Source organism: Bacillus sp. PAMC28571, from assembly GCF_014250435.1.
Classification (GTDB): Bacteria; Bacillota; Bacilli; order Bacillales; family Bacillaceae; genus Bacillus; species Bacillus safensis.
Map to the genome: position 1 here is coordinate 2,241,058 of NZ_CP060191.1, position 57,671 is coordinate 2,298,728.

General features: G+C 41.6%; 55 protein-coding genes, 1 tRNA gene and 2 other annotated features (2 of these 58 only partly in view). Of the genes, 5 read left to right on the plus strand and 51 right to left on the minus strand.

The genetic code is table 11. The annotated features are described in order from the left end of the window. A protein-coding gene (locus H7F25_RS11335; protein WP_073206700.1) for a valine--tRNA ligase crosses the window boundary here: on the minus strand, window positions 1-1,625 show its 5' portion. Its footprint begins 1,018 nt before the window's first position; only the first 1,625 of its 2,643 coding nucleotides appear in the window; its start codon is at window positions 1,623-1,625; the stop codon falls past the left edge of the window. Between the two features lie 59 nt (window positions 1,626-1,684). Next, window positions 1,685-1,914 (minus strand) — a binding site (T-box leader). A 168-nt stretch (window positions 1,915-2,082) separates the two neighbouring features. On the opposite strand from H7F25_RS11335, the gene H7F25_RS19350 reads away from it, so the two are divergent. Continuing rightward, complete coding sequence (locus tag H7F25_RS19350) at window positions 2,083-2,271, plus strand: hypothetical protein (RefSeq protein ID WP_003216497.1); 189 nt, start codon at window positions 2,083-2,085, stop codon at window positions 2,269-2,271. A 51-nt stretch (window positions 2,272-2,322) separates the two neighbouring features. On the opposite strand, the gene ysxE is transcribed toward H7F25_RS19350, so the two are convergent. From ysxE to hemA, 8 genes are all read right to left on the minus strand, one after another. Further along, window positions 2,323-3,354: a spore coat protein YsxE gene (gene ysxE / locus H7F25_RS11340; protein ID WP_034621137.1), complete on the minus strand. Its 1,032-nt coding sequence runs from the start codon at window positions 3,352-3,354 to the stop codon at window positions 2,323-2,325. Window positions 3,355-3,391: 37 nt separating this feature from the next. Next, complete coding sequence (locus H7F25_RS11345; protein ID WP_133744261.1) at window positions 3,392-4,714, minus strand: LysM peptidoglycan-binding domain-containing protein; 1,323 nt, start codon at window positions 4,712-4,714, stop codon at window positions 3,392-3,394. A gap of 136 nt (window positions 4,715-4,850) precedes the next feature. After that, window positions 4,851-6,143 carry a glutamate-1-semialdehyde 2,1-aminomutase gene (hemL, locus tag H7F25_RS11350; protein WP_024427834.1) on the minus strand — a complete coding sequence of 431 codons (1,293 nt, stop codon included), beginning with the start codon at window positions 6,141-6,143 and terminating at the stop codon, window positions 4,851-4,853. Window positions 6,144-6,170: 27 nt separating this feature from the next. Then, window positions 6,171-7,139 carry a porphobilinogen synthase gene (gene hemB, locus H7F25_RS11355; protein ID WP_029706177.1) on the minus strand — a complete coding sequence of 323 codons (969 nt, stop codon included), beginning with the start codon at window positions 7,137-7,139 and terminating at the stop codon, window positions 6,171-6,173. Further along, on the minus strand, window positions 7,139-7,930 hold the full coding sequence (locus tag H7F25_RS11360; RefSeq protein WP_133744262.1) for a uroporphyrinogen-III synthase: 792 nt from the start codon (window positions 7,928-7,930) through the stop codon (window positions 7,139-7,141). Before H7F25_RS11360 ends, hemB begins: the two co-directional genes overlap by 1 nt. Beyond that, window positions 7,927-8,859, minus strand: a complete 933-nt coding sequence (gene hemC, locus H7F25_RS11365) for a hydroxymethylbilane synthase (protein ID WP_098677011.1) — start codon at window positions 8,857-8,859, stop codon at window positions 7,927-7,929. Before hemC ends, H7F25_RS11360 begins: the two co-directional genes overlap by 4 nt. A 37-nt stretch (window positions 8,860-8,896) precedes the next feature. Then, complete coding sequence (locus H7F25_RS11370; RefSeq protein WP_024423174.1) at window positions 8,897-9,727, minus strand: cytochrome c biogenesis protein; 831 nt, start codon at window positions 9,725-9,727, stop codon at window positions 8,897-8,899. Window positions 9,728-9,734: 7 nt separating this feature from the next. Next, window positions 9,735-11,102 carry a glutamyl-tRNA reductase gene (hemA, locus tag H7F25_RS11375; RefSeq protein ID WP_135032660.1) on the minus strand — a complete coding sequence of 456 codons (1,368 nt, stop codon included), beginning with the start codon at window positions 11,100-11,102 and terminating at the stop codon, window positions 9,735-9,737. A 242-nt stretch (window positions 11,103-11,344) separates the two neighbouring features. Between hemA and H7F25_RS11380 the strand changes: the two genes are divergently transcribed. Further along, window positions 11,345-11,830: a hypothetical protein gene (locus H7F25_RS11380; RefSeq protein WP_034279808.1), complete on the plus strand. Its 486-nt coding sequence runs from the start codon at window positions 11,345-11,347 to the stop codon at window positions 11,828-11,830. A 210-nt stretch (window positions 11,831-12,040) separates the two neighbouring features. Here H7F25_RS11380 and yihA read toward each other — a convergent pair whose 3' ends face one another. From yihA to ilvE, 14 genes are all read right to left on the minus strand, one after another. After that, on the minus strand, window positions 12,041-12,628 hold the full coding sequence (gene yihA, locus H7F25_RS11385) for a ribosome biogenesis GTP-binding protein YihA/YsxC (protein ID WP_024423177.1): 588 nt from the start codon (window positions 12,626-12,628) through the stop codon (window positions 12,041-12,043). Next, entirely contained in the window at window positions 12,625-14,949 is a 2,325-nt protein-coding gene (gene lon / locus H7F25_RS11390; RefSeq protein WP_024423178.1) for an endopeptidase La, read from the minus strand. Before lon ends, yihA begins: the two co-directional genes overlap by 4 nt. Window positions 14,950-15,120: 171 nt before the next feature. Further along, entirely contained in the window at window positions 15,121-16,782 is a 1,662-nt protein-coding gene (lonB, locus tag H7F25_RS11395) for an ATP-dependent protease LonB (RefSeq protein ID WP_024423179.1), read from the minus strand. Between the two features lie 136 nt (window positions 16,783-16,918). After that, window positions 16,919-18,184, minus strand: a complete 1,266-nt coding sequence (gene clpX, locus H7F25_RS11400; protein ID WP_024423180.1) for an ATP-dependent protease ATP-binding subunit ClpX — start codon at window positions 18,182-18,184, stop codon at window positions 16,919-16,921. Between the two features lie 251 nt (window positions 18,185-18,435). Then, window positions 18,436-19,710 (minus strand): trigger factor, encoded by a 1,275-nt coding sequence (gene tig / locus H7F25_RS11405; protein WP_185853737.1) that lies wholly within the window; start codon window positions 19,708-19,710, stop codon window positions 18,436-18,438. A gap of 240 nt (window positions 19,711-19,950) precedes the next feature. Further along, entirely contained in the window at window positions 19,951-20,958 is a 1,008-nt protein-coding gene (gene ddcA / locus H7F25_RS11410) for a DNA damage checkpoint antagonist DdcA (RefSeq protein ID WP_024423182.1), read from the minus strand. Window positions 20,959-21,083: 125 nt separating this feature from the next. Continuing rightward, window positions 21,084-21,683 carry a 3-isopropylmalate dehydratase small subunit gene (leuD, locus tag H7F25_RS11415; RefSeq protein ID WP_024423183.1) on the minus strand — a complete coding sequence of 200 codons (600 nt, stop codon included), beginning with the start codon at window positions 21,681-21,683 and terminating at the stop codon, window positions 21,084-21,086. Window positions 21,684-21,696: 13 nt separating this feature from the next. Then, entirely contained in the window at window positions 21,697-23,112 is a 1,416-nt protein-coding gene (gene leuC / locus H7F25_RS11420; RefSeq protein ID WP_025092482.1) for a 3-isopropylmalate dehydratase large subunit, read from the minus strand. Window positions 23,113-23,152: 40 nt separating this feature from the next. Continuing rightward, window positions 23,153-24,250 (minus strand): 3-isopropylmalate dehydrogenase, encoded by a 1,098-nt coding sequence (gene leuB / locus H7F25_RS11425; RefSeq protein ID WP_172880609.1) that lies wholly within the window; start codon window positions 24,248-24,250, stop codon window positions 23,153-23,155. Between the two features lie 18 nt (window positions 24,251-24,268). Further along, window positions 24,269-25,822 carry a 2-isopropylmalate synthase gene (locus H7F25_RS11430; protein ID WP_024423186.1) on the minus strand — a complete coding sequence of 518 codons (1,554 nt, stop codon included), beginning with the start codon at window positions 25,820-25,822 and terminating at the stop codon, window positions 24,269-24,271. Next, window positions 25,809-26,837 (minus strand): ketol-acid reductoisomerase, encoded by a 1,029-nt coding sequence (gene ilvC, locus H7F25_RS11435; protein ID WP_024423187.1) that lies wholly within the window; start codon window positions 26,835-26,837, stop codon window positions 25,809-25,811. Before ilvC ends, H7F25_RS11430 begins: the two co-directional genes overlap by 14 nt. An 18-nt stretch (window positions 26,838-26,855) precedes the next feature. After that, on the minus strand, window positions 26,856-27,374 hold the full coding sequence (gene ilvN, locus H7F25_RS11440; protein WP_007501584.1) for an acetolactate synthase small subunit: 519 nt from the start codon (window positions 27,372-27,374) through the stop codon (window positions 26,856-26,858). After that, entirely contained in the window at window positions 27,371-29,095 is a 1,725-nt protein-coding gene (ilvB, locus tag H7F25_RS11445; RefSeq protein ID WP_025092480.1) for an acetolactate synthase large subunit, read from the minus strand. Before ilvB ends, ilvN begins: the two co-directional genes overlap by 4 nt. 122 nt (window positions 29,096-29,217) lie before the next feature. Continuing rightward, window positions 29,218-29,463 (minus strand) — a binding site (T-box leader). A gap of 8 nt (window positions 29,464-29,471) precedes the next feature. Further along, window positions 29,472-30,386 carry a branched-chain-amino-acid transaminase gene (gene ilvE / locus H7F25_RS11450; protein ID WP_024427825.1) on the minus strand — a complete coding sequence of 305 codons (915 nt, stop codon included), beginning with the start codon at window positions 30,384-30,386 and terminating at the stop codon, window positions 29,472-29,474. A gap of 432 nt (window positions 30,387-30,818) precedes the next feature. On the opposite strand from ilvE, the gene H7F25_RS11455 reads away from it, so the two are divergent. Continuing rightward, window positions 30,819-31,862 carry a lactonase family protein gene (locus H7F25_RS11455; protein ID WP_185853738.1) on the plus strand — a complete coding sequence of 348 codons (1,044 nt, stop codon included), beginning with the start codon at window positions 30,819-30,821 and terminating at the stop codon, window positions 31,860-31,862. A gap of 231 nt (window positions 31,863-32,093) precedes the next feature. Here H7F25_RS11455 and H7F25_RS11460 read toward each other — a convergent pair whose 3' ends face one another. The 22 genes from H7F25_RS11460 to H7F25_RS11565 all read right to left on the minus strand — a co-directional run bounded on the left by H7F25_RS11460 (window position 32,094) and on the right by H7F25_RS11565 (window position 50,144). Next, entirely contained in the window at window positions 32,094-32,513 is a 420-nt protein-coding gene (locus H7F25_RS11460) for a YkvA family protein (protein WP_024423190.1), read from the minus strand. Between the two features lie 95 nt (window positions 32,514-32,608). Next, on the minus strand, window positions 32,609-33,775 hold the full coding sequence (dltD, locus tag H7F25_RS11465) for a D-alanyl-lipoteichoic acid biosynthesis protein DltD (protein ID WP_025092477.1): 1,167 nt from the start codon (window positions 33,773-33,775) through the stop codon (window positions 32,609-32,611). Continuing rightward, window positions 33,775-34,011 carry a D-alanine--poly(phosphoribitol) ligase subunit 2 gene (dltC, locus tag H7F25_RS11470; protein WP_024423191.1) on the minus strand — a complete coding sequence of 79 codons (237 nt, stop codon included), beginning with the start codon at window positions 34,009-34,011 and terminating at the stop codon, window positions 33,775-33,777. The genes dltD and dltC overlap by 1 nt, the downstream gene beginning before the upstream one ends. Window positions 34,012-34,032: 21 nt before the next feature. Continuing rightward, a complete protein-coding gene (dltB, locus tag H7F25_RS11475) occupies window positions 34,033-35,217 on the minus strand; it encodes a D-alanyl-lipoteichoic acid biosynthesis protein DltB (protein ID WP_034621161.1) in 1,185 nt (394 codons plus the stop codon). After that, window positions 35,214-36,719, minus strand: a complete 1,506-nt coding sequence (gene dltA / locus H7F25_RS11480; protein WP_185853739.1) for a D-alanine--poly(phosphoribitol) ligase subunit DltA — start codon at window positions 36,717-36,719, stop codon at window positions 35,214-35,216. Before dltA ends, dltB begins: the two co-directional genes overlap by 4 nt. Before the next feature lie 14 nt (window positions 36,720-36,733). Next, window positions 36,734-36,883, minus strand: coding sequence for a teichoic acid D-Ala incorporation-associated protein DltX (locus H7F25_RS11485; RefSeq protein WP_024427820.1), 150 nt, complete (start codon window positions 36,881-36,883; stop codon window positions 36,734-36,736). Between the two features lie 278 nt (window positions 36,884-37,161). After that, window positions 37,162-37,497 carry a DUF4288 domain-containing protein gene (locus H7F25_RS11490; RefSeq protein WP_185853740.1) on the minus strand — a complete coding sequence of 112 codons (336 nt, stop codon included), beginning with the start codon at window positions 37,495-37,497 and terminating at the stop codon, window positions 37,162-37,164. Window positions 37,498-37,515: 18 nt separating this feature from the next. Beyond that, entirely contained in the window at window positions 37,516-37,986 is a 471-nt protein-coding gene (locus H7F25_RS11495; protein ID WP_185853741.1) for a hypothetical protein, read from the minus strand. Between the two features lie 176 nt (window positions 37,987-38,162). Beyond that, window positions 38,163-38,267, minus strand: a complete 105-nt coding sequence (locus H7F25_RS19525) for a DUF4241 domain-containing protein (protein ID WP_081124640.1) — start codon at window positions 38,265-38,267, stop codon at window positions 38,163-38,165. A gap of 64 nt (window positions 38,268-38,331) precedes the next feature. Continuing rightward, window positions 38,332-38,646 carry a DUF4241 domain-containing protein gene (locus H7F25_RS11505; RefSeq protein WP_253207487.1) on the minus strand — a complete coding sequence of 105 codons (315 nt, stop codon included), beginning with the start codon at window positions 38,644-38,646 and terminating at the stop codon, window positions 38,332-38,334. 1,025 nt (window positions 38,647-39,671) lie between these two features. After that, window positions 39,672-41,456 carry an ORC-CDC6 family AAA ATPase gene (locus H7F25_RS11510; protein WP_231293922.1) on the minus strand — a complete coding sequence of 595 codons (1,785 nt, stop codon included), beginning with the start codon at window positions 41,454-41,456 and terminating at the stop codon, window positions 39,672-39,674. After that, window positions 41,453-42,139: a hypothetical protein gene (locus H7F25_RS11515; RefSeq protein ID WP_185853742.1), complete on the minus strand. Its 687-nt coding sequence runs from the start codon at window positions 42,137-42,139 to the stop codon at window positions 41,453-41,455. Before H7F25_RS11515 ends, H7F25_RS11510 begins: the two co-directional genes overlap by 4 nt. Window positions 42,140-42,579: 440 nt before the next feature. Then, window positions 42,580-42,653: transfer RNA gene (locus H7F25_RS11520), tRNA-Arg, on the minus strand. A gap of 120 nt (window positions 42,654-42,773) precedes the next feature. After that, window positions 42,774-43,298, minus strand: a complete 525-nt coding sequence (locus H7F25_RS11525) for a YfcE family phosphodiesterase (RefSeq protein WP_185853743.1) — start codon at window positions 43,296-43,298, stop codon at window positions 42,774-42,776. 14 nt (window positions 43,299-43,312) lie between these two features. After that, complete coding sequence (locus H7F25_RS11530) at window positions 43,313-43,915, minus strand: XTP/dITP diphosphatase (RefSeq protein ID WP_162860205.1); 603 nt, start codon at window positions 43,913-43,915, stop codon at window positions 43,313-43,315. A 10-nt stretch (window positions 43,916-43,925) separates the two neighbouring features. Beyond that, entirely contained in the window at window positions 43,926-44,654 is a 729-nt protein-coding gene (gene rph, locus H7F25_RS11535; RefSeq protein WP_024427165.1) for a ribonuclease PH, read from the minus strand. Between the two features lie 151 nt (window positions 44,655-44,805). Continuing rightward, window positions 44,806-45,867 carry a GerMN domain-containing protein gene (locus H7F25_RS11540; RefSeq protein WP_024423204.1) on the minus strand — a complete coding sequence of 354 codons (1,062 nt, stop codon included), beginning with the start codon at window positions 45,865-45,867 and terminating at the stop codon, window positions 44,806-44,808. A 100-nt stretch (window positions 45,868-45,967) separates the two neighbouring features. After that, a complete protein-coding gene (gene racE / locus H7F25_RS11545) occupies window positions 45,968-46,786 on the minus strand; it encodes a glutamate racemase (RefSeq protein WP_369810464.1) in 819 nt (272 codons plus the stop codon). A gap of 7 nt (window positions 46,787-46,793) precedes the next feature. Next, complete coding sequence (locus H7F25_RS11550) at window positions 46,794-47,234, minus strand: MarR family winged helix-turn-helix transcriptional regulator (RefSeq protein ID WP_024423206.1); 441 nt, start codon at window positions 47,232-47,234, stop codon at window positions 46,794-46,796. A 149-nt stretch (window positions 47,235-47,383) separates the two neighbouring features. Further along, complete coding sequence (gerE, locus tag H7F25_RS11555) at window positions 47,384-47,608, minus strand: spore germination transcription factor GerE (protein WP_003184172.1); 225 nt, start codon at window positions 47,606-47,608, stop codon at window positions 47,384-47,386. Between the two features lie 205 nt (window positions 47,609-47,813). Then, window positions 47,814-49,130, minus strand: coding sequence for a CitMHS family transporter (locus H7F25_RS11560; protein ID WP_185853744.1), 1,317 nt, complete (start codon window positions 49,128-49,130; stop codon window positions 47,814-47,816). Window positions 49,131-49,283: 153 nt separating this feature from the next. Beyond that, window positions 49,284-50,144 (minus strand): LysR family transcriptional regulator, encoded by an 861-nt coding sequence (locus H7F25_RS11565; RefSeq protein WP_024423208.1) that lies wholly within the window; start codon window positions 50,142-50,144, stop codon window positions 49,284-49,286. Window positions 50,145-50,279: 135 nt separating this feature from the next. Between H7F25_RS11565 and H7F25_RS11570 the strand changes: the two genes are divergently transcribed. Next, window positions 50,280-51,410, plus strand: a complete 1,131-nt coding sequence (locus H7F25_RS11570; protein ID WP_171464563.1) for a 2-methylaconitate cis-trans isomerase PrpF family protein — start codon at window positions 50,280-50,282, stop codon at window positions 51,408-51,410. Between the two features lie 27 nt (window positions 51,411-51,437). On the opposite strand, the gene H7F25_RS11575 is transcribed toward H7F25_RS11570, so the two are convergent. The 5 genes from H7F25_RS11575 to H7F25_RS11595 form a co-directional block, all read right to left on the minus strand. Further along, entirely contained in the window at window positions 51,438-52,157 is a 720-nt protein-coding gene (locus tag H7F25_RS11575) for a biotin--[acetyl-CoA-carboxylase] ligase (RefSeq protein WP_024427167.1), read from the minus strand. A gap of 77 nt (window positions 52,158-52,234) precedes the next feature. Continuing rightward, entirely contained in the window at window positions 52,235-52,696 is a 462-nt protein-coding gene (locus tag H7F25_RS11580) for an acyl-CoA thioesterase (protein WP_024423210.1), read from the minus strand. 121 nt (window positions 52,697-52,817) lie between these two features. Then, a complete protein-coding gene (gene sdhB, locus H7F25_RS11585; protein WP_034279749.1) occupies window positions 52,818-53,582 on the minus strand; it encodes a succinate dehydrogenase iron-sulfur subunit in 765 nt (254 codons plus the stop codon). Window position 53,583: 1 nt separating this feature from the next. Beyond that, window positions 53,584-55,344 carry a succinate dehydrogenase flavoprotein subunit gene (sdhA, locus tag H7F25_RS11590; protein ID WP_185853745.1) on the minus strand — a complete coding sequence of 587 codons (1,761 nt, stop codon included), beginning with the start codon at window positions 55,342-55,344 and terminating at the stop codon, window positions 53,584-53,586. A 37-nt stretch (window positions 55,345-55,381) separates the two neighbouring features. After that, window positions 55,382-55,990, minus strand: a complete 609-nt coding sequence (locus H7F25_RS11595; RefSeq protein WP_024423213.1) for a succinate dehydrogenase cytochrome b558 subunit — start codon at window positions 55,988-55,990, stop codon at window positions 55,382-55,384. 283 nt (window positions 55,991-56,273) lie between these two features. Between H7F25_RS11595 and H7F25_RS11600 the strand changes: the two genes are divergently transcribed. Beyond that, window positions 56,274-56,717 carry a YslB family protein gene (locus tag H7F25_RS11600; protein WP_024423214.1) on the plus strand — a complete coding sequence of 148 codons (444 nt, stop codon included), beginning with the start codon at window positions 56,274-56,276 and terminating at the stop codon, window positions 56,715-56,717. Window positions 56,718-56,871: 154 nt separating this feature from the next. Here the strand turns inward: H7F25_RS11600 and H7F25_RS11605 are convergent, their stop codons facing one another. Continuing rightward, on the minus strand, window positions 56,872-57,671 hold the 3' portion of the coding sequence (locus H7F25_RS11605; RefSeq protein ID WP_185853746.1) for an aspartate kinase. Its footprint extends 436 nt past the window's final position; the window shows 800 of its 1,236 coding nt (coding positions 437-1,236); its start codon lies beyond the right edge, outside the window — the gene reads right to left on this strand; it ends in the stop codon at window positions 56,872-56,874.

Here is a 57,671-nt window from a genome sequence, read left to right on the forward strand (position 1 = left end):
TTGTCGATGACCTCCATTGGATCAATTCCATTGCCAAGGGACTTACTCATTTTACGTCCTTGTTCGTCGCGGATGAGCCCATGAATGAGGACATCTTTAAACGGTTTTTCTCCTGTGAATTCAAGACCTTGGAAGATCATGCGGGATACCCAGAAGAAAATGATGTCATAGCCTGTTACAAGCAGATTGGTTGGGTAGTAGCGCTTGAAGTCTTCACTGTCTGCATCTGGCCAGCCCATTGTAGAAAACGGCCACAGCGCTGAACTAAACCATGTATCAAGTACATCGTTATCCTGTTCCCAGTTCTCAATATCTTCTGGCGCTTCAAGTCCCACGTATACTTCTTTCGTTTCTTTATGATACCAAGCCGGAATGCGGTGTCCCCACCATAGCTGACGAGAAATACACCAGTCACGGATATTTTCCATCCAATGTAAATATGTCTTTTCAAATCGGTCTGGAACAAATTGAACTTGGTCGTCCCCTTTTTGCAGATGAATAGCTTCGTCTGCCAGCGGCTGCATTTTCACAAACCATTGTGTCGATAAATACGGTTCAACAACAGCTCCACTTCGCTCACTATGACCAACTGAATGCATGTGGTCTTCAATTTTGAACAATATGCCTTCCTCTTGTAAATCCTTCACAAGCTGTTTGCGGCATTCGAAACGGTCCATTCCTTTGTATTTCAAGGCATTCGCATTCATTGTGCCATCTTCATTCATGACAAGAATACGCTCTAGCCCATGGCGATTTCCAAGCTCAAAGTCATTCGGGTCATGAGCAGGTGTAATTTTCACAGCACCTGAGCCAAACTCCATATCGACATAATCATCACCGACGATTGGGATTTCACGGCCTGTGATTGGTAAAACCACTGTTTTTCCAATCAAATGCTGATAGCGTTCGTCATCAGGGTGTACGGCTACAGCTGTATCTCCCAGCATAGTTTCAGGTCTTGTTGTCGCAATTTCAATTGAACCTGTTCCATCTGAAAGCGGATATCTCAAGTGATAAAATGCACCTTGAACATCCTTATAAATCACTTCAATATCAGAAAGTGCCGTTTTCGTTGCTGGATCCCAGTTAATGATGTACTCTCCGCGATAAATAAGCCCTTTTTCATACAATTGAACAAACACTTGGCGAACGGCTTTATTCAGACCTTCATCTAAAGTAAAACGTTCACGGGAGTAATCGAGGCCAAGTCCCATTTTCGCCCACTGGCTGCGAATAAAATCTGCATATTCTTCTTTCCACTTCCACGTTTCTTCCACAAATTTCTCCCGGCCAAGATCATACCGGCTTACGCCTTCTTCGCGAAGCTTTGCCTCGACTTTTGCTTGAGTCGCAATACCGGCATGGTCCATACCTGGAAGCCAAAGAACGTCATAGCCCTGCATCCGTTTCATACGTGTCACGATGTCTTGGAGTGTAGAATCCCATGCATGCCCAAGGTGCAGTTTTCCTGTCACGTTTGGTGGAGGAATGACGACTGTATATGGATCTTTCGTTTTGTCATTTTGTGCTTCGAAGAATTTCCCTTCAAGCCAGTACGTATAGCGGTCTTTTTCAATCGCATTTGGATCGTACTTTGTTGGCATTTCTTGATTATTTGTTCCCATTTGTGTAACCTCCACATTTTTTCGGCTGATGAAACATAAAAAAAGCCTTTCCATCCTTATAAAAGGACGAAAAAGCTTTTTCGCGGTACCACCTTTTTTCACGAGACACATACACGTGTCCCATACACTCTAAAGGATAACGGGGTTCTCCCGAATTTCTCTACTTGTTCATTCAAGAAATTAAGCTCACAGGCGACCTTCCAAACAAGTACATCCTAGGAAACCTTTCAGCTCTTGGCTTCCCTCTCTTTAGGGTCTTGCTCGTACTCTTCCTGATCCACGCTTACGATATATCACGTTCATCAGCACATACTCATCTTTTATTAATATTACTAAATGCCTTTTGTTTTCGTCAATCATCTTTTCCGCTTTTCTTCTTCTTTATACAAATTGGGCAGGCACCCTTCGCCCTTTTGCCCATATGATAATAACAAAATGAAGAAGGAGGGCGTTTGATTTGAAGAAGATCAATCCTTACACACTTCCCCCCTGGCTGAGACAAATTCGGGCAGTTGCTTCCCAAGTCGTTCTCCCGATTGCTATATTTCAAGGATTTCGTACGATCATTTTCCCTACGACATTTGACGTCCTCATTCTAGGTATTCTTATTTTTCTCGCCTGTGCCTTTCATCTTGATTGGTTTTAAAAACTCATCATTATGTACCTGCCCATATAAAGCCAACGCAGTATAACCTCGTCATTCCGCCGATGACGAGGCACTTTGTTCTTCTTCAAGCCGTCTAGCCTGCTCAATTTCGTGAATTTTCATGACGGTCGGCTCAGAATTTTTCATCTGCCAATACGCTCTTAACAGCTGCTGGCAGCTTTCCATTTCATCCTGCCCGCCTGCTTCATAGGCTTTTACTGTATCAAACAGCCCTTGCGGATAAGCGAGGTAGCTTAGGAACAAATGCAGTTCTTCCTCCCGAAGAGGGTTTCCTTTTTGATACGTATAAAACAAAGAAGTGCATTCAGGACAAGACGTAGGATAGGTTTTGAAAGTCCGAAAGTAAAAGGTCAGAAGATCATAAATGGGGGAGGCTTTTTTAGACCGCTCGAAATTGGTGAAATGTCCTGTCCCTACATCATTATACAAAAAGTGATGGATCGATAGCTGCCCATGATTTAGCACAACACGCGTTGTCTCTTTGTCTTTCATTTCTTCATGCCAATCTTCTAAACGTTCAAGCGCAAATTCACTGGCAGACATCGCCTCTGAAAAATACATAGCAGCGGCCAGCTCAAATGGCGACATATACCACGTTTGTTCTGCCCGCTCTATGAATCGTTCATACATGTCTTTCTCTGTTTCCCATTTGGTCTTGATTTGTGTGTAATGTGCTTCTATCTCTTGCTCTGTGATATCCATCATGACTTCAGTCCGCTTATGAAGTCTTGCAATCTCTTGAAATAAATATTCGTGCTTATCGTCCTGCTCTTCTCTCTTTTCATTCGTCAGCCACGGCATCAGATAGTATGCATACTGGCTTTCCCGATGACTTGAGAAAAAGGAACCGCTCGTCGTCCGATAAATCGGCACAAAGGAGCGATAGCCCTTTGATTCCAGTTCAAGCATTTGTTCTGTAAATTGCATATGCCGGCTGGCTTTTACTCGCTTTAGAGCAAATACACCCTGCTTTGTATATACCTTAATGACAGCAGGACTGACAGGTTCAATATATTCAGCCTCAAGTCCGTATTCGTATAAGACAGATTGGATTTCATCCACGTTCACTCACCACATTTTCTCGGTCAGTCATCGCTTGCTATGCATTGCTTTTTTGATATTCAGGAATATAAAGAATCTGCCCTTCCTCAAGCTCCGCATCAATCGATAATGAGTTTGTGCGAAGAAGCTGCTGCACATTCAACTGATATCTCTCACAAATACGATCGACCGTATCTTCTTGCTGAACTATACATATTTTCATGCGGGAAAAATCTTCCTCCTCCTGCTTAGCGAACAGCTTTGTTAAATAAAGAGAATTCTCACTGCCAGACGTTTCTCTCACGTCTTCTTCAAGCTCCTCTTCTTCTTGAGCTGACTCATATATTTTAGGTGCTTCCCGTTCATATAACCGCCCGAGCTGATATTCATCATCGTGCGCCTCATGCTCAGGCTCCACTTGATCAGCAGGTGATTCAAAAGCCGGATACGACTGTACCGTTTCTTCCTGCTCTTCAGCAGCTTCCGGATCCTTTCTTACTTCCACTTCAAAGAACGGCTCTTCCCGCTCCTCTTCTTCTAATAGCTTTGGCGGTTCAAAAAATGGTGGTTCCTGCACCTGAGCTTCAGGGATGGATCGATAACCAAGCGCCACAGCTTCTTCTTGATTATTCGGCTGTTCCGGCTGTTCTGGCTCTTCAGGTTCTTCTAATTCTTCAGGTTCGTCGGACGCTTCCTCTACTTCCCTGTTCACCAATTCTATCTCAATTTCTTCTTCCTCTTCTTCTTGTACTTCCTGCACTTCCTGTTCCTCTTGCTCCGCGCGCGTGTCATGTTGGAATACAGGCTGATCCTCATCACGCTCACGTTCTTCGCCTTGCAGCTCTTCTTGTTCTTCTTGTTCTGGCTGCAACCGATAATCGTAGGCCATATCGCCATAATCCACTTCAGGACGATGGACAAATTCATACGGCTCCTCTACAGGCGCTTGAGGCGTTTCCTCGTCTAACAAGCCCTCAATGGCTAAATCAGCCTGAATGGTGAGCAAACGATTCTCTGTCAGCTGGTAATCAAACGCATCAATAAACACAAACACATCATTTAAATGACTAATTTTGTTCTTCGGAATGGTGATATCGACTGGAAATTGATGCAAAAGCTCCGCCGTTCCGTCTTCTCTGACCTTTACCTCATCTGCTTCCCTGTATGTTGGAAAGGAACTCAATTCACCCAATAGCTCCTCCTGATTTATGTTGTATTCTCCTGTTAGCTCGAGTGAACCTCTAATAGAAACATAATCATTCACTTCTTGAACGAGAATGTCAGGGTCAAGAGAAATTGACAGCAGCTCACTGACTTCCTGTCCGCTTTTGAAATAAATGGATTCTTCTACTGAAAACTGTAATCGATTGTTTTGAGACAAGTCGGTGTCCTCCTTTCATCTAATCCTTAAAAAATAAAATTAGATGTCAATACAGTTGTATGAGGGAGGTAGTGAAAATATGATTGGTTTTCTCTAATGCAAAAAAGCCGATATGTCTCCATATCGGCCTTTTGTTTTATCGACGTAGTTTTTGAAAAACCTTTTCCACTGTCTCAATCGTATATTCGATGTCTTCATCTGTATGAGCTGTTGACAGGAATAGTCCTTCAAATTGAGAAGGCGGGAGGAAGATGCCGTGATCGGCCATTTCCTTGTAAAATTCAGCGAATAAAGCAAGATCAGCTGTTTTCGCTTTGTCATAATTGATCACTTCTTCATTTGTAAAGAAGAATCCGATCATGGAGCCCGCACGGTTAAACGTTAATGGAATTCCGTATGCTTTCGCCGCTTTCGAAATGCCTTCTTCTAAACGGTCACCTTTTCGTTTAAATTCTTCATAAGACTCAGGTGTCAGCTGTTTTAGGGTTTCTAAGCCTGCTGTCATCGCAAGAGGGTTACCAGATAACGTTCCTGCTTGATAAATTGGACCGCTTGGCGCAATTTGTCTCATAATATCCGCTCTTCCGCCATAAGCACCGACTGGAAGACCGCCTCCAATCACTTTACCAAGGCACGTCAGATCAGGTGTGATGCCAAAATAGCCTTGCGCGCAGTGATAATCCACACGGAAGCCTGTCATGACCTCATCAAAAATAAGCAATGATCCATATTGCTCCGTGATGTCTCTTAGTCCTTGCAAGAAACCTTCTTGTGGAGGGACAACCCCCATATTTCCTGCGACCGGCTCTACAATAACACCAGCGATATCATCTCCGAATTCTTGAAAAGCAACTTGAATGCTTTCTAAATCATTGTACGGCACTGTGATGGTGTTGCTTGCCGTCCCTTCAGGAACACCAGGACTATCTGGCAGTCCAAGCGTTGCCACTCCAGAACCCGCTTTAATGAGCAAAGAATCACCGTGGCCATGATAGCAGCCTTCAAATTTCACAATTTTATTTCTGCCTGTAAAACCACGAGCTAGACGAAGTGCACTCATCGTTGCCTCTGTACCAGAGCTGACCATGCGAATAACTTCGATGGAAGGAACCCGTTCTGATACAAGTTTAGCTAATTCATTTTCAACTAACGTAGAAGCACCGAAGCTTGTCCCATTTTCCGCTACTCGCTGAATGCTTTCAACAACACGGTCATTCGTATGTCCTAAAATAAGCGGTCCCCATGATAAAACATAATCGATGTATTCATTTCCATCAATATCATAGATCTTGGCGCCTTTGCCTCGTTCCATAAAAATCGGGTCTGTGTTGACTGATTTAAATGCACGCACAGGGCTGTTGACACCACCAGGCATTAATTGCTGTGCTTCTTCAAATGCTTGCTTTGATTTTTCATAGCTACGTCCCATTTCAACGTCCTCCTGTCTATCCGTTCTTTATTCTGAGAGCCATTTTGCTGCATCTTTTGCATGATACGTAATGATGAGTTCTGCTCCTGCACGTTTCATGCTTGTCAGCATTTCAAGAACAAGCTCTTTTTCAGAAATCCAGCCATTTTGAGCGGCGGCTTTCACCATCGCATACTCTCCGCTCACATTATAAGCAACAACAGGGAGTGTAAATTCATTTTTCACATCACGCATAATGTCTAAGTAAGAAAGAGATGGTTTGACAATTAAGAAGTCAGCTCCCTCTTCTACATCAGATTGCGCTTCTCTTAGTGCTTCTAAACGGTTTGCAGGGTCCATTTGATATGTTTTACGATCTCCAAACTGCGGTGTACTATGTGCCGCATCACGAAACGGACCGTAAAAAGCACTTGCATATTTCACCGCATATGACATGACAGGTACATGAATAAAGCCTGCTTCATCAAGTGCCTCACGAATGGCAACAACAAATCCGTCCATCATATTTGAAGGTGCGATGATATCTGCACCTGCACGCGCTTGGCTGACAGCAGTTTTCGCTAATAGCTGAAGAGATTCATCATTTAAAATTTCTCCATCTTCAACGATTCCGCAATGTCCGTGATCTGTATATTGGCATAAGCAAGTGTCTGCAATGACCACGAGCTCTGGGAAATGCTTTTTGATTTCAAGCGTTGCTCTTTGAACAATGCCATGATCGTGATACGCCTCACTGCCTACATGATCTTTATGATCCGGCACACCAAATACAATGATCGATTTGATGCCAAGATCAACAAGCTCTTGGACTTCTTCTTTCACGAGGTCTACAGAAATGTGATATACACCAGGCATTGAAGAGACTTCTTTTCGGACATTTTCTCCCTCTACAAAAAAGATCGGGTAAATGAAATCAGATGGTCTTAAAAAGGTTTCTCTGACTAATTCTCTCATTCCTGCGCTTGTCCGCAATCTGCGGTGTCTGTTAAATTTCATCAATGGTTCAACTTCCTTTCAGATAAACGGCACATTAAATCAAGCATTCCGTCTATCGTATAAGTATCTGGGGTTTCAGAAGAAATCCCGTATTGAAGCAGTGCCTCTTTTGTCAGAGGACCGATCGTCACAAAACAGGTGTCAGATGCAGCAAGCTTCGCTGCGTCTTGTTCCATCACATGCATAAAAGAATGAACAGTGGATGAGCTAGTAAATGTAATAAAATCAAATGATTGCTTCGTCATTGCCGATTTAAGAGCAGCAATTCCTTCCTCATCCTTGACTGTTTCATATAAAATCCATTCTTTTACCTCTATGCCGAGCGGAATGAGGGTCTCTTTCACCACATCTCGTGACAGATGCCCTTTTGCTACAAACACACGCTCTCCTGGGCGTACATGGTCAAGTAATGCATCTGCCAGTTCCTCCGCTATAAATCGTTCTGGCACCACATCCACCTTCAAGCCGTGCTGCTCAAGATAGGCAGAGGTTTTCTCTCCTACAGCAGCCACTTTCAAATGGGTTAAGCTCTTATGTAAATGATGGTCTTTTATGTAATTCAGAAAAAAAGACGCACCATTCACACTCGTGAAAACAAGCCAGTGGCTATTTTGTAAGTCCTTTAAAAAGGCCTGCGCTTTTTCTTTTGTGAGCGTAGGCTCAAACCGAATAAGAGAGGTTAAAACCGCATGACCGTTCAGCGCTTCGATCTTTTGCTGAAACACGCCCGCTTGACGTTCATTTCGAGTGACAAGCACCGTCTGTCCGTGAAGCGATTTGCCTATGCTCATTGAGACAGATCCTTTTTCACCTTGTCGATCAAATCCTTTGCTCCCTTATCGGCCATCTGCTTCGCACACGCTGTTCCAATGGCTTCAGGGTCAGTGCCTGTGACGGTTTCTCGAATAATCGTGTGGCCATCAGCAGATGCAACAAGACCTGTTAGTTCAATTTCATGCTGCTCATTCATCGTTGCATAGCCAGCGATCGGCACCTGACAGCTTCCATCCATTTGTTTGAGGAAGGCTCTTTCTGCAAGGACGGTTTTCTTCGTATATTCATTCGTAAATTGGGCGAGAAGCTTAAGCAGTTCTTCATCATCCCCGCGGCACTCAATCGATAGCGCGCCTTGTCCAACGGCAGGAAGGCAAGTCTCAGGAGATAAAAATTCCGACACGACCTCTTTGCTCCATCCCATTCTGGACAGACCGGCAGCCGCTAGAATAATGGCGTCATACTCTTCACTTTTCAGCTTTTCCAATCTCGTATCAATGTTTCCTCGAATCCATTTAATCTCAAGATCTGGTCTTTCCTGAAGAAGCTGGGCGCTGCGCCGTAAGCTGCTTGTTCCTACAATTGCGCCCTTAGGCAGTTCGCTGAGACTTAGATGATCCTTCGAAATTAGTGCATCCCGCACATCTTCACGCTCAGGAATACAGCCAATAACTAAACCTTCTGGAAGAGCAGCCGGCATATCCTTCATGCTGTGCACCGCCATATCGATATCATGATTCAGCATCGCCTGCTCGATCTCTTTAACAAACAGTCCTTTTCCGCCAACCTTAGATAAAGTCACATCTAAAATTTGATCACCCTTTGTCACAATTTCTTTTATTTCAAAAGAATAAGAAGGGTTTAGTTCAGACAGCTTTTGAATGACCCATTTTGTTTGTGTAATTGCCAGCTTACTTCGTCTAGAACCTACTTTAATTGTACGCAATACGTCTTCCTCCCGACAATGCCTTTAAGACTCATCATTATTGAAACCAATGAAAGGTTGATAAGCTACCAAGCAGAAAATAATTGATCATCAGCACAAGAAATGAAGCGACATTCCATAGTGCCACGATTTTGCCCTGCATATTTCTCACCAATCTGATATATAAGTAAAAGCCGTATAAAAACAGCATAATAAACGAACCAAGCACCTTTGCATCTGTCCAGTACAACGTATCATACGAAATATATGCCCATATGATGCCAAGAATTAAACTAAGCAAGAGCATAGGCACACCAATAATGTTTAATACGTACGCCATATGATCCAGCTTTGATAAGTCTTCAATTCTCAGAAGCCATTTTCCCCATTTTTTCTTTTTCAGCAAACGATATTGAAAGAGATAAAGCAGTGAAAAAGCAAATGAAAGTGAAAAGGCACCGTAGGATAAAATCGCCATCGTAATATGAATCACGAGCAGTTCACTCGTCAGCTTCCCCGTTAGTTCTGCTGAATGGAGATCAGATGGTGTAAAGGTGTGAATCGCCATCATGGAAAAACCGATCACATTTGTAAAAAAGACAATAAATTCAACGCGCAATACCTTTGTGAGCACAAGAGAAAGTGTCACAAGCACCCACGTATAAAAATATAACCCCTCTGCTACATTCAACACAGGGAATCGGTCTGTTTCCATCATAATATAGAACATGTAGACTGTTTGCAGCAGCCAGACAATAGAAAGCAACCAGAAAGCCATTTTTCCAGCCTTCCGGTTGTGTTGAAGAAAATCTATGAAATAGAACAAGACACTTAGTGCATAGATTAAGATCGTTGCTTCATTGAGTCTCGCTACAATGGATTCCATCATCGCTTAATCACTCACTGGCAACTGTAGCAAAGCCTTGCGCCATATTTGGTTTGAACAGCTGAAATGATCCTTGCTCCACCTGCATCGGCTCGACCTTTTGCTCTTCATCTTCAACCTGTAAATCAAAGATTTCTTTAAAGAGTAAAAGCTTTTCCTCTGCATTCGGCTCCGCGGCAATTTCTTTTGCCTTTAAGATAGGATCTTTCAGCATTTGGTTGATGATGCTTTTCGTATGTTTATTTAACAGCTTCATTTCACGGTTTGTGAGGTTTGGAAGCTTCCGCTCAATACTCTGCATCGTATCGGCTTGAATTGTGAGTGCTTTTTCTCTAAGTGCAGAAATGACCGGAACAACACCTAACGTATTCAGCCATTGCTTAAATTCCACAATTTCTGCTTCAATCAGAAGCTCAACCTGCTCAGCCACTGCACGGCGCTCTTTTAAGTTGGCAGCCACGATGCCTTCAAGGTCATCAATGTCATACAAAAAAGCACCTTCTACTTCAGAAATAGCTGGATCTAAATCACGGGGTACAGCAATATCCACCATAAATAGAGGTCTGCCCTTCCGCTTTTTATTCGCACCTTCGACCATTTCTTTTGTAATGACAAATTGTTTCGCTCCTGTTGAGCTGATTAAAATGTCCGCTTCGGATAATGTTTTTTCTAATTGGTTTAAGCTCTTAGGCTCTCCTGAAAAACGACCGGCCAATTCCTTTGCCTTCTCAAACGTTCGGTTGATGACCGTTACTTGGCCAATTCCTTGACCTTGAAGGTTTTGAGCTGCCAGTTCGCCCATTTTGCCCGCACCAAGAATCAGGACATGCTTATCAGAAAGACGTCCAAAGATTTTTTTGGCAAGCTCAACAGCTGCATAGCTGACAGATACGGCATTAGACGCAATATCCGTTTCCGCATGAGAGCGCTTTGCAACGGTTACCGCCTGTTTAAATAAATAATTGAAAACGGTACCAATGGTCTTCTCCTCTTGAGCTACTTTAAAGCTGGAACGCACTTGACCGAGTATTTGCGTTTCACCAATGACCATGGAATCAAGTCCACAAGCCACACGGAATAAATGCTCAACCGCTCCATCGTTTTCATAAAACTTCAAATATGGAGAGACATCTTCCTTTTCTAAACCGAACCAATCGGCTAAAAATCTTTTTATATAAAACCGTCCAGTATGAAGCTGATCTACTACTGCGTAGATCTCTGTTCGATTACATGTTGAGATGACGATATTCTCTAGAATGCTTTTTTCTTCTTTAAGCTTGGACATCGCTGTTCCGAGCTCACTCGGTTCAAAGCTCAGCTGTTCCCGTATCTCAACAGGGGCTGTTTTATAATCTAAACCCACAACAAGAATATGCATAACTTCAGCTTGCACCCCCAACGCCCTGTCTAATTTATAATAATTACAATATAGAATTTATTATTTATAATGATTATAACATATATTCATTTTTAACTGGATAAAAATTGTGAACAGATTTCAAAAATGTTGTGATATAGTAGAAAAATGTTCGACACCAATTATGCCATATCATCACTTCAAGCAATTTACCAGATTTGGCGCGTGCGGACAAATGATCTGCTTAAAAGAAGGTGACATCTTTGAAGAAGAAATCCATTTTGCTGCCGCTCACTTTATTGGCTGTAGCGCTATATGCCATTCTCTCAGGAGGTCAATTTGACATTTGGAAGGATCAAGAGAAATGGTATACACTTGTACTGCTTTTTGGCCTCGCGTTCTTATATCAAGGAAAAAAGGAGCAAGAAAGCGCTCATGTGTTTATCGGTATGCTCATGACAGGCCTTTCGCTACACTTTATTCTACAGCCTAAATTGGACCACTGGCCAGACACATTTACAATGATTGTGTTCATCGTAGGACTTGCACTCTTTGTGAAATCATCTCAGAAAAAAGAATATCGAATTGAAAGTGTTGTGCTGATCGCACTCGGTTTGTTCCTTTATTTCTTTCAGCAAATTACAAAACAGCTAAGTTCCCTTTCGATCCCTACTTCCGGCTTTGAATTGTACTGGCCTTATGTACTGATTGCTGTCAGTCTCCTCTTATTATTTTTAAAAAGGAAATAACTTATACAATAAAAAAGGCATCTGCTCATGGCAGATGCCTTCAGCGTAAAGACAAACCCTCGCATTCGGTGTCAGTCCTGCGTGCTGGTGCTCACGAATAACAAATTCGCTCCGCGCCAGTACTCGTCCTTTCTAGACTTCAAGAGTTTTCTTATCACACTGAAAAGAAGACAAAGATAAAAAAGCATCTGCTCATCGCAGATGCTTTTTTTAGCCGTTTACCTTCGCAAGGATCGCATTCCAGGCTTCATCTTTTCCCTTTTTTGTTTCAGAAGAGAATAGGATGAGTTCATCTGATGGGTCAATGTCGAGCGTCTGTTTGACGACTTTCGCATGTTTTTCCCATTTGCCTTTTGGAATTTTATCCGCTTTTGTTGCGATGACGATCACTGGAACTCCGTAATATTTAAGGAATTCATACATGTTCACATCATCTACTGATGGCTTATGGCGCAGATCCACAATTTGGACGACTGCTTTTAATTCTTCACGCATTGTAATATACGTTTCGATCATTCTACCCCAGGCTTCACGCTCTGTTTTTGAAACTTTGGCAAAGCCGTAGCCCGGAACGTCCACAAAATGGAGCATATCATTAATAATGTAGAAATTAAGCGTCTGGGTCTTACCTGGTTTAGAAGACGTACGCGCTAAATTTTTACGATTAATCAATGAGTTGATGAACGAGGACTTTCCAACATTTGATCGTCCAGCAAGCGCGATTTCAGGCAGTCCGCCGCTCGGGTACTGCTCTGGTTTCACCGCACTAATGACGATATCTGATTTTGTTACTTTCATCTTCCCTCTCCTACCAATGCTTTCTCAAGCACCTCATCTAAATGTGAGACCGGAATAAAGGTTAGTCCTTCTCTCACACTTTCAGGAATATCATCAATATCCTTCTCATTGTCCTTTGGAAGAATAATGGTTTTCAATCCTGCACGATGTGCGCCTAATGCTTTTTCTTTTAGTCCGCCAATCGGAAGCACTCTTCCTCTTAACGTTATCTCTCCTGTCATACCAACCTCTTTTGACACAGGACGTCCTGTGAGTGCTGATACAAGAGCCGTCGCAATGGTGATACCAGCTGATGGCCCGTCCTTTGGAACCGCACCCTCTGGAACATGGATATGAATATCGTGCTTTTCATTAAAATTAGGATCAATGTTCAGTTCATCTGCTTTGGATCGAATATAACTGAATGCCGCCTGTGCAGATTCTCTCATGACATCACCAAGCTTACCTGTTAACAAGAGCTTGCCTTTACCAGGAGAAAGCGATACCTCAATTGATAAGGTGTCTCCGCCAACAGTCGTATACGCAAGTCCTGTGACAACCCCGACTTGGTCTGTCGTTTCAGCCTGACCATAACGGTAAAGTCTTTTTCCGAGAAATTCAGATAAGTTCTTTTCCGTCACTGTGATGCGCTTGCGGTCTTCAGCCACAATCGCTCTTGCCGCTTTTCGGCAAATGGCCGCAAGCTGACGCTCTAATCCACGAACTCCTGCTTCTCTTGTGTAATAGCGAATCATATCATAAATCGCTGCTTCACGAAGCTGCAAGTTCCCTTTCTTTAATCCGTGCTCCTTTAGCTGCTTCGGCAGAAGATGATCTTTCACAATCTCTGCTTTTTCAACCTCTGTATACCCTGCAATCGTGATAATCTCCATTCTATCACGAAGTGGACCTGGAATGGTTGCTAAATTGTTGGCAGTGGCAATAAATAACACCTGCGATAAATCAAATGTCTCTTCAATATAGTGATCGCTAAAGTTGTGATTTTGCTCTGGATCCAGCACTTCAAGCATCGCAGAAGACGGATCACCTCTAAAATCAGAGGACATCTTATCGATTTCATCTAAAAGAAACACTGGATTCATTGTGCCTGCCTTACTCATCCCGCGAATGATACGGCCTGGCATCGCCCCTACATACGTTCTTCTATGTCCGCGAATTTCAGATTCATCACGCACCCCGCCAAGAGAGATACGGATAAACTTTCGATCAAGTGATTTAGCAATCGATTTGGCAAGTGACGTTTTCCCTACCCCAGGAGGTCCTGCTAAGCAAAGAATCGGTCCTTTTAATGAATTGGTCAGCTTCTGTACAGCAAGGTATTCAAGCACACGTTCCTTGACTTTTTCCAGCCCATGATGCTCATCATCTAAAATTTCACTTGCAAGCTTTAAATCTAGACGATCTTCTGTATAGATGCCCCATGGAAGATTGATCAGCCAATCAATATAATTTCGAATGACAGAGCTCTCCGCAGAGCTTGAAGGAATTTTTTCATAACGGTTCAATTCTTTTAACGCCGTTTCACGAACAGACTCAGGCATGCTGGACTCTTCGATTTTAGACATTAATGAACTGACTTCGCCTGTTTTTCCTTCCTTGTCTCCAAGCTCCTTTTGAATGGCTTTCATTTGTTCACGCAAATAATATTCTTTTTGCGTTCGTTCCATTGAACGTTTGACGCGCTGGCCAATTTTCTTTTCAATTTCCAGCACTTCTTTTTCATTGTGGATTAAGCTGATGACACGATTCAGACGTTTTTTGACATCCACTGTTTCCAGTACTTCTTGTTTGTCCTTTAATTTGAGCGGCAGGTGAGAAGCAACGATATCTGCCATTCTCCCCGGTTCCTCAATATCCGTCACCGTTGCATATGTTTCAGCTGAGATTTTTTTTGAAATTTTTATGTACTGATCAAAATGATCTAACAAAGTGCGCATGAGTGCTTCTGCTTCTGCGTCCTTTAACTCTTCTTCTGCCAATTCTTTAATATCGACGGACGTATAGTCCTCAAGCTCCACATATGACTCAATCTGCGCTCGATTTAAGCCTTCAACGAGTACACGAATCGTTCCATTCGGCAGCTTCAGCATTTGTTTGATTTTTGTGTAGGTGCCGACTTTGAAAATTTCCTCTTCACCTGGTTCATCTATTGAAATTTCCCGCTGTGTTGCTAGAAAAATCATATGATCGTTCATCATCGCCTGTTCTAATGCTTGAACAGACTTCTCGCGTCCAACGTCCAAATGCAAGACCATTGTTGGATAAACAAGCAAGCCTCGCAATGGGAGGAGCGGAACATTCTTTTTGATTTCATCTGCCATGTTGATTGACACCTCCGTCACTAGTATGAATCATTATAATATACCTGTTTCAGTCTTGTACAATGTAAAAGACTTGAGAAATGATGATCTTACCGTAGTATACCCTTTCTTTTTATCTTGAAAAAGAAAAAAAGATCTATTTCACTAAAAAATCCCCATATGTGATGGGGATTAAACAGATTTTCTTTTCATTTCCTCTTCTAGTCCATCTTTCTTCTCGTCTGGCGGGTTGACCAAACACTGATCCAGCACCTCTTGGAAGTGCTTCACAGGCACAATGGTGACGCCTTCAATCTCTTTTAAGATCGACTGCTGGTTGTCATAAGGAATAATCACGGTTGTGGCACCAGCTTGTTTCGCCGCCTTAATCTTCGGTATCACACCGCCGATCGGTTTCACCTGACCCTGCAATCCGATTTCACCTGTCATTGCTGTCAGATGATCAATCGGGATTTGATGAATGGCAGAGAAAATCGCCGCCGCCATGGCAATCCCAGCAGACGGTCCATCAATAGGGGCACCGCCTGGAAAATTAATATGGATGTCATATTCATTTGTCCGTATCCCTAAGTTTCTCAGCACTGTTAATACATTTTCAACAGATCCTTTTGCCATACTTTTTCGTCGAATAGATTTAGACTGACTGCCAATGCTTTCTTCTTCTGCAATGCCTGTAATGTTGATACTTCCTTTTTCGAGTGCCTTACATATATTCACTTCAATCTCGAGCAAGGCACCGCTGTTTGGTCCGTAGACTGCCAGACCATTCACTACACCGACTTTTGGCTTTTCCGGTACTTTTTGTTCATATCTTGGTGTCAGCTGGCTTGAGTGAATGACCCACTCGACATCGGCGATCGTGATGTCTTTTCTGTTTTCCGTGACGGCCATTCCAGCAGCGATCTGCACCATATTGACTGCTTCACGGCCATTTTTCACATAAGAGGTTAACAGGTTCAGCCCTTCATCACATAATTCCTTTTGGATTTTCTGGACAGCCTTAGCAGCGACAATTTTCAGTTCATGCTGGTCAAGGTCCTTAAAGAAAATTTCCAAACACCTCGATCGAATCGCTGGTGGAATTTCTTCAGGTGTTCTTGTCGTGGCGCCAATCAATCGAAAATCAGCCGGAAGTCCATTTTGAAAAATGTCATGAATGTGATTCGGAATTTGAGTGTTTTCCTCACTGTAGTAGGCGCTATCTAAAAATACTTTCCGATCTTCAAGGACTTTCAGCATTTTGTTCATTTGAATCGGATGCAGTTCCCCAATTTCATCGATAAACAGAACCCCGCCATGCGCATGCGTAACGGCTCCTTGTTTTGGCTGCGGAATGCCTGCCTGTCCCATCGCTCCCGCCCCTTGGTAAATCGGGTCATGCACAGAACCAATGAGCGGGTCTGCGATGCCCCGTTCATCGAATCTTGCGGTTGTGGCATCGAGCTCCACAAATACCGCATCTTTCTTAAACGGTGAATCAGCATGACGTTTCGCTTCTTCCATGACAAGACGGGCAGCGGCTGTTTTTCCAACCCCCGGTGGTCCATAGACAATGACATGCTGAGGATTCGGTCCGCACAGCGCTGCTTTTAGAGCACGAATGCCGTCTTCCTGCCCTACAATATCTTGAAACCCCTTTGGCCGGACTCTCTCTGATAAAGGCTCACTCAGCTTGATTGACCGCATCTTTCTGAGTGCTTCCATTTCTTTTTTTGATTCTTTGTCTATCGTCACCTTTTGTGTGCGCTGATTTCGCAGTAAGTTCCAAAAGTACAGCCCGATGACGATACCAAAGAACAGCTGTATAAATAATACGATTCCTGTCCAGCTCAATCGGTGCTCCCTCCTTCATCTATCGTATGTATTGGTTTCTGTCTGCTAGTATTTCCTAGAGCTGGACGGAATAAACACGTCTTCTACGATAAATAAAAAACTCCTGAATCAAAATGATTCAGGAGCGAGACTTCTCTTATGCAGATGTTTTAGTATCTTTGTTGACGACTGTGCCATCCTTTAACACAAGACGCGGCGGCTCACCATCAGCAACCGTTGCACCAGTGATGACACATTTTTCAATATCATCACGAGATGGAAGGTCAAACATGACATCAAGCATGATGCCTTCAATGATCGAGCGAAGACCACGAGCTCCTGTTTTACGCTCAATTGCCTTTTTCGCAATTTCGCTAAGAGCATCTTCTTCAAATTCAAGCTCTACATCGTCAAGCTCAAGCATTTTTGTATATTGCTTAACAAGCGCATTTTTAGGCTTCGTCAAGATTTCTACAAGTGCTTTTTCATCTAACGGCTCTAGGCTTGCAATAACCGGCAGACGACCGATGAATTCTGGAATTAAACCGAAGCGAAGCAAGTCTTCTGGCAGTACTTTTGATAGAAGGACTTCTTTTTCAAGATCTTCGACTTTATTTTCCGCACCGAATCCAATTACTTTTTGACCTAAGCGGCGTTTGATGATTTGCTCAATCCCGTCAAAGGCTCCTCCACAAATGAAGAGGATGTTCGTCGTATCAATTTGAATGAATTCTTGATGCGGATGCTTACGTCCACCTTGAGGCGGTACACTAGCGACTGTTCCTTCAAGAATTTTCAAAAGGGCTTGCTGGACGCCTTCCCCAGATACATCGCGAGTGATAGAAGGGTTTTCTGATTTTCTTGCTACTTTATCGATCTCATCGATGTAGATAATGCCTTTTTCCGCTTTTTCTACATCATAATCCGCTGCCTGGATCAGCTTTAGTAAAATATTCTCTACGTCTTCACCAACATAACCTGCTTCAGTTAATGATGTTGCATCTGCGATCGCAAATGGCACATTTAAAATACGTGCAAGTGTTTGAGCAAGTAATGTTTTACCGCTTCCTGTTGGTCCAATCATAGAAATATTACTTTTCGAAAGCTCAACATCATCAATCTTGCTGTTGGAATTGATCCGTTTGTAGTGGTTATACACCGCTACAGCTAAGGATTTTTTCGCATTGTCTTGTCCGATGACATATTCATCAAGAATCTCCCGAATTTCATGAGGCTTCGGAACATCCTTGAATTCAACTTCTTCCTCTGTGCCGAGCTCTTCTTCAACTATTTCCGTGCAAAGCTCGATACATTCATCACATATATATACGCCAGGTCCTGCGACCAGTTTACGCACTTGATCTTGCGTTTTTCCGCAAAACGAGCATTTTAATTGACCTTTTTCCTCGTTGAATTTAAACATTCTTTCACCCCTTATTCTTCTTCACTTGCCTGTAGCTAACAGTCAGCTACCTTTCTGGGTCCAGTATGTATGCATTTTACCATACTTTCCTAAAAGACGGTAACGATGTGTTTCTAACACTGCACATTGAGATATGTATGACAGAAAGATGCGACTTACACTATCGTTTCCAAAAGAAGCGATGATAAGTCAAAAATTGTACAAAACAAGGCACGAGTCACTCGCGCCCTGTTTTATTATTATGCACCATATTAACGGTTTTCTACAAGAAAATCAATTGCTTTACGAACTTTTAGATCTTCTTTCATTGCTTCAGTAGATCCGATCGCTTGTTTGATATTTTCAATTGGCATGTTGTATGCTTCAGCCATTTTTGAAAGTTCTTCTTCCACTTCTTCGTCAGACACTTGTAAGTTTTCTGCAGCAGCAATTGCTTCAAGTGTTAGGTTAGATTTTACGCGTTTAGCAGCATCTTCTTTCATTTGCTCTTTCAGCGCATCTTCATCTTGTCCAGAGAATTGGAAGTAAAGCTCAAGGTTCATTCCTTGCATTTGTAGACGTTGTTCGAATTCTTTCATCATGCGGTCTAGCTCTGTATCAACCATCGCTTGTGGGATGTCAACTTCCGCATTTTCAGAAGCTTTCGCAACTAGCTCTTCACGAAGTTTTCCTTCTGCTTCGTTTTCTTTTGCTTCTTCAAGACGTTTCTTCGTTTTTTCAGTTAACTCAGCAAGCGTTTCTACTTCTTCATCAACATCTTTAGCGAACTCATCGTCAAGTGCTGGAAGTTCTTTTGCTTTGATTTCATGAATTTTCACTTTGAATACAGCTGGTTTACCTGCAAGGTCTTCAGCATGGTATTCTTCTGGGAATGTAACTTCTACGTCTTTTTCAGCGCCAGCTTCAAGACCAACTAATTGCTCTTCGAAACCAGGGATGAATGAACCAGAACCTACTTCAAGAGAGTAGTTCTCAGCTTTTCCGCCTTCGAATGCTTCTCCATCAACGAATCCTTCGAAATCAAGAACAACTGTATCGCCGTTTTCGATTGCGCCATCTTCTTTGACAACAAGCTCAGCTTGACGGTTTTGCATGCCTTTAAGCTCTTCTTGTACATCTTCATCAGTAACAGCTGTGTCGTCTTTTTCTACGTTAAGACCTTTGTAGTCACCAAGTTTTACTTCAGGCTTCACTGTTACTTTTGCAGTGAAGATTAAGTTTTCGCCTTTTTCGATTTTCTCAACATCGATTTCAGGGCGGTCAACTGGCTCGATACCAGCTTCGTCGATTGCTTTTGGATATTCAACCGGAAGAAGAATATCTAATGCATCTTGATAAAGAGATTCTACACCAAAACGCTGCTCGAAAAGACCACGTGGTACTTTCCCTTTACGGAATCCAGGGATCGATACTTGCTTAACCACTTTCTTAAATGCATCATCAAGTGCTTTGTTAAATGTTTCAGCGTCAACTTCTACAGTTAGTACGCCTTCGTTACCTTCTTGTTTTTCCCATTTTACTGACATGTGTGTTTCCCTCCAAAAATCTATTCAGATTGTGCGTTGCTCCATTCTAAAGCATCATAAAGACTTCGTCCAATCAAAAACCACGCACTCCGCTAAGAAGCTTGCATTATGTATACAACATTTGACTTGATTATACATATCGTCTTTCAACCGTTGGAATCTGACAACTGCACTATATATGCACAAATACAACCATTATATTATAACATAACAAGTCCGTCTTTCAACTAAATCGACAAATTACAAATAAGAAATTTCTTCAATATCTTTCAGCATTGTGCAAGCTTCTCTCAGCTCTCGTTCGTTAAATTCATACAATAGATGCAATTCTTCGAGTTCAATCTCAATCCCATGCATTTCATAGCCGACTTTATGAAGTGCCGCTGCCCAAAGACTAGGATCTGTGTATTTAGGAAGAAATGGATACAGCACAAATAAGTGCCGGCGCCATAACTCTTCCACGGCTTGGTAAAGGGTCGGATTCTCATTGCCAAGCGTGTCATCAAGCATACGAAGGACTTGCTGAAGAAGCGGCATCTGCTCTGGCTTTACAGCCTCAGAAGGAATAAGGGTTAAAGAATCACCGAATTTTGTCACATGAACCGGTTTTGCCACATCATGCTCTGCCAGAAGCTGCAGGATCATTGATTTGACCAAAGGGTTCCCATCAGGATTTTGTAAGATGGTATTTAATAGACCCATATGCGGTGTAATATTCCGGTCTTTCAATGAATGAATGAACTGGACCTGTTCTTCCGGACGCTTCAGCATATCATCTATGTTGACCTCACTTCCGGCGTCCTCATCTTCATCTAAAATCTCTTCAGGTGATTCGATCATTTTTCTGCTAAATTCGAGCAGCTTGTAAAAATGCTCCGCGCTTTCTGCCGGAAGGTGGTTTTCCTCGAGCACAGCCTCAATCGTCTGTTTGACTTCTTCATATTCTTTCAGCTGAATGAGGATCGTCATATACACTTGGAGCACAGTGAAATAGTGGCCATATCCTTCATGCAGCATTTTTTCACAAACACGCTTTGCATCCTGCAGCTCACCCAGCTCCAGAAAACAAATGGCCATTCCAAGGTGAATATCGGATTCTTCATCGTCATCGTACGATTTAGCTTCTGAAAACAAGTGAAGCGCCTCTTGATACTGTTTATCTTTTAATGCTGCCATTCCTTTTTCAATCAGTCTTTCTTTCAGACCAGGAAACAAAATGACATTATCTTTCTTCTTGTCATGCTTCATGCTTACGTTCCTTTCGGGCGCATATTTTTTATCAGTTTACCAACGAAGATTAGTAAACACAAGTAACGAGAGGTTTTCATGCAAAAAAGAAGCCGTCACACCTCGGGCGGACAGCTTCTCGTTGCTTAAGCGCGCAGCCAGCTGCTGCGCTTTTCTTCAAATGCTTGAATGTCATCTTCTAGAAGTAATGTTAATGAAATCTCATCATAACCATTTAGGAGCATTTCTCTCCAGTGAGGGTCGACTTGAAAAGGGGTGATATTCCCTTCATGATCTTCTATCTGCTGTTTTTCAAGATCAACCGTCATCTCATACCCTTTGTTCTCATATGACGCAGCGAAGGTTTTCCACACATCATAATCAAGGCGAATCGGAAGCATCCCATTTTTAAAGCAGTTTTGATGAAATATATCTGCGAATGATGGTGCGATGACAATTTTAAAGCCATAATCATCAAGCGCCCAAGGAGCATGTTCCCTAGATGATCCGCAGCCAAAGTTCTCCCCTGCGATCAAAATGGATGCTCCTTCATAGATTGGCTGATTTAGTTCGAAATCTGGATTTGGGCTGCCATCGGCTAAGTAACGCCAGTCGAAAAAGGCAAAGCGGCCATATCCTGTTCGTTCGATTCTTTTTAAAAATTGTTTCGGAATAATTTGATCTGTATCTACATTGATCCGGTTAAGCACAGCGGCTTTTCCTTTATGAGTGACTAAAGGCTCCATCTATGACAACTCCTTACACGACTGTTTTCTCTTGATTAAACTTCCTGACATCGACAAAGCGGCCATGTATCGCAGCCATTGCAGCCATTGCCGGGCTGACAAGATGCGTTCTCGCACCCTTCCCTTGACGCCCTTCAAAGTTACGGTTTGATGTGGACGCGCAGCGTTCGCCCTCCGGTACCACATCGTTATTCATACTAAGGCACATACTGCAGCCTGATTCTCTCCATTCAAATCCTGCTTCAAGGAAGATTTCATGAAGACCTTCTTTTTCTGCTTGCAATTTGACACTTTGAGAGCCAGGCACCACAATCGCTCTGACATGATCTGCTACTTTTTGTCCTTCAATCATAGAAGCAGCTTGACGTAAATCAGTCATTCTTGAGTTCGTACATGAGCCGATAAAGACATGCTCAATCGTAATATCTTCTATACGCTGATGCGGGTGGACACCCATGTATTCGTAAGCACGAATTGCTTCTTTTTGATCATCTTCTTGTGCAAAGTCCTCAGGTCCTGGGATTGATGCATCCACAGGGAGTACCATTCCTGGGTTAATTCCCCACGTAACCATTGGTGAAATCTGATTTCCATCTAACACAATGGTTTTATCGTAGGTTGCACCTGGATCTGTTCTAAGTTCTTCCCATTCTTTAATAGCTGCTTCGAAGTCTTCACCCTGCGGTGCATATTTGCGGCCGCGGCAATATTCGAAGGTGACTTCATCAGGTGCAATCAATCCTGCTCTTGCGCCTGCTTCAATTGACATATTACAAACGGTCATCCGCTCATCCATCGTCATGTTTCTGAATACTTCCCCAGTGTATTCAATGACATAACCTGAGCCGAACTTCACGCCGTGCGCACCAATGACGGCTAAAATGACATCTTTGGCGGTTACCCCTTTTTGAAGCTTTCCGTCTACTCTAATTTCTAGCGTTTTCGGACGCTGCTGCCAAAGTGTTTGTGTAGAAAGTACATGTTCAACCTCACTAGTACCGATCCCAAAGGCAAGTGCACCAAACGCACCGTGAGTTGATGTATGACTATCTCCACAAACGATTGTTTTCCCCGGAAGTGTCAATCCAAGCTCAGGTCCAACGACATGGACGATTCCTTGGTCAACACTGTGAAGGTCAGCAAGACGAACGCCAAATTCCGCACAGTTGCGCTCTAAGGCACTCACTTGCTTTTTAGCAATCTCATCTTTGATCACAAATCGATTCACAGTTGGGATGTTGTGATCCATCGTCGCAAACGTGTTTTGAGGTCTTCTCACCTTGCGCCCTTTTTGTCTTAATCCTTCAAATGCTTGAGGTGATGTCACTTCATGCACCAAGTGCAGATCAATATATAAAAGGTCTGGTTTTCCCTCGCCGCTTTTGACTACATGCTGATCCCATATTTTTTCGATGATTGTTCGAGGCATAACCCTTTTCCTCCCTCTACCTAATTCCACAAGATTCTATTTACACAATGGTTTGCACGCGCTGCTTGAGTGCGTCTACAACCGCATTAGTGATTTCTTCAGTCGTTTGATAAGTTCCCTCTTTTGCTGCTAAATCTTTTGTTCGTTTGCCAGAGGCAAGAACAGCTTCGACAGCTTCTTCTATTGCAGCCGCTTCTTCTTCTAATGCAAAGGATGTTCTAAGCAAGCTTGCTGCTGATAAAATGGTTGCCAGAGGGTTTGCAACGTTTTGCCCCGCAATATCGGGTGCTGAACCATGAATTGGCTCATATAAATGAAGGCCAGTGCTTGATAAACTAGCAGATGGCAGCATGCCGAGTGATCCAGTAATCATAGAAGCTTCGTCACTTAAAATATCACCGAACATATTCTCCGTCACAATGACATCAAATTGAGCGGGCTTGTAAATCAGCTGCATGGCAGCATTGTCGACGAGCATATGCTCAAATTCAACTTCTGGATATTGAGCAGCAACTTCTTCTACTGCATCCCGCCATAGTTTACTAGAAGCAAGGACATTCGCTTTATCCACAGACGTCACTTTTTTCCATCTTGTTAAGGCCATGTCGAACGCTTCTTTTAATACGCGGACAATTTCTTCCTTTGTATAAAGGAGCGTATCAACGGCAGCTTCTTTTCCTTCATCATCCGTATAGCGTTCGCTTGGTTCACCAAAATAGAGACCGCCTGTTAATTCACGAACGATGACGAAATCGACTCCGTTAATATGATCTTGTTTTAACGGAGATGCCTCGCTTAAGCTATCGAACACCTTTACAGGGCGGATGTTGGCAAATAAGTCCAGCTGTTTACGAATGGCGAGCAGGCCTTTTTCTGGACGGAGCTCTGGCGGGTTTTGATCCCACTTTGGTCCGCCGACTGCTCCTAATAAAATCGCATCAGCGTTTTTGCATACATCTACTGTTTCCTTTGGAAGCGGGTTGTTTTTTTCATCTATTGCGATACCGCCAATGAGCGCAGTTTCGAATTCAAATTCGTGCTTAAATTGCGCCGCCGTCTCTTGAAGGACAGCGACCGCAGATGTCACGACTTCCGGTCCGATTCCATCGCCGGGCAAAAGTGCAATTTTCTTTTTCATGAGAACCTTCCTCCTTTCCTATGAGATCGCGTGATGTTTCTCAATTTCAATCAGATTTGATTTGAAGATTAAATGTCTGTTCACTGCATTGACGTAAGCTTTTGCTGATGCTTCAAGTACATCTTGCGCTACACCGCGTCCTGCTGTTTCTTTTCCTTCTATTGAAACAGTGACATATACTTCTGCTAGTGCATCTCTGCCTTTTCCATTTGATTGAATGCGGTAGTCCAGCAAATGAATTCTTTCTTCCATACAGCGCTCAAGCGTGTTGTACACAGCCTCTACACTGCCTGCACCTGTAGCTGCTTCTTGAATGACTTCCTGTGTTTCTTGATTTTTCAGAGAAACTGTTGCTGTTGGCATTTGTTCTGTTCCATAGTGCACTTGCAGACTTTCAAATTCGTAGCCGATTTTTCGGTCTGCTACTTTTTCTTCTAATATAATAGAGATCAAGTCATCATCTGTAATTTCTTTCTTCTTCTCTGTCAAGTTCTTGAAAGTCTCAAAGAATTTATTGATTTCGTCTTCCGTTAGTTTAAAGCCTAGTGTTTTCATACGGTCTTTAAACGCGTGCCTTCCGGAGTGTTTTCCAAGGACAAGCACATCTGTTGTCACGCCGACAAGCTCTGGAGAAATAATTTCATAGGTTGTTTTTTCTTTGAGGAAACCATCTTGGTGAATACCTGATTCATGTGCAAATGCGTTGTTTCCAACGACTGCTTTATTACGCGGCACAATCATTCCTGAGTATTTGCTCACTACATCACTTGTACGCTTAATTTCATTCAATTGAATCGTTGATTCGACCTGGTAAAAGTCTTTTCGAATATGAAGAGCTACTGCAATTTCTTCTAAAGCGGCATTTCCAGCGCGCTCGCCAATTCCGTTGACAGCCGTTTCAATTTGATCTGCTCCATTTTCAATGGCAGCAAGTGAGTTTGCTACAGCCATTCCTAAATCATCGTGACAGTGAGCGGACAAGTTGACGCGGTCGATATTCGGAACGTGTTCCTTCATATATTTAAAGATGTTTCCGTACTCTTTTGGCGCTAGGTATCCAACTGTATCTGGCAAGTTAATGACACTCGCCCCAGCGTCAATGACCTTTTCTACAATTTCTGCTAAGAAAGCAAGATCTGTACGGCACGCATCTTCTGCTGACCATTGGACAACTGGAAAACGTTCTTTCGCATATTTCACCATTGCGACAGCCTGTTCTACGACTTCTTCACGTGTTTTCTTGAGTTTATGCTTCAGGTGAATGTCAGAAGTGGCAATAAAGACATGAAGCCTTGGCTCCACTCCATCTTTTAATGCTTCCCATGCAGCATCAATGTCACCTTTCACACATCGTGCAAGACCAGCAACAGAACAGTTTTTAATCGTTCTTGCAATTTCTTGTACGCCTAAGAAATCCCCTCGGGATGAAGCGGGAAATCCCGCTTCAATGATATTAACCCCAAGGCGCTCAAGCTGCTTTGCAATGATTAGCTTTTCTTGTGCATTTAAGTTCACTCCTGGTGATTGCTCTCCATCCCGAAGTGTTGTGTCAAAAAAATTAATTTTCCGCACCGACGCTCACCGCTTCCTTTTTCTTTCCTTGTTTAACGAAAGGCATCATTTCACGAAGCTTTCTACCAACGATTTCAATTTGGTGCTCATTTTCATTTGCATTGATCGCATTGAAACGTGGACGATTCACTTGGTTTTCAACAATCCATTCTTTTGCAAATGTTCCGTTTTGGATATCAGTCAAAACAGCTTTCATTGACTCTTTTACTTTTGCATCCACAACGCGTGGTCCTGATACGAAGTCACCCCATTGTGCTGTATCAGAAATTGAATATCTCATGCCTTCTAAACCTTCTTCATACATAAGGTCAACGATCAATTTCAGTTCATGCAGACACTCGAAGTATGCAAGCTCTGGCTGATAACCAGCTTCTGTTAACGTTTCGAATCCTGCTTTTACTAGTGAAGTAAGACCTCCACAAAGAACTGCCTGCTCACCGAATAGATCCGTTTCTGTTTCTTCTTTAAATGTTGTTTCAAGAACGCCCGCTCTTGCTCCGCCGATCGCTTTTGCATAAGCAAGTGCTTTGTCTTTCGCTTGGCCAGATACATCTTGATAGATAGCAAATAGGGCAGGTACACCAGCGCCTTGCTCATATGTTCTTCTCACAAGATGTCCTGGTCCTTTTGGAGCTACAAGATACACGTCTACGTCACTTGGAGGAACAATTTGATGGAAGTGAACGTTGAATCCGTGTGCGAATACAAGTGAGTTGCCAGCTTCTAATTGATCTTTGATTTCTTCATCATATACTTTCTTTTGCTGCTCATCTGGAAGTAGTACCATCACGACGTCTGCTTGTGCTGCTGCTTCTTTTACTGTGAATACTTGATGGCCGTCTTCTTGTGCTTTTGTATAAGATCCGCCTTTTCTTACGCCGACGATCACATCTACGCCGCTTTCTTTTAAGTTCAATGCATGTGCATGACCTTGTGAACCGTAACCAATGATTGCTACCTTTTGACCATTTAATACGTTTTCTTGAATATCACCGTTATAATATACTTTTACCATTTGACTCTCTCCTTTTGTTTAGACAATTGAAATTGTTTTATTTGTTTGCGGCTTTTGCTGATTATCTCTCGCAAAGGCCGTGGTGCCAGTTCTGGCGACTTCTTTAATGCCGTATGGCTTAAGTAATTCAATGAGTGCTTCAATTTTTGAAGACTCACCTGTCACCTGAATGACGACACTCTCTCTGCTCACATCTACAATAGAAGCTCTAAACGGTTCAATGACACCCGTGATCTCCATTCTAGATGCTGGTGCAGATACGACTTTTATCAAAGCCAGCTCTCGCTGAACGATTGATTGGTTTGTAATGTCTGTTACTTTCAGAACATCGATTTGTTTGTTCAGCTGTTTTGTCAGCTGTTCGATGTCTTTCTCCTGGTCTACATGGACGACGAACGTGATGCGTGATACATCTTGAATCTCAGAATGGCCGACCGTAATGCTTTCAATGTTGTAGTGTCTTTTAGTAAAGAGGCCTGTGATTCTGTTCAGTACGCCTGATCGATTTAATACAGTCAACACAATAATTCTTTTCAAGGTTTCACCCCCACCATCTCATGAAGTCCTTTCCCCGGTGCTACCATCGGGAATACTTTTTCATCTCGCGCTACATTGACATCGATGAAAACAGGCTCTCTAGAGGTTAAGGCTTCTTCAAGCTTTTCTTTCGCCTCTTCGTCTGATGAGATTCTGATTCCTTTAATGCCATAAGCTTCAGATAATTTGACGAAGTCTGGCTGCTCTGAAAATTTAGAATGTGAGTAGCGTTCTTCGTAGAAAATTTCTTGCCATTGTCTTACCATTCCAAGGCTGTGATTATTGAGTACAATCACTTTGACTGGAAGGTTCAGCTCACGGATAACGGCAAGTTCTTGCAGGGTCATTTGGAAACCTCCGTCTCCTAAAATCGCTACAACAGTTGCCTCTTGATCAGCCAGCTGAGCGCCGATGGCTGCTGGTAATCCGAAGCCCATTGTGCCAAGACCTCCAGATGTGACCCACTTATCTGCATTTTCAAATGGATAGAACTGTGCCGCCCACATTTGATGCTGTCCGACATCAGTTGCGACAATGGCTTCACCTTTTGTGAATTGATGAATGTATTCAATCAGCTTTTGAGGCTTAAAGCCTTCTGCTTCGTTTTCAACGTACCAGAGTGGATATTCTTCCTTCCACTGATCTAATTGATTTTTCCATTCGTCTGATTCCCCTTGCTTCCCGTCTTGCTTGATCAGTTCTTCAAGAACGAGCTTACTGTCTCCAACAACCGGGATATGGGTATGAATGTTCTTGCCGATTTCCGCTGGGTCGATGTCAATATGAGCGACCTTCGCATGTTTCGCAAAATGATTGAGGTTGCCTGTTACCCTGTCATCAAATCTTGCTCCGATTGAAATGAGCAGATCACATTGATGAAGAGCCATGTTCGCTGCATATGTGCCATGCATACCAGCCATCCCTAGGAAAAGAGGGTGCTTTGCCGGGAATCCGCCAAGTCCAAGCAGTGTATGAGCGACTGGGATTTGCTGCTGCTCTACATACTGTCTTAATTCTTCAGATGCTTTGCCATGAAGTACGCCGGCTCCTGCTAGAATGACTGGTTTTTTCGCTCTGCTGACAGCTTCTACTAATTTGCGAATTTGCAAATAGTTCGGCTCTACTTTTGGCTGATAACCAGGTAAATCAATTGGCTGATCATATTCAAAGGTTCCTTCAATGCCTGCGACATCTTTTGGAATATCAATTAATACTGGACCAGGTCTGCCTGTTGTTGCGATATGGAATGCCTCTTTAATGACACCCGGTAATTCCTCTGGATTCCTTACCTGGTAGCTGTGCTTTGTAATTGGCATTGTGATGCCGAGTACATCTGCTTCTTGGAATGCATCCGATCCAATGACTGACGTTGCCACCTGCCCTGTGAATACAACAAGGGGAAGTGAATCAATCATCGCATCTGCAATTCCTGTCACAAGGTTTGTCGCTCCCGGCCCTGATGTGGCAATGACAACACCCGGTTTACCAGATACTCTTGCGTATCCTTCTGCTGCGTGAATCGCTCCCTGCTCATGTCTTGGCAGGACATGAAATAAACCAGAATCGTAAATTTTATCGTAGATTGGCAAAACTGCTCCGCCCGGATAGCCGAAAATGACTTCTACTTTTTCTCTTTTGAGTGCTTCAATTAACATGAGTGCACCGTTCATCGTTTGTGGTGCTTTTGATTTTTCCGTCTCCATTTGTACATTTGTCCCCATTTGATTTCCTCCTCTTTGTCTTGCTTCAGTCAAGTCCTTTCACCCTTTTCCATTCAAGATAGAGATATGAGACCATATAAAAAAGCCTTCTCACCCCACAATGACACTACTTTTCACTAGGTCAAAGGGGCGAAAAAGCTTTGTTTTTCGCGGTACCACCCTTGTTCACGGCAATCCTGCTGCCGTCTCATGGACATCTTTCGTCCATTTTGGTAACGAGTGAGCAATGTCACTCGGTCTGCCCTACTATCATTTCAAGCAGACACTCAGAGGTGAGTTCACTTTAGAAAGTAACACCGGTTTCCAGCTAGCACCGGCTCTCTGTAGATACTGACTCTAAAGCTACTAGTCCTCTTCAACGTTTATCGATATCTATTTAACTTGCATGAATGTTTTCATCTGCAAAAACGACTTTTTCTCCCTCTTCAACTACTCGCTTACGGAATTGTTCAAGAAGTTTGTTTGTGTGGAACCCAGGTTTTCCTTCACCGATTGTACGGCCGTCAACTTTTACAACGGCGATAACTTCGGCTGCGGTTCCTGTTAGAAATACTTCTTCAGCTGTATACACATCATGTCTTGTGAATGGTTCTTCTTTTACTTCGTAGCCTAAGTCTTCTGCAATTTCCATGATGGCATTTCTTGTGATGCCTTCGAGTGCGCCGATATAACCTGGCGGTGTATAAAGCTTGCCTTTTTTATAAATAAACACGTTGTCTGCAGAACCTTCCGCCACGTACCCTTGATCGTTCAGCATCAGCGCTTCACTTACACCGGCCATATGGGCTTCGATTCGGACAAGAATGTTATTCAAATAATTTAATGATTTCACTTTTGGGCTAAGGACATCTGGACGATTTCGTCTTGTTGGAACCGTCACAATATCAATACCCGTTTCATATAGGTGCTTTGGAAAAATGGCCAGCGGCTCTACAATGATCACTGTATTGGCTCTCCCGCAGTTGTTAGGATCTAAACCAAGATCACCCGCTCCTCTTGAGACGACAAGGCGAATATAGGCATCCTTTAGGCCGTTCCTTTCAACTGTATGAATCATTTTCTCCGTGAGTTCCTCAAGTGAATATGGAATGTTCAGCATAATGGATCTGGCGGAATCATACAGGCGGTCTAAATGTTCTTTCATTCGAAAGATATTTCCGTTATACACGCGAATCCCTTCGAAAACACCGTCGCCATATAAGAAGCCATGATCGTAAACTGAAATTTTCGCATCCTCTTTTTTCACGAGTTCATCGTTTAAAAAGATCCACTGTTCCTTTTGGTCTTCCATTTTCAGTGAGCACCCTCTCTTTCAAACAAAAAGTAGTTGAATTTTCAGACACTTTATATTGAAGTGTCTCTCGCTTGCACTGCGTGTTTGTTTAGCTTTTGTTGAACCCATCTTACGCCGCTTTCCATACAGTGTCAACAGCATTTTTAAAATTATTAGACAATTTAGACTAATCAAAATTAAATGTATACGCTTACACCTTTGCTAGACAAGGAATGAAAAAACTTAAAATTTTTTGTATTTTTTCTTCAATTTATTTACTTTACATGAACGGTTTTCTTTTGAGAAAACTTTTGTGATATTTTTTCACAACATTTTTGATGAATATTGTGAGATTTCTTTGACTTTGTTTTTCTTTTGGCATGCCTTTCTAAAGCGTTTTCCTATGAATTTATGATAGAATGAGAGCATCTAATAGAAGGAGGGCAATACATGGCTAACATCAGAGGTTATATCGGTACGTATACAAAGGGAGACAGTAAAGGTGTTTATACGTTTACATTAAATACGGACAAGCAGCAGATTGAGCAAGTAGAAGTCGCTGCTGAGCTTGAAAATCCTACATATTTAACCGTGTCAGAGGATCAAAAGTTTGTTTATGCTGTTGTGAAAAAAGGATCACAGGGCGGCCTTGCTGCGTATCAAATTGATTCAACAACAGGCAGACTTCACTTCATCAACCAAGAGCTTGCCGATGGAGCTTCTCCTTGCCACGTCAGCGTGGACAGTCAAACGAAAACGGCGTATACAGCGAACTATCATAAAGGGACAGCAGAGATGTATGAAATCGATGCTAAAAATGGCTCAGTGATCCGCACGCTCTCACAGGCACAGCATGAAGGAACTGGCCCTAACGAAGATCGTCAGGAAAAACCGCACACTCACTTTATGGGTCTCACGCCAGATGAACAATTTGCAGTGGCTGTTGACCTTGGAACAGATGGAATTTATACGTATAAGAAAGAAGACGGCAAACTTGAGCTTGCTCATACATTTGAAACAAAGCCAGGCAGCGGACCTCGTCATATCACATTCCACCCAACGAAACCTGTGGCATATGTCATGACAGAGCTAAGCTCAGAGGTCATTGTGCTTCGTTACTTTGAAGATGGTCATTTTGAAGAGATCCAAACAATCGCGACCATTCCAAGCGATTTTACGGAGAACAATCAAGGAAGTGCCATTCATGTCTCTTCAGACGGACAATTTGTTTATGCAGGAAATCGCGGTCATGACAGCATTGCGATTTTTAAAGCAGACGCTGACGGCCAATTAAGCCTTGTCGAGATTGCTTCTTCTGAAGGAAACTGGCCTAGAGATTTTGTACTTGATCCAACAGAAGAATTCCTCGTCGGTTCAAACCAAGAATCTAGCAACCTTGTGTTATACAAACGCGACAAAGAAACAGGACGACTCACTGTCTTACAATCAGACATTACCGTCCCTCATCCAGTTTGCGTGAAATTTTTAGGGTAAAGAAAAAAGCCTCCAATAACAGGGGCTTCAGATTGTTGACAAAGGGCTAAAATGAAAATCATTTTAGCCCTTTGTCTTCTTTTCAGCGTGATAGAAAACCTTTGCAGCCCTAGGAAGGACGAGCACCGGAGCGGAGCGAATTGAAACATTCGTGAGCACTGGAGCGCAGACCTGACAACGAATGCGAGGATTTGTCTACACGCTAAAGCCTCCAATAACGGAGGCTTTTCTTTATACAGACGGCATACCGCCATCCTCAAGCTTTTGATCAATCAAAGACGTATCGGTTTTTTCGCCGAACCATTTTGACAGCCTGTCTTTTGCTTTCCCTTTCACATCATCATCAATGTACATTGCTACTTGAAGCAGAGCAAATGTAATGGCTCCTAAATCATCTGTATAGCCGACACCAATCAATGTATCCGGAATGAGATCAAGTGGAAGGATAAAATAGCCGAGTGCTCCAATAATCAAGGTCTTTGCTTTGACCGGCACTTCGGGTTTTTGCAATGTATAGTAAAGTAATAGCACAGCATAGACAAGAGAGACACCAGCTTTTTGTGCCGTCTTTTTTAACTTTTCCCAAAAGGCATGATCATTAAAATGCTTCTTCGAACGCTTTAATAGTTCTTTTTTCTCAGAACGATTCATCATATCGCCTCCATCTACAGCATAGCCCTTTTCCCTTAGTTATACAAGATATCCGCCGATTCGACAAACAAAAAGCAGCAGAAAGCTGCTGCATTCTACTGCTCTTTGTAAAACTTTTCAATTGCCTTATCGATGTACACCCATCCTTTATAAGACACATGAATCGTATCTTTAAAGAAATATGGATCGTACTCATGCTTAGTCAAATCCGCGACTTCATACCCATTATCTCGAATTTGACGATTGATTTTTTCATAATAACCTGTACGGCCTTCTTTCGGAAAACCGGTGTAATCATACCACTTTCCGTTGACAGGAATCGTTACAAACAAAGGCTTTGCCCCTGCCTGTTTTAAAATATCCAGCATGATTTGAAAATCTTTGTATTCTGGTGATTCCGCATAAGAATGGCCTTCACGGGAATCCTTCATCTTTTTCATGATCGGTTTCAGCTTGTGGTCAAACAGTTTTTGATTAATATAAAACGGGTTGTCCCCTGCTCTTTTCGCACCAAAAATGCTCGCTTCTTTTTCAAGCTCAGCCCATGTTTTTCCTTTGACTGAAGGAGACGGTTGAAGCTTGCGCTCATGCCCCGATCCAATCGTATAGTACATGTCTTTCTTTTGAAGCATACCATAGTACATTTTCGCAATAGGAGAAATCGCGCCGTAAGCGAACTTGTTCCCAGATAGCTCTGCTTTAAAAAGCTCTGTAATCACCATGTCGTTTTTGACTGCTTTAAACTTCATGATTCTTTTAATCAGCTCTTTTTTCACAGTTGGATCAATTTCTTTATTATAGGCGAGATTCAGTGCTTGAAGCGCTGAATAGTTAGGTGCAAAGTGATTCTCGTCAGATCCCCATTTCACAAACCACTGCGGGGACACGATAAATACAAGCTTCTTCCCTTTTAATTCATCCATATGCGCTGCGAAGTTCATCGCATGAATTAATGATTGCGATCCACCTTTTCCAATAAGATAAGGTGTAAACCCTTGAGGATTCTCATGAAAGAAATTCGAAGGGTGATATGGATCAAAACGTGATAGTTCAGAAGATCCATAGATCGGCAAATAAGTTGGATCTTTTAGCATTTCATCTTGTAAATAAAGCCCTTGGAACATCCCAGGATCTAATTCTGTGGCTGACTTTTGTAATTTGTCTTTTGGGATCAGGTGTGAGAGCCATGCATTTGGTACAAGAAGAACACCAATGAATAGAACAGCCGCTAAAATAAGCGGCCCAAAAAAACGCTTTTTCATTACTTCATCTCTGCCAGCTGCTCAGCAATATGATTCGGCGTATCCCACACATCACGATCGAATTCTGTAATCGGAACAGTGATTCCGAGTTGACTTTCAATTGCCATAAGCAGTTCTACTGTACCAAATGAATCAAGAAGACCTTCTTCAAAAATCGCAATCTCTGGATTTTCTTTCACAACGTCGTCCTGACAAACCTCTGCAATAATACCATATACTTGATTTTTAAATTCCATAATTTTCTACTCCCTTAATCATTAATGATGAAATGGTTTTCCTGAAAAAATATAAAATCCGAAACAAATCACATGGAATGTAATAATGATTGACACAACCATTGTGACCTTATTATCCGGCCACCACTTGTGCTTTTTATTCCATTTCTCAAATAAATTGTAACCGGACATGACAACTGCATGATATAGTCCGTAAATAATATATTGAAGGGCAAGGCCATGCCAAGCACCCATCAATAGAAAGAGGACAAAGTACCCAATATTTGATACAGCCATTCGGTTCTTGATCCACTTCTTTTTAGTCATAAAGAACACAAATCTCATAAACACGTAGTCTCTGAACCAGAAGGACAGGGACATATGCCAGCGATTCCAGAAGTCTTTAATGTTTCGGCTGATAAACGGTTTATTAAAGTTCTCTGGCGACTTAATACCCATAATATAACTCACACCTACAGCAAACATTGTATATCCAGCAAAGTCAAAGAACAAATACATGCTGTAAGCATACATATACGTTAACTGCTGAACAAAGTGACTGCTGCTAATGTGATGAATATTCATCAGAATATATGTGTGAATTAGATAACCAATAATAAACTTATATAAGAAGCCAATGAAAATTTTATGAATACCGGCATATAGAAGATCACTGTATGCTTCCTTTTCAGGCGGCGTATCCATATCCTTTTCAAATCGGCGGTAACGGTCAATCGGACCTGATGAAATCGTCGGGAAAAAGACAATGAAATAGACCAAACGGTGAATCGGAATTTTCTTCTTAATCAAGCCGTCTCTTGTCTCAATAATTAACTGAACACCTTTAAATGTTAAGTACGAGATCCCCAAAAAGCTCAGCCAGTTCATTGGCGGCGGCTGGTGCGGCTGATGAGTTAAAAAGAACGGTAAAATCTTTGACAGCACAAGCGGCAAAATAGATGCCACCACTGCTGCATAGAAAACAGATGCCTGATTCGCCTTTAACCTGTACGCAAGGTACAGGCGGATGATGAAGATTTGCCACACCGTGAACAAGAAGAGCAGCAGCGCGCCATGGGCATCCTTTGAGAAAATAAGTGCCAGCGCCACAACCGTTGCAAACATGTTGTAGCCCTGCATTCTTTTGCCGCGAAGACCAAGAATGATCGTCGGCAAAAGAAGAATACCAATTAGAATGAAGAAAAAGAATGAACTAAACGGAATCATAGAAGAACCTCTTTCGCGATTCTCTTACGGTCAACCTTCCCGTTTGGCGTCATGTACAGCTGCTCAAGATAGACAAACTTTCTTGGGATCATGTACGCTGGCAGTGAATCCGCCATTTCTTTCTTAATCGCGCTTGTCAGCTGATACTCTTTTTCAAATGAATGAGCTGCTGGAACAATCGCTGCAATCAAGTACTCGACATGACCGTTTGGCTGGAATGGCACAATCACACAAGCATTGACATAGGTTGTCTCGCTTACATGATATTCAATTTCTTCAAGCTCCATCCGGTATCCATGAAGCTTAATTTGATAGTCGAGACGGCCATGGCACGTAATTAAACCATCCTGCGCCACACCTGCGTCACCTGTACGGTAAGCAGGACGTCCTTCGTATTCAAAGAACACTTTATCTGTCAAGGCTTGTTCACCTAAGTAGCCTCTCGTGACGCTTGGCCCCACGATGACAATTTCTCCTTTTTCACCATCAAGAAGTGTCTTGCCTTCTTCATCTAAAATGACGATGTCTGTATCAGGTTTGGCATAGCCGACTGGTAAAGAATCGTGCTGATCAAGAATCTCCTGCGTGACTTCAATCGATGTGATTGCAACAGTTGCTTCAGTTGGACCATACGTATTAAAGACCTGCGCCTTTGGAAAACGCTCCAGAAGTGCACTTGCTACAGCTACAGGAAGCGCCTCACCGCAGAACAAGAAAACTTTCAGCTCAGGTAAAAGCTCCCCTGTAAAGGAAGGGTCCATTAAGCACATTTGCACAAAAGAAGGTGTTGATGTCCACACTTCAACGTCAGATTGACCAAGTGCTGCAAACATATCCTTTGGCTTGTTGACGAGATCTTTTACTAAACAGTAAAGCGTGCCGCCTGATTGAAGCGCTGGATAGAGATCCATCACTGATAAGTCAAAAGAAAATGGTGCTTGATTTAAGAATGTGCGTCCCTCACCAATTGGGAAGTCACGGCACATCCAATCTGTAAAGCTTTCTAAATTATTGGCAGTTACCTGAACGCCCTTCGGTTTTCCGGTACTGCCAGATGTATAAATAATGTAGAAAACATCATCTTGTTGAACCCACTGCGTGGATGGCGGTGCTTCTTTTTCAAGTGCTAAAAGCGATGCCGCACTCTTCACATCAATGTGTTCTTCTACATCTAATACATTCTGCTCATTTGCACAAATCAATAGACTGGCTTTTGAGCTTTCAATAATTGAGACGATACGCTCGACAGGTATTGAGATATCGACCGGAATATATGGTCTGCCTGATTTCACACTGCCTAAGAAAGAAATCAGCATCTCTGGCTCCATATGACCGTATACAATGACAGGTTCCCTGCCAGCTGCGACTGCATCGATCGCACCAGCCATTTGGTCTGATAAATGCCAAAGTTCATCATATGTGATCGATGCATGTTGAGAAACAAATGCTGGCTGTGTTGGTTTTGTTTGCTGGTATTCATGAATCGTTTGTAATAGTTTCATAATTTAATCTCCAATTAAAAATCGTTGTAAATGAATGATCCCGTATTTGCTGTGTGGAATCCGTAAATAAAGAACAATAATAGCAAAATAAGTAAGTAAAAGCTTGTATATCCTATCCATTTTACAGACTTATTTTCTGATAGCTTTTTGAATAGCATATTGATAACCTCTTTTCTTTTGACACTTATAGAGACGCATGACTCATTCAAAGAGTTTCATATCAAACCATAAAAATTTTAAGAAATCATGAAAAAAAGATGAAGAATCGATTAACGTGTCTTTAGGCAAAGCTGTCTTATTGTAACAAAGATTTAATACATTTGAAATGAAATCCGAGCTTAAATTTGCCTTAAAATTGCTGAAAGCTGTCGAACTAACGCAAAAGCCACCTAGTTGGACTAGATGGCATTGATTTCATTTACTTCGAAAATTTTGTGCGAATTTATTTGTCTAGGGAATATCTTTCAATGGCTTCTTCTGGAGACGTTTCTTTATCAAACACAAGATAACGACTATAAACTTCTTTTAAATGTACGGATTCATCTATATTATCTACTAATTCAAAGATATCTAAAATTGCAACTACTTTGGTAGTAGTCATTCCACCCTCTGAATTTTCATAAGTTTCTTCTGGGAAGTTTTCCTGTATGATGCTTTCAATCTCATCTGTTTTTTTTGTTTTTATTAAAAAAATTCTCTCTTCAAATATTTTTTCAGGGCTTAATCGTGGCGAAGTTGTTGATTCAAATAAAACTTTTACAGAATAAATATCGTACATAAATGATCACCTTTCATTTCATTTTTTCTTAAATCTGTTGTCTGTTAACAGTTTTTTAGCTTTTTTAGCATTCTTTTTCCCTTTTTTTGCGTCTTTGTTGATTTGTTCTATCGTTTTATTTAAGTATTCACTTGGAAACTCTTTTCTGATTGACCCTTTTCTATTCTTAGAGATGAATTGGTCTGCTGTCATTTTATGATGCTTGACAACTTGAGCCTCCCAAGAGTTTGAAGAAAATATCATACCACCTACAATGACAGCACCAGTTGCTAATACTGCAGCTTGTCCTAACCCTGGAATAAAAAAGAAAGGAAGTGGGATGGCGAATTTAGTTTCTGCAAGTTGATCAGGCTTTAATTCTCCTTCAGATGATACAAAATCATTTGTGTTAATTACAACAGTTTCATTTTCTGTTGCCTTTGCTGGTGCTTGTAAAACAAAAGTAAATACGGATAGAGCTAATAGTGTGGAAATTATTTTTTTCATCATGTTAAATACTCCTTATAGTTCATTAGAAATTTAGTTGAATATAAATATTATATTATATTAATTAGATTTTCAATGATTTTAAGGTAAATTTAAGAAAATTTGTTTTATATTAACGTCTCTGTGAATATTTCCTTCATTATATCTTGATAAGAACCCCTGGTTTCATGGGTTTCTCATCAATCCACTATAAGAAAATCCGTCACAAGACAAGCAGGTTCCCCGTTTTCATCTATCCCCCAAAAGCTTGGGTACATCCCGTCACCAAAGCCTGTTGTAAACATGGCAATGTCTACTTTGTCATGAAAACGGGTGACGAGCTAGTCCCATGTATGCTTGTAGTTTTGCTCAAGGGGCTCGCAAATTCCTCATAAAGATAAAAATCATTGTCCTCTTTATATCTTCATCCTCATAAGCTTGAAGATATAGTGCTGCCTCCGCATCCATAAAGCAGCCCATACCCGTATTTACACCGTAGCCAAAGATCTCGTCTTCTTTCAATTGATTGAGTTCCTGCCCTGCTCTTGTGGCAATCTCCCATTCTATTGCTTGCTCGTTTGTAAACTTGATCAATGCATAGACGACGCGTTCGTCACCGCTTTCTAATCTCTTAACTACAAGTAGAATAGGATATTTCCCTTGAGCAACCTTCCTCGTAAACAATTGGTCCCCTTCTGAAACGAAAGGATCACAGGCAACGATATGACGGCTCGTGATCTCGATATTCCCGATCTGTTTAGAAATAATTGATCACCCTCTTGATTGCTTGTCTCTCCATTTCTATATAACAGGTGTGTTGGATTGATGTTGTACAAGTGATCATTCCTTTCATTGTTTTTCTGGGAAGTTGGGATTATGTATTTTTCTCTGTTTTGCCTTTTATTCCTGTTTTATTTTTCCCCATTTAATCCGTCAATAAAAAATCTGTAACGAGACCAGCTTCATCTCCGTTCTCGTCCATCCTCAAAACTAGTAAAAAAGATTGCTAAATCAACTTTCTCCTGAAAACGCAAGACTAACAAACTTCTTGTATCCTCATAACTTTTTTCCAATGCCTCTTCAAGTTCCTCCTATATGTCATCATTACCCTTTTAGCTTTGTTCGGAAAGTATAAATTTCAAAGTATGATCATCCATAAAACATCCATTTCCAGTATCAACTCCATAACCAGAGAAAACTTATAATGCAAGTTCCCACTAAACACTATTTTTGCTGCTAAACTTTATGATGGAAAGACTACAGAAATTAACCCTATCTAGGGAGCTGTCGTTTACTATCTATATGTTTGAGAAGGCTATGAAAGTTTCATTAGACAAAAAAGCCCGAATTCTTTCTTATCAAGGATTTTAGGTTTTTACATTAATACATTTTTTGGAGAGATATGGCACTTAAACCTTCGACTTAGAAGACGTATACTCTATCCAATCCAGCTACCGATGAAGCACTATTCTTCCACATTCATATATAACTGCCACTTTCCGAACTTAAAAACCAGTTGACTACTTTCCATTCAATTGTAAATGCTTTTTGCAAATCAAAAATGTAATTCAAGACATGTATATGAACTGACTATTAACTCCCCCGCTCCTTTTCTTGAATTATCGAAACCTCGTCCAAAATCTATTCTAAGAAAAGAAAAATGACCCTTAGAGGGTCACTGAGAGGAATTTTAGCTAAAATCTATAAGGTTATCCAGCCATGTATTCAATAGCGGCATTTTTTATCCTTTCCGTTCTAACATCTTGTATATATTTCATTCTTATCTCATCAATAGTCGCATCGTATATCTCGCCAATATTAGAAAATTTATTACTTAGCCTAGCGATTATTTTTTCAGATAATTTCAAATTATCAATACTATGGCTTCTTAAAATCTTGTATAAGGATTCATGTGCAGACTCAGGGACCTCCATTTTATTTCCACACTTTGGGCAATAACTAAAGTCTTCGTCACTAGTCTTGTAATCACACTTCGAATTAGAACAGTGGAATTCATTTTCAAATTTTAATGTTTCGATTAGTTGTCCCATAGTTGGTGTTGTAGGGTAGTAAGCCTGGCTATTTTCAATAGCAATCGAAATATTATCTATTTCACCAATTTCTTTTATAATTCCGTCTGAGAATAAAATACTTGGATTAAATGACATAAAATAACCATAATACCCTTGACCTAAACTTTTTTTTGTATAGTTAATTGTGATAAGGTTTGAATATGCTAACACTTCAAATATTTGGGGTATTTTATCATAAATAGTTGTTGAAACATAAAAACCACTAGAAAGCTTGCTGTTTTTTCCTCTCTTTTTGCTGTTCCACTCTCTCAAATTGGGTATCAGAAACTCTTTTACTAACTTCTCCGCTTGGTTGATGTACTCTTTGTACTTTACTAGCCTATTTCTAAGTGTACTGAATTCTTTCCATTTTGTTTCAAGTACTGCTCTTATACTATTTATTACCTTTTGCATTTGAATACTTTTCTGGTTAAATACACCAGTACTTTCTAGTTCATCAATGATATGAAAAGCAAAACGTGGATTACCATTACTACAAACACAAATTGTATCAATAATATTAGAATTAACTGACAACATTTCCCAATATCTATGGTCATAAGCTTGAATTCTCTTTTTCAATATTTGTTTGATGTAATCAATGTTCTCTTTTTTATTCGGAAACCAACTTAGAGTAAGCTCTTTGGCATCTTGTCCTTTTTCAAAATATTTACCATAATTAGTTATACCGGGATATACAGCTGCTTTACATGCTATCTGTGGATCCCTTAAGCCTTTGAAAAAAGAGAAAAATTTTTCTTGTTGAGAAAAAGAAAATACATGAGCAGCTTCATCAAATAATAGCACTACTCTTTGAAGTCCAAAATCTGTAATTAAATCTTTCAAAAATTTCTTAAAACTGTGTGGATTGTCTAAAATAGTACTTAATTTGGTTGATGGAGCCTGGTCTTTTAAAATAAGGTTATTTTCAACATCTCCAGTCTCGAGTATATTAATATACTCTGACAGTAATTTGTAATAGGTTGAATAATTATCTTCGGGTTCTTTAGAACCAAAAATATTCGAAAGTCTCCTATTTAATTTATCCATATTCTTCGGTTTTAAATTTGTAATGGTAATTAATACTTCTAGTAATATTTTACCCATTGTCCACTGTAAGAAAGGGTCTATCCCACTTTCTACAACTTTTATTCTTTCTAAACGAATAGACTCTTCGAAACTAACCCACACCCCAAGGACACTGTCTTTTCCGAATGTTTCATTTGCCTTTAATGCTGCATATTTCATCAACATAGTTTTACCTATACCTCTGTTACCTTCAAAAATGTACTGTTCCGAATCAGTTAGTCGTTGTATTTTTTCTTTACTATACTCAATAAAATATTTTCTTATAAATTCATCATCTAAACTTTCCGTTCTGTCAGCAATGTAATCTCCTAATGATTTCTCCATTGTTTTCATAATTGCACCGTCCCTGATTTATTTGCTAAAGCTATTAAACTTGTATTATCAATATCTTGATATCGAAGAATGAACATTACTGCGAGAATACTTAGAACGGAATGCAATTTATCATTAAAGAAATTAAATTGCTCCTTGCTGTAATTTATCTTCAATGTGCTTTGTTTTGTTAGTGTTTTGTATCTTCCATGTACAACATCACTTAAATCCTTATATATTTTACTCAAAAAAATACTTATAGAGTTATTTTTGGTTTGAATTTTCTGTATATTATTATAAAAGGATTGAATATAATTAGTTGTGTAAAAATCATAGTCTCTTATCAGAGTACTTACATATTTATTAGCCTTTGCATCGTGAGCTTTGAATAAATGGAATTCTACTTTATGGTCAGAATAAAAAAACGACATACATCCTAACTCCAAAACACTTCTAAGAGTAATAATGCCTTGTCTGTAAAACCCTGATGTACTTGAATTAATACTAGCTATAATATCTGAAGCGATTTCATTCCATAGTTCACCAATATCTGAATCTTTTTTATTAATTTCTTCCACAATACTAAAAGTATTGTCAATAAGATTCATTAGTGGTGTTATGTCGTTGTCGTTTATTGTCTTATTATTAATTTGTTTTACATTATTTATTATGTTATTTTCATAAGCTTTTTTTGTATAAGACATTACCAATACCTCCAAATATAGTTATTATACATGTTTTAACAACACATATAAAGAACCTTTTTTGAAGAGGATTTTTATTTATTTGAATCCGTTGATAGAATTTATTTTAAAGTGTAATTTTACGCTAAAAACTTAGAGAAGTATCGAATATGTCATCTAGTTTGTGTTAGTTCTTTTTCGCATTAGAAAAACTCTTCTTCAATTGAATAGGTGCGTTCGAACGGGGCCGTAAGTATCGGGTTAGCCTTGAGACTGAACGCCTAGCCGTCGGACTTCTTTCGCCTATAAATTTTCGAGCCATAGAGTAAATTACCTCCGTTTAGACCAACGTACATCCTTACGTGTGTCTTACGTACACGAAAAAACCCGCTACCAATACGTCTATGTCATCGTTTGATTCAACGGACACTATACGTATCAATAACGGGTTTCCTAAATGACGTCCCAGGAGAGATTCGAACTCCCGACCGACGGCTTAGAAGGCCGTTGCTCTATCCTGCTGAGCTACTGGGACATGTTGTTATGTATTGTGCTTTGGTGTATTACCTCAGCGACAAGATTTATTATATTACTATTGTTCTTTAAAGTCAACGGTTTTTCGAAAGTTTTTTCATAAGGGGCAAATGCTGCACCCTTATGAAATACCTTCCAATGTGACAGTGTTTTCGAGGTCTTGTATGGCCTGACCTTCGTCCGTGAAAAACTGTACGTTTGCTTCGCTTCCATCTAGTGTCAGTATAGCATAGCTGCGCTCTTTTCGCACTCTTGGCAAGTGCACGCTGCCTGGGTTAATGAGGAGTTTTCCTCTTAGCAGTTCACTGCCTGGAATATGCGAGTGGCCAAAGCAGATAATGTCTGCGCCCAGCTCTTCTGCACGGTAGTAGACTTGAAGCAAGGATTGTTTGATGCCATGCAGATGTCCGTGAGTGAGAAATAGTTTTCCGCCTCTATCAAGTGGGAGCAGGAGCTCTTCTTCAAAATCGCCCATAAAGTCACAATTTCCTTTGACGACTTTGTATCCTTCAAGTGCTGGATGGTTCGTTTCGAGTTCTGAATCTCCGCAGTGAATCATCATGTCAACTTCAGCCGCATGCCGTTTGGCAATGGTTTGAAGTTCGTCTGTGAGTCCATGACTGTCACTAATGATGAGTATCTTCATGGCTTCATTCCCCCTTATTCATTTGCGTCTAGCAGTGATGAAAGCTTTTGAAGCGCGACCGCTCGATGGCTGATCTTGTTTTTCTCCTCTGGTGATAATTCGGCCATCGTCTGGTCTTTGTCTTTGACGATGAAAATTGGGTCGTATCCGAAGCCATTTTCGCCGATTGGTTTTTCTGCGATGAAGCCTTCTACTGATCCTTCTACCGTCTTTGTTTCTTTTCCCGGTATGCTGACAGCAAGGGCACATCTGAATCTGGCTGTGCGGTCTTCTTTTTCAATGCCTTGAAGTTCGCTCAGCACTTTTTCCACATTCTCCGCATCGTCTTTATGCTCACCTGCGTATCTCGCTGAATACACGCCAGGTTTTCCGCCCAGATAATCAATCGACAGACCGGAATCGTCTGCAATGACCATTTCACCTGCTTTGGCTTGAATGGCCTCCGCTTTGATGATGGCATTTTCTTCGAAGGTTTGTCCTGTTTCTTCAATTTCTTCAGTAAAGCCAATGTCTGCTAGTGTTTTGACCGTGAATCCTTTTGGCTCAAGAATGGCTTTGAATTCTTTCGCTTTGCCCGCATTGTGCGTTGCAATGATGGCTGTTTTCATCCTGATCAAACCCTTCTCTTTATTCGATGACTTCTCCTGTTACTGCTTTTTGCTTTTCGATTAATTCTTTGATGCCCTTTTCGGCTAAATCAAGCAGTCCGTTTAGCTGTTCTCTTGAGAATGTCGCTTCTTCGCCTGTTCCTTGAAGTTCAACAAAGCGACCAGCGCCTGTCATGATGACATTCATATCTACTTCAGCAGAAGAATCTTCTTCATAGTTTAAATCTAACAGAAGACCTTGCTGAGAATCAATTCCGACGGATATCGCCGCTAAATAATCAGTAATCGGGTTTTCTTTGATGACTCCTTCAGCTCGCAGCTTTTGAATCGCAAGTGTCATGGCAACAAAAGCACCTGTGATGGATGCTGTGCGTGTGCCGCCGTCTGCTTGAATAACATCACAATCAATCCAAATGGTGCGTTCGCCAAGCTTTTCTAAGTCAACGACTGCGCGGAGTGCTCGTCCAATTAAACGCTGAATCTCCATGGTACGTCCTGTGACTTTTCCTTTAGATGATTCTCTTATCGTTCTTTGTGCAGTTGCTCTTGGAAGCATGCTATATTCTGCTGTAATCCAGCCTTTTCCTTCTCCTCTTAAAAAAGGAGGTACGCGGTCTTCGATCGATGCGTTACAAATCACCTTCGTATTTCCCGCTGAGATTAAGACAGAGCCTTCTGGGTGCGTGATGTAGCCTGCCTCTATTTCAATTTTTCTCAATTCGTCATATTGTCTTTCATCTAATCTCATGTTTTACCTCCGTTACGATATACATTCCTCGCGAGTGCCAGCGGGGTTCTCCTACTAACTTTGACAACCTCAGCTCGTTCTAATCGCTTGGAATAAAAAAGAGGCAGCGAATATGCATGCCTCTTTTTCTCCATTATATCAATGTGTGACGTTAAAAACTACCTGTATTCACTTGTTCTGGTCGTGAAACCGGCTTTGTAAGCTCTGCTCCTTTTTCGTTCACAAGCTCAGCCTTGCCGTTCACCTTGACAGATACGCTTTTGACGTCCGGCAGCTCGGTTAATGTGAGCACAATGCTATCAAGAACTTTTTGTGAAATGACCTTTTTCTTTTCATCTGCACTGCCAAAAATAGATTCGTTGAAATCAAGTGTCACATGGCCATCTTTTACTTTTGGTACATCATTCAGCTTCACATCTTGATCAAAGTCTGTAAGCAGATGGCTTTTTTTGCTTGGTCCAGAAACGAGCTCATCAATCGCTGCTGTAATCGGATCATCCTCGTCTTTTGGCGCTCTTTTGGTCACTGGAACATAGTACGTCTGTTCATCAGATTCAGCTAAATAGTAAACCGTCACTGGCTTTGTCGCTGTCATATCAGCAGCAGCCTCGTGCTGGATATTAATACCGTCTTCTCTGCTTAAATCATCTGAGATAGGTGTACCGTTCACAGGCATTTCTTTTAGTTCATGTCCATTCATCTTCAATTTGACTTTGGCTATGGAATCAAACTGAGTTAACGTCCAAGTGACAGATTGCAAAATGCGCTGCTCGTCTTCTTTTTTATAGTTTTTAAATTCATTTGAAAAATCGACAACCGCCGTTCCGTCTTTAATATCGACAGATACGCGCGTATCCGCTGGCAGCACTGCTCTGAAGCCATTCGGCATTAAGTTAGAAATAGGTCCCCCGTCCACGAGATATTCAAGGGTTTGTTTTGCACTTCCTTCATTTTTCGGCAGTGGAATGGATTGAGAGACGACATACCCGTTTTTATCAATTAAATATAGTTCTCTCATGACCGTATCTGCCTGCTTCTCTTCTTTTCCTTCTTTGGCTGTTTGTTTATCTTCTTTATTTTCTTTCACATATGTGACGTTTTGTGGTGGATCAATCTCTGTTTTCGCTTGGTCTGTTTGAAACAATCCGCATCCTGACAAAAGCATGGCTGACGCGATACACGTAACAGCTGCTGTAGATCCTTTTTTCAGCATACTTCACCCTCCTCTAGTAGTTTGTACTACTATGTATACGAGCTCCCTCGGAGGATTAGACCCTTTTCATAAAAAAATAACCCGCTTCAAGTAGAAGGGGTTATTGCTGGTAGATGTGTTCAAGTGACACGGTTTCGACCTTCCCTGGCAGGTAGCCAAACCAGTCACGAGCGATGTTTTGGAAATTTTGCTGCTGCCCTGTTGTGTAAAATGTATGGACAGGCGTTTCTTTAGAGGTATTTAACAGCCCTTTATATGAAAGAATCGTACTTGCTTCTCTCGCTGTCTCATCTCCTGATGAAATGATGCTGACATCACTGCCCATAAAGCGCTGAATCGGCTCTTTTAAAATCGGATAGTGTGTGCAGCCAAGAATAAGTGTATCAATTCCTGTTTCTTTCATCGGTTCAAGGGAATCTTTCACCACTGCCTCTGCTGTCTGATCTAAAAACGTACCGCTTTCCACAAATGGGACAAGGAGCGGACACGCCAGACTTTGAACCGTTAGACCTGCTTTTAGTGACAGCAGCGCTTCTTTGTATGCCTCGCTTTTGATCGTATTGATTGTGCCAATAACGCCAATATGCTGGTTGTTTGTCACCTTGATCGCTGTACGGGCGCCAGGCTGAATGACGCCAATGACCGGAATATCAAGCGTTGCTTTGATTTCATCCAGTGCGATCGCCGTTGCTGTGTTGCATGCAATGACGAGCATTTTAATATGGTGGTGTTTTAGTAAGTAGTGTGCCATTTCCCACGTATATTGAAGAACTTCTTCTTCTTTCCGCGGGCCATATGGACATCGTTTTGTATCGCCTACATAAATGATTTTTTCTTTTGGCAGTTGTCTCATGATTTCCTTTGCAACGGTTAAACCGCCGACGCCGGAATCAATGACGCCGATTGGTTGATCCAACAAAATCGCCTCATTTTCTTTTCATTTGCTGCTGTAGTTTCGTTAAGGATTGGTTGAAAACGATGGCTTCTTCTTCTGAGAAAGCCCCTAGAAGTTCACTGACGTATTCTTGGCGTTTAGCAATCACTTCTTGAATGATCCGCTCGCCTTCAGGCAATAAATGAATGCGAACCACGCGGCGGTCAGATGGATCTTTCACCCGTTCGACAAGTTCACTTTTTTCCATTCTATCAATTAAATCAGTGGTTGTGCTGCAAGCCAAGTACATCTTTTGTGACAGCTCGCCTATTGTCATATCTCCGAATTCATAAAGCCACTGAAGCCCGATGAATTGTGGAGGTGTAATCGTATATTGATTGAGGATTTCTCTGCCTTTTTGCTTAATAATTGCGGCAATGTGGCGTAATGATTTTTCAATCTCTGCAACATGGCCTGATTCATTCGTTTCCATTTTATTGATACCTCACTATAGCATCTCACTTTGATTAAAACGTATATGTCTATTTTCCTCGTTTTTTAAAGAAAATGCAAGAAGAGACTCATGGAAACCATATAGAAATAACCGGTTCCTCCCCAATATGGAAGGAAAACCGGCTGACTTTAGAGCTCTAGCTCACCCATACGCAGAAGCTCGACTACGGCCTGTGAACGGCCTTTGACTCCTAGCTTTTGCATGGCATTCGAAATGTGATTTCGAACAGTCTTTTCGCTAATAAAAAGCTCGCTTGCAATTTCTTTTGTTGTTTTATCTTGGACGAGCAATTCGAATACTTCTCTTTCTCTTTTGGTTAATAGCGGCTTGGATTGAAACTCTTTCTCCTTCAAGTATTGTAACCCTCCTTGCTAAGGTGAGAGCTCTAGTCTCTATAGAATGGGATTCTGTATAGTCGAGATATCATATGCCGGGTGCCTGAGGTAGGTGACGTTAAAATCAAGAAATCCCGCATATCAGCGTCCAATTTCTGCGCTTTCATCCACGCAAAAAAGGACGAGTCTCCTCCCCGAGACATCGTCCTTTTTTGCGTGGTATTTAAAAGATTGAAATGGCGCCTGTTAACAATGCAATAAGTGTTGTAAAAAGGGCAGTTAACACGGTCCATAGCAGTGCATATTTTTGCAAATCACCAATATCTTTGTTCAGCATACTGACAAGCAGCAGTGTTGAAGCTACAAGCGGACTCAGTAAGTGAACAGGCTGCCCTATGATAGAGGCACGTGCAATTTCCACCGGATCAATCCCGTAAGCTGCGCCGGCTTCAGCCAGGATTGGCAGCACTCCGAAATAGTAAGCATCGTTTGAGAGCACAAATGTAAATGGCATACTCGTCAAAGCAACAATCAGCGGGAAAAATGAGCTGTAGGAATCCGGAATCATGTAAATGACCAAATTGGCAATGGACTCAACCATTTTTGTTCCAGAAAAAATCCCTGTGAAAATCCCTGCTGCAAATACAAGTGTGATAACCGTTAATGCGTTTCCTGCATGAGATAAAATTCGCTCGCGCTGATCTTCAACCTTTGGATAGTTGATCATCAGAGCGATGACAAATCCAATTAAGAACAGTACAGGAATTGGTATGATATCCATGACGAGTGTGACCATGACCACAATTGTTAAGAAGAAGTTAATCCAAATCAGATTCGGTCTCTTGATATCGGCTACTCCATCTTCAATTGACGCAGCCAATTCAGGAGAAATGGACGGCTCTTCTTTGTACTGAATCTCTGCAATCCCAATCCGTTTTCTTTCTTTTTTCCCAAGTACATAAGCAGTAAAAAGTATAAAAAGACCGCCTCCAACCATCGTTGGGAGTAATGGAATGAAAAATTCGCCTGCATCTAATCCAAGCGCCGCGATTGCACGAGTAGCTGGACCGCCCCATGGCGTCATTCCGCTCATAATTCCTAATGATAATAATGAAATTGTTCCTAAAATTAATGGGTTCATCCCAATTCTTAAGAAAAGTGGCAGCATAGCTGATACGGTAATCATGTACGTTGTTGTTCCATCACCATCTAATGCAACAAGCATAGACAAAATCGCTACCCCAAAAGCAATTTTGACAGGATCACCTTTTACAATACGTAGAATGAGTTTAATCAGAGGATCAAACAATCCAGCATCCAGCATGACACCGAAGAATAAAATCGCAAATAACAATAAAGCAGCTGATGGTGCAACAGTTTTCAGTCCATCAAGCATCATGTCCCCTAACCCTTTGTTAAAGCCGCCGATCAATGCAAATATGATAGGTACAACGGTTAGAGCCACCACCGGATGCATACGTTTTGTCATAATGAGAAATGTAAATGTCAAGACCATCAAGATCCCTAAAATAGCTAGCACTTTATATCCCTCCATCCTCTTCTTTACATGATCTGCAAGCGCCCCCTTGCACTTGCGATCTATATGTTAGCGCTTTCTATTTCAAGGATATAATAGCTTTTTTTATAATGAAAATATCGATTTTTTCGTATATTCAATAAATTTCTTTTATAATCAACCTTGCTGATTTCTTAAAAACTCAATGAACGCTTTCACCACAGACAAATGAAGTGAGTCTGGCTGGTACATGAGCCATGTATCTCTTAAAACAGGCTGTCCATCTTTATACGAAAGTCCTTTTACAAATAACTCATCACTTGGTCTGAGGCAAATTTCTGGGACAATGGCATAGCCTAAACCATGCTTCACCATCTCTTTTGATGTATCCTGACGGTCTGTCTCCATCGTGACAAGCGGAGGCATTGTGAATGTTTCCTGCCACCATCTGTTAATCAGCCGTTTTAATGAACTGTCTGTATGATAGTCAATGAGCGGCAGATTCGGGAGATCCTTTAGCTGAATTTCTGATTTTGAAATAATGCAAAGACGCTCTTTATCAAGCAAAAAACGCTCTCCATTCCAGTCATAATCGCCTCTTAAAATCCCTAAATGCACACTTGATGTTCCTAATAAATCCATTACCTTTGTGCTCCAGCCTGTGTTGACCATAAATTGAACATGTGGATACTGCTTAGAAAATTCCTTTAATATTTCTGGCAGTTTATACTGGGCAAAGTTACTTGAGACCCCTAACCGAATGGTTCCTTTGACCTTTTTTTGCATATTGAGCATGCCATCTTTCGTTTGCTGCAGCTGTTTGAGCATGTCATTTGCGTATTTAGCCAAGTATTCGCCCTCTGATGTAAATTCAATTCCTCGTTTTCTTTTAAAGAAAAGTTTCATATCAAACTCCTCTTCAAGCTGTTTCAATCGATAGCTTAAGGCAGGCTGAGAGACAAATAATTTTTCTGCCGCTTTTGTGATGTTCTTTTCTTCATAAAGTACCTTTAAAAACCGCCAATCTTTTTCATCCATTGTATGCCCTCCTTTTTTACTAATTATAAAATATTTTTATTGATTTCTCTCAAAATAATGTATTTAACTTATTTCTTATTATACTTTACCATTTTGGTTAGATAAACAGTTAATTAAAAATTGAGGGTGAGAGTCATGAGAAAAGTTCCAATCACAATCATGCGAGGCGGTACAAGCAAAGGAGTATTCATTCACGCTGACAATGCACCATATGAACACGATGAGCTCGAGGCATTTCTATTAGACATTATGGGCAGTCCTGACCGGCTGCAGGTCGATGGGATCGGCGGCGGTAATTCTTTAACAAGTAAAGTGGCCATTATCGATAAAGCCACACGTCCGGATGTGGATGTGAACTATACATTTGCACAGGTCAGTATTAATGAGAGATATGTCGACTTTAAAGGAAACTGCGGGAACATCTCATCAGCCGTTGGGCCGTATGCGATCATTAAAGGACTTGTTCAAGCAGTTGAGCCCATTACGACTGTACGTATCCTCAATACCAATACAAATAAAGTCATTACGGCAGAGGTCGAAGTTGAAAATGGGGAAGTAAAATTTGAAGGACAGGCAGAAATTCCAGGTGTAAAAGGAACTGGTTCTCCTATTTATTTATCCTTTGAGAAACCTGAAGGAGCAGTCACAGGTAAAACCTATCCGACTGGAAACAAAATTGATACGATTCAAACAAAGTTTGGTGAGATTCCAATCTCGATCGTTGACATTGCAAATCCAATTGCCTTTATTCGTGCGAAAGATATTCAATTAAAAGGAACTGAATTACCTGAAGAGTTTACAGACGAATTACTGGATGATTTAGAAGAAATTCGTTCCCTCGCTGCTGAAATGTGTCACTTTGCACCAAAAGAAATGGCCACATTACAGTCTCCAGCTGTTCCAAAGCTTGCGCTCATCAGCGAGCCTGCTGATTATGTAGATACAAATGGAATCTTGAGACGAGCAGAAGATATGGATATCATCGTTCGTATGCTATCGATGCAACGACCGCACCAAGCACTTGCCATTACCGGTTCTGTCTGCGTGACGGCCAGCTGTTTCTTGGATGAAACGCTTCCTTCTCAGCTGTTCCAAGGTCAAGGAGACACACTTCGTATTGGGCATCCTGCCGGGATTATGCAAACGGAAATTGACATCTCTCAAAACAGAGTCAAAGTCATTCGAACTGCAAGAGAAATTCTAGACGGAGTTGTTTTCACAAAACAAGACTATGTGATTCAGCCTCATATTAAAAGAGAAGCTTAAAGCAGACGATGTTCTCGTCTGCTTTTTTTAATGCTGAAGCGGTGCATCGATATCTCCAGCAGAATGAGCTTTTATCTGCCCTTTCTCATCTTTGAGCTGGAGATGACCGTAGCGGTTGACTCCGCAGCAAATGCCCTCTTCCCATGTTTGTTTTTCACGGTCTAACGAGATCCGCAGCGGTTTATGAAGACGATATAACCGTTTGTTATAGAGGGAAGTGAGTGCTTCAAACCCTTCATTCTTCCAGCGTGTATGATATTTTTCAAAAGCGGCTGCAAGTTCCTTCACAAGCTGATCGGCTTTTACCTCTGTAAGCTCTGATAGGCAAATGGTTTTGTACGGAACATGCTCCGGCTTTGTCTTCACATTGATGCCAACCCCGATATAAATGGCGGTACGGTCCGCTTCAATCAATGTGCCTGATACCTTTGCTTCATTGATGAGAATATCATTTGGCCATTTAATCGCCAGCTGATCCTCAGCCCTTATGAGAGGTTTGAGTACATCGTAGATCGCTAGTGCCGTCAGCGGAGCAATCGTTGACTGGGTGGAGAGTTCTTCTGGCGGCAAAACCGTCATGGTCAAAGCGACATTCCCTGCAGGCGTTTCCCACGGCCTGCCTAGCCTGCCTCTCCCTTCTGTCTGCTGATGTGCATAGACAGCAAATGAAGGTTTTTCTCCTTGCTGAATGAGCCTTTTCGCTTCATTATTTGTACTATCAATGGTGTCATATTGAAAAATCTTCATGTGTTCTCCTTTTGTTCTTCTTGATATGGTCTTTTTATTATAACAAAATGAAGCTTACACGTTGCTGAGGCTGCATGCTACCCATTTCGCTGAGCTTGAAATGTCTCTTTTTCTTCCTCTGTAAATGGGACAGATGCGCCTGTTTCTTTATTAATTTGCACCATGGTGACTGAGCCTGTAAAGCATGGTTCCTGCTGCTCGTTTTCTCCTAAATAATGAAGGATAAGTGAGCTTGATCCGACTTTTTCCGGCTTTACATACACACGAAGCCGCTCCCCAATCTCCACCTGTTTGATGTAATCACATTGCAGGTTTGCCACGACTGTAATCGTCTCTTTCACACGTTTCATTCGTTTATCCACAATTCCTGTTTTTTGAAAAAAGGCAATCCGTGCTTCTTCAAAATAGACAAAAGGGGTGACATTGTTCATATGGCCGAACATATCCGTTTCTGAAAAACGGACAGTCGTTTCGACATAAAATCGAAAGGATGCTCTCCATTCTTCAAATGGTTCCTCAATATATGATGGAAGTCTCACTTCATCATCTCCTTATTCATCAATAAACGCCTCTCCCATATTGGAAGAGGCGTTTATTTTGTGTTCCATCCAGCCTCTTGTAAACACTCATCATGATTGGCAAAGAGGACTGAATGTGATGTTATTCTGCGTGATCGCTTCCGAAGAAGTTACGGAAAGCTTGTAATGTTGTATCTCGGTTAAGTGCTGCAATTGACGTTGTCAGCGGGATTCCTTTCGGACAAGCCTGCACACAGTTTTGAGAGTTCCCGCAGTTCGCAAGACCGCCGTCTCCCATAATTTCTTCTAGACGGTCAGACTTATTCATCGCACCTGTCGGATGTGCGTTAAATAGACGAACTTGCGAAAGCGGAGCAGGGCCCATAAAGGAAGACTTATCATTTACGTTTGGACAAGCTTCAAGGCAGACACCACATGTCATACATTTAGAAAGCTCATACGCCCATTGACGTTTTTTCTCAGGCATTCTTGGTCCAGGTCCAAGATCATATGTGCCATCGATCGGCACCCATGCTTTTACTTTTTTCAAGGAGTTGAACATGCGGCTTCTATCAACCTGCAAGTCTCTCACGACCGGGAATGTCTTCATCGGCTGGAGACGGATCGGCTGATCTAACTTGTCAATCAAGGCTGTACATGACTGGCGCGGTTTTCCATTAATAACCATAGAACAGGCTCCGCACACCTCTTCAAGACAGTTCATATCCCAGTTGATCGCCGTTGTTTTTTCACCTTGTTTATTGACCGGGTTACGTCTAATTTCCATGAGTGCAGAAATGACGTTCATATTCGGACGGTAAGGGATTTCGAATTCCTCATCATAAGGCTTTCCATCTGCTGTATCTTGACGTGTGATAATGAATTGAATTGTGTTTTTTTCACTCATCTTATTTCTCCACCTTTTTCTTCGAGTAATCTCGTTTACGAGGTGCAATTAACGATACATCGACGTCCTCATAGTGGAATGCAGGCTTTTGATTTTTCCCTTTGAACGTAGCCATCGTTGTTTTAAGGAATTCTTCATCGTTTCTTTCTGGGAATTCCGGTTTATAGTGTGCGCCTCGGCTTTCATTCCGGTTATATGCCCCGATCGTAATGACTCTTGCCAGCTGAAGCATATTGTCAAGCTGACGCGTGAAGGCAGCGCCTTGGTTGCTCCATGATGCGGTATCATTGATGTTGATCTTCTTGTAGCGCTCCATTAGTTCTTCGATCTTCTGATCTGTTTTTAAGAGTTTGTCATTGTAACGAACCACTGTAACGTTATCCGTCATCCATTCTCCAAGCTCTTTATGAAGCACGTACGCATTTTCAGTACCATCCATGCTGAGGATGTTGTCCCATTTCTCCTGCTCTTTCTTCACGGCGCTGTCAAATAGTGCAGAAGAAAGGTCTTCCGCAGATTTTTCAAGACCGTTAATGTACTTCACCGCATTTGGTCCAGCGACCATTCCGCCGTAAATCGCAGAAAGAAGTGAGTTTGCACCAAGTCTGTTTCCGCCGTGCATTGAGTAATCACATTCTCCGGCAGCGAATAGACCTTTGATATTCGTCATTTGATCATAATCGACCCATAATCCGCCCATAGAGTAATGAACAGCCGGGAAGATTTTCATCGGCAGCTTACGCGGGTCGTCACCCATGAATTTTTCATAGATTTCAATGATTCCGCCAAGCTTAATATCAAGCTCTTTTGGATCTTTGTGAGAAAGATCAAGATATACCATGTTCTCTCCGTTGATGCCAAGCTTTTGCTCGACACATACGTCAAAGATTTCACGCGTTGCAATGTCACGCGGTACAAGGTTCCCGTATGCTGGGTATTTTTCTTCAAGGAAGTACCAAGGCTTCCCGTTTTTATATGTCCAAACACGTCCGCCCTCACCACGAGCTGATTCACTCATAAGACGAAGCTTGTCATCTCCTGGGATCGCTGTCGGGTGAATTTGAATAAATTCTCCATTTGCATAATGCGCACCTTGCTGATAGACGATAGATGCTGCAGATCCAGTGTTAATCATAGAGTTTGTTGATTTACCGAACACGATTCCAGGACCGCCTGTTGCCATGATAACTGCATCTGATCGGAAGGATTCAATTTCCATTGTCGTCAAGTTTTGCGCGACAATCCCGCGGCATACTTCCTCGTCATCTAAAACAGCGCCAAGGAATTCCCAGCCTTCATATTTCGTGACAAGTCCTGCTACTTCATAGCGGCGAACCTGCTCATCCAGTGCGTATAATAGCTGCTGGCCTGTTGTAGCTCCAGCAAACGCTGTACGGTGGTGCTGTGTTCCCCCGAAGCGGCGGAAGTCCAATAATCCCTCTGGTGTTCTATTAAACATAACACCCATACGATCAAGTAAGTGGATAATGGACGGCGCTGCTTCACACATTGCCTTTACTGGCGGCTGGTTGGCTAAGAAATCTCCGCCGTATACCGTGTCATCAAAATGCTCATAAGGTGAATCCCCTTCACCTTTTGTATTGACCGCTCCGTTGATTCCGCCCTGTGCACATACAGAATGCGAACGTTTCACAGGTACGATTGAAAATAGTTGAACAGCTGTTCCCGCTTCTGCTGCTTTAATAGTTGCCATGAGACCAGCTAAGCCGCCTCCGACAACGATGATGCTAGAATTACTCATTGTAGCCCCTCTCCCTCTTCTACTAATCTATTTCCTCTTAAACAAAAGCGAAAATTGCTCTTAGCCCTACATATGAAAGCGCTATAAATATACCTAATGTCACATATGTGGAGATTCGTTGTGAGCGTGGTGAAACAGTAATTCCCCAGCTGACAGCAAATGACCACAAGCCATTAGCAAAGTGGAAAATAGTAGATAAAACGCCGACAATATAGAAGCCTAGCATAAATGGAGAGCTTAAAATATTCGCCATCATGTCATAGTTGACTTCAGCTCCAAGCTGAGCTTGAATTCGTGTTTCCCATACGTGCCAAGAGACAAAAATCAATGTGATAATACCTGAAATTCTTTGCAATCTGAACAGCCAGTTTCTTAAGTAACTGAAGCGAGACGTGTTGTTTTGTGCCGTAAAGGCTATGTACACCCCATAAACAGCATGATAGATCAGTGGTAAGAAAATCACGAACAGCTCAAGTGCATATCTGAAAGGAAGCTGTTCCATAAAGTGTGCAGCTTTGTTAAACGCCTCTGGTCCATTTGTCGCAAAGTGATTAACCACTAAGTGCTGTATTAAAAATAGACCGACCGGAATGACGCCAAGCAAAGAATGCAATCTCCGATAAAAAAATTCTTTGTTCCCCGACATTACTTTACCCCCTAGTAAAAAAAGTGCAATTGCTTGAAAATTGTCTTACCCCCGCTTCTTTCAATTGTAAGCACTTTATTCAAATTTATTGACAATTTCATTTTACTCCTATGTCAAAAAAGCGTCAAGAAACCGCGTACATAAATTAAAATTTTCCGAAATTTAAAAGTTTTAAATCAAAATTCGTTTTACTACAATAAGAATTTCTTAGACTTCAGGGAAAACTCTGTCATCATATGCCCACATAAGCTATAATAAATTGTTGAAAGAGGGGAGCCGTACAATGAATAAATTCGAATCTAACTTAGAACAGCTAAAAGAAATTGAAGTCAATGGATTTGCCTACGAGCTGATACGCGAAGTTCTGCTGCCTGATATTCTTGGTCAGGACCATTCATCTATGATGTATTTTGCGGGTAAACTGCTTGCTCGTAAATTTCCTCAAGAATCATGGGAGAAGATCCCCGAATTTTTCCATGATGCCGGATGGGGGACTCTCACAATGGTCCATTCGAAAAAACAGGAAATTGAGTTTGAGCTCGAAGGTCCACTAGTATCCAATCGACTCACCTATCAAAAGGAGCCATGCTTTCAGATGGAAGCGGGTTTTATTGCTGAACAAATTCAGCTTCTGAATGAGCACGTGGCTGAATCCTATGAACAAGTGAAAAAGCGTGCTGAGAAAGTCATTTTAACCGTTAAATGGGATTTAAGAGACCCTAGCTAATACTCTTGATAAAAGGCGCGGACTTCAGGTCACGCCTTTTTTATATGTCTACATCTATCATAGCATACTTAATGAATGGGTTTACGCCCGTTTCAGCCGTTTCCATATAGAAAAAAGAGGCGACCCTCTTTCATAAGATCACCTCTTTACCTTTTTAAGAGTGAGCAGCGGCGCTCACCTTTGATAAATCAAACGCGTCATGCAGCGCTTCAACCGCTTTGACCATATCATCACGGCCAACGACCGTTGAGACTTTGATTTCAGACGTACTGACCATTTTCACTTGAATGTCTTTTTGCGCTAACACAGCAAACATTTCAGCAGCTACCCCTGGATTTGAGACCATTCCAGATCCCACGATGGATACTTTCGCTAATTTGCTTTCTGTCTCAATCTGCTCGTAGCCAAGCGCCCCTTTATATTCTTCTAATACTTCAACTGTTTTGGACAAATCATCCGTTTTGACAGAGAAAGAGATGGAAGTCTGGTTGGTGCTTGTAACGGACTGAATGATGATATCGACATTAATATTCTGTTTCGCAAGCGTCGTAAAAATGGTCGATAATGTTGTTAAACCGCTTGAAAGCCCGCACACTGTCACACGTGTAATCTGATCTTCAAATGCAATGCCTCTGACAACTAAGTTTTGTTCCATGGATGATTCCTCCTCAATTAACGTACCCGATTCATTTTCAATACTAGAACGGACTTCTAGCGGGACTTGATAATTTTTCGCAAATTCAACAGCTCTTGGATGCAGAACCCCAGCTCCTAAATTAGCCAGCTCAAGCATCTCATCGTATGAAATGCCTGCAAGTTTCCGCGCAGATGATACATAACGCGGATCTGTCGTAAACACTCCGGGTACGTCTGTGTATATATCACATTTATCAGCTTTTAGTGCGGCAGCCAGTGCCACAGCTGTTGTATCTGATCCGCCGCGGCCAAGAGTTG

Coding starts and splice junctions, on each gene's coding strand:
- H7F25_RS11550 (WP_024423206.1), bottom strand. CDS start 47,234: ATGGAAACGAATGAATCAGGCCATGTTGCAGAGATTGAAAAATCATTA.
- clpX (WP_024423180.1), bottom strand. CDS start 18,184: ATGTTTAAATTCAACGAGGAAAAAGGTCAATTAAAATGCTCGTTTTGC.
- dltA (WP_185853739.1), bottom strand. CDS start 36,719: ATGAAACTATTACAAACGATTCATGAATACCAGCAAACAAAACCAACA.
- ilvC (WP_024423187.1), bottom strand. CDS start 26,837: ATGGTAAAAGTATATTATAACGGTGATATTCAAGAAAACGTATTAAAT.
- H7F25_RS11495 (WP_185853741.1), bottom strand. CDS start 37,986: ATGATGAAAAAAATAATTTCCACACTATTAGCTCTATCCGTATTTACT.
- dltB (WP_034621161.1), bottom strand. CDS start 35,217: ATGATTCCGTTTAGTTCATTCTTTTTCTTCATTCTAATTGGTATTCTT.
- H7F25_RS11570 (WP_171464563.1), top strand. CDS start 50,280: ATGAGAAAAGTTCCAATCACAATCATGCGAGGCGGTACAAGCAAAGGA.
- H7F25_RS11600 (WP_024423214.1), top strand. CDS start 56,274: ATGAATAAATTCGAATCTAACTTAGAACAGCTAAAAGAAATTGAAGTC.
- yihA (WP_024423177.1), bottom strand. CDS start 12,628: ATGAAAGTAACAAAATCAGATATCGTCATTAGTGCGGTGAAACCAGAG.
- ilvB (WP_025092480.1), bottom strand. CDS start 29,095: ATGGGGACAAATGTACAAATGGAGACGGAAAAATCAAAAGCACCACAA.
- rph (WP_024427165.1), bottom strand. CDS start 44,654: ATGAGATTAGATGAAAGACAATATGACGAATTGAGAAAAATTGAAATA.
- ddcA (WP_024423182.1), bottom strand. CDS start 20,958: ATGAAGCATGACAAGAAGAAAGATAATGTCATTTTGTTTCCTGGTCTG.
- H7F25_RS19525 (WP_081124640.1), bottom strand. CDS start 38,267: ATGTTTACAACAGGCTTTGGTGACGGGATGTACCCAAGCTTTTGGGGG.
- H7F25_RS11460 (WP_024423190.1), bottom strand. CDS start 32,513: ATGAATCGTTCTGAGAAAAAAGAACTATTAAAGCGTTCGAAGAAGCAT.
- hemL (WP_024427834.1), bottom strand. CDS start 6,143: ATGGGACGTAGCTATGAAAAATCAAAGCAAGCATTTGAAGAAGCACAG.
- leuD (WP_024423183.1), bottom strand. CDS start 21,683: ATGGAGCCTTTAGTCACTCATAAAGGAAAAGCCGCTGTGCTTAACCGG.
- leuC (WP_025092482.1), bottom strand. CDS start 23,112: ATGCCTCGAACAATCATCGAAAAAATATGGGATCAGCATGTAGTCAAA.
- H7F25_RS11525 (WP_185853743.1), bottom strand. CDS start 43,298: ATGAAGATACTCATCATTAGTGACAGTCATGGACTCACAGACGAACTT.
- H7F25_RS11455 (WP_185853738.1), top strand. CDS start 30,819: ATGGCTAACATCAGAGGTTATATCGGTACGTATACAAAGGGAGACAGT.
- sdhB (WP_034279749.1), bottom strand. CDS start 53,582: ATGAGTGAAAAAAACACAATTCAATTCATTATCACACGTCAAGATACA.
- H7F25_RS11540 (WP_024423204.1), bottom strand. CDS start 45,867: ATGCTGAAAAAAGGATCTACAGCAGCTGTTACGTGTATCGCGTCAGCC.
- ilvE (WP_024427825.1), bottom strand. CDS start 30,386: ATGGAAGACCAAAAGGAACAGTGGATCTTTTTAAACGATGAACTCGTG.
- sdhA (WP_185853745.1), bottom strand. CDS start 55,344: ATGAGTAATTCTAGCATCATCGTTGTCGGAGGCGGCTTAGCTGGTCTC.
- H7F25_RS11575 (WP_024427167.1), bottom strand. CDS start 52,157: ATGAAGATTTTTCAATATGACACCATTGATAGTACAAATAATGAAGCG.
- H7F25_RS11510 (WP_231293922.1), bottom strand. CDS start 41,456: ATGAAAACAATGGAGAAATCATTAGGAGATTACATTGCTGACAGAACG.
- H7F25_RS11360 (WP_133744262.1), bottom strand. CDS start 7,930: ATGAGCATAGGCAAATCGCTTCACGGACAGACGGTGCTTGTCACTCGA.
- dltC (WP_024423191.1), bottom strand. CDS start 34,011: ATGGAATTTAAAAATCAAGTATATGGTATTATTGCAGAGGTTTGTCAG.
- tig (WP_185853737.1), bottom strand. CDS start 19,710: ATGTCAGTAAAATGGGAAAAACAAGAAGGTAACGAAGGCGTACTAACT.
- H7F25_RS11595 (WP_024423213.1), bottom strand. CDS start 55,990: ATGTCGGGGAACAAAGAATTTTTTTATCGGAGATTGCATTCTTTGCTT.
- H7F25_RS11490 (WP_185853740.1), bottom strand. CDS start 37,497: ATGTACGATATTTATTCTGTAAAAGTTTTATTTGAATCAACAACTTCG.
- H7F25_RS11565 (WP_024423208.1), bottom strand. CDS start 50,144: ATGGATGAAAAAGATTGGCGGTTTTTAAAGGTACTTTATGAAGAAAAG.
- dltD (WP_025092477.1), bottom strand. CDS start 33,775: ATGAAAAAGCGTTTTTTTGGGCCGCTTATTTTAGCGGCTGTTCTATTC.
- hemA (WP_135032660.1), bottom strand. CDS start 11,102: ATGCATATTCTTGTTGTGGGTTTAGATTATAAAACAGCCCCTGTTGAG.
- leuB (WP_172880609.1), bottom strand. CDS start 24,250: ATGAAAAAGAAAATTGCACTTTTGCCCGGCGATGGAATCGGACCGGAA.
- lon (WP_024423178.1), bottom strand. CDS start 14,949: ATGGCAGATGAAATCAAAAAGAATGTTCCGCTCCTCCCATTGCGAGGC.
- H7F25_RS11515 (WP_185853742.1), bottom strand. CDS start 42,139: ATGTCTTATACAAAAAAAGCTTATGAAAATAACATAATAAATAATGTA.
- hemB (WP_029706177.1), bottom strand. CDS start 7,139: ATGAAATTTAACAGACACCGCAGATTGCGGACAAGCGCAGGAATGAGA.
- H7F25_RS11370 (WP_024423174.1), bottom strand. CDS start 9,727: ATGATGGAATCCATTGTAGCGAGACTCAATGAAGCAACGATCTTAATC.